We start from the raw sequence: 57,671 nt of genomic DNA, 5'->3' as shown, positions 1-57,671 counted from the left end.
TGGAGTCGGCCTGGATGCCGACGTACGTGCTGTCGAAGTTGGCCCCCATCAGCGCCACCCCGTCCTCGCCCTCGGGGTGTATGACCGGGTTGTCGCCCACCGAGTGCAGCTCCTCGACGACGACCTCCCGTGCCTGAGCGAGCGCCCGCTTCGCGCCGCCGTGTATCTGCGGGATCCCGCGCAGGCAGTAGCCGTCCTGGAGTCGGTGGTCGAGGAACTCGGCGCTGATCGCGCTGGACTCGGTCAGCCGTCGCAGGTTCTCGGCGACCGCGGCCTGCTCGGGGTGCCGCTTCCGCTCCTGCAGCCGCGCGTCGTAGGCGCGGAGGGTGCCCTTGAGTGCCTGCACCGACAGGCTCGCGGCGATGTCAGCGGTGGTCGCCGCGACGTTGGAGTCATAGGTGGCCAGGACGGCGATCGCGGTGACCGAGTGCGTCCCGTTGGTGAGCGACAGTCCTTCCTTGCAGCCGAGACGGGTCGGCTGCTCTCCGATCCGGGTCAACGCCTCGGCCCCAGGCAGCAGCTCGTCGCCGTACCAAGCCTGGCCCTCCCCCAGCAGCACAAGAGCCATGTGTGCCTCTGGGGCCAGGTAGCCGACGGAACCCTCGCCGGGTACGTGCGGCGTGACCCGGCCGTTGAGCATCCGTCGGATCAGCTCCAGAGTCTCGAGCCGGATGCCCGAATAGCCTTCGCCGAGGCCGACCAGCTCCATCAGCGCAATGGCGCGGACGACCTCGGTGGGCAGAGGTTCACCGACAGACACGGCGTGTGAGCGCACGATGTTGCGCTGCAGCTGCTCCGCATCCGCCGGGTCGATGACCTCCGTGACGTTGTCGCCGAATCCGGTGGTAACCCCGTACACCAAGCGATTCTCAGCCAGGAAGCGCTCCACCAGCGCGCGTGACTTGCGCACGCGGTCGACGTAAGTCGCATCGAACTCGATCCGGGCGCCGTGCCGGGCGACGGCCACGAACTCCTCAAGGGTGATCAACTCCTCACCCAAGGTGACAGCGGTGATCTCGTCGGCAGTCATGAGGTTCCTCTCAGGTCGGTCAGCAGTCGGTGAGGTGCGGTACGAAGTGGTCATCAGTGGTGCCTTTCTTCGGTGGTGAGGGTGTCGCGAGTTTCCGGTGCCCAGGCGAGGCTGACGACGGTGCCGAGCAGCAGCACCAGGGCCATCCAGCCCATCGACCAGCCGACGCCGATCTGGTTCAGGCTGACCGGCAGAACGAAGGTCCCCACGGCGGAAGCGATCCGGCTGGTGCCGTTGAGAAGACCGACGCCGGAGCCGCGCAGTGCGGTGGGGAAGAGTTCCGGCGGGTAGACCTGGGCGATGTTGGAAGCAGCGGACATGACGAAGGTGTAGATGAGGAAGAGGGCTGTCAGCAGCCAGTTGCCGGCGCCGCTCAGCACGGCCATCGCGCCCAGACAGAGGGTGAGGATCGCGAAGGTGCCGATGGTGAACGGCCGTCGACCCATCCGCTGCACCGGCCACAGACCGATGACGCCCCCCAGCAGCAGGGCGAGGTTGAGCACCAGATTCTGGGTGTCGACATCGGAGATGCGCAGTGCGCCCAGGATTTGCGACATGAAGGTGTAGATCGCGAAGTAGGGCAGCACCTGGGCGCTGTAGAAGATGACGCCGAACCAGGTCTTGGTCGCCTGACCCGGGGCGAAGAGTTCGCGGTAGCGGGCGGTCGGTGCATGACCGGCGGCAGCGGTCGCCGCCTCCTCCTCGGCGGTCAGGCTCTGCCCGAGGTACGCGCGGCGGATCTGCGCGGCCTCGGCCGTCCGGCCGCGGGTGGCCAGCCAGCTCGGGGACTCCGGGATGCCGATGCGCAGCAGCAGCACCAGGAGTGCGGGCAACGCGCCGCTGGCCAGCAGCCAGTGCGCGGCTGTGTCGGTGAGGGGGACGTAGGTGCCGACAGTGTTGGCGACGACATATCCGACGGTCCACAGCACCGTCAGGGAGCCGAGCAGGAAGCCGCGCAGCCGGCGTGGGGCGAACTCGGAGAGCAGGGTCGGGCCGACGGCGTAGTCCGCGCCCAGGCCGAAGCCGATCACCAGCCGGAGCAGGAAGAGGAGCATTGGAGTGTGTGCCCAGAACTGGGCTGCGGAGGCGACCGCGATCAGCACGAAGTTGTACAGGTAGAGCTTCTGGCGCCCTATGACGTCGGCTACCCGCCCGAGCAGGATGCTGCCGAAGAACAGCCCGATCAGCGCGGAGGCACCGAGCAGACCCTGCCAGATGCCGGACAGGTGCATGGTCGTGCCGAGCACAGGCAGGACCGCGCCGATGATGCCGAGTGCGTAGCCGTCGGAGAAGTTCGCGCCGAAGGTGGTGGCGGTCACCCGTAGGTGGAAACCGGTGAGGGGCTCTCGGTCGGTGGCACCCGGGGAAGCCGCCAAAGGTCTGCTCTCGGTTGCTGCTGAGCTGTTCGTCATGCGTGACTCCTGGTAGAGCAGAGGCGTGGGCGAGAGAATGCATGAATTGGAATCGTCAAGAAATAGTCAAGTGAATGCCCGCTATCGCGAATTGGGCAGCGGTCGGCGAGGCGGAATGCTGCGGAGAGTGCGACGCGGTTTCGGGCGAGAGCTCTGCCGGTGAGCCAGGCGTCGAGGCGGGCCATGTCGATGGCAGCGCTGGCGAAGTGGTGCCGCAAGCGGGTGTTGGTGAGCCCCCAGTAGAGGGAGGAGCACAGCTGGATCGCAACCGCCGGTTTGCCGGCGCTGCCGGTGCACTGCTTGGAGATCGCTGGGAGCTGAACGAGGCCCTGACTGCTGCCCCTCTCGGCGGAGACGGCCGGTCCGCGCAGGGAACAGCAGGTTCATTTCATGGTCAGGCCAAGTGGTTGCCGACCTTCACGGCGATGCTGGAGCCGCCCTGAGGGCTGGGACGAGGTCCACCGAAGGCTGAGGCGCCGAGGTCGTGCTTGTGGGCGGCCAGGCCTGGGAGGATGCTGTCGAACCCCGTGCTGATACGGGTCACTTTGAGTCCCGAATCCAGGAGGGCGACCCGCCAGCCGCGTCGTGCAAGTCCCCACCCTGAAGCCGACCCGGCCGCCCCGCCACCGATGACCGGCACATCGTTTGTACGCATGGCCATGAGCATGGGCCACCACGACCCCGGGGTCATCCGCGTGCGAAAGGAATTGCGGGGGCCGGATTTCAACAGCTGACGGAGGGGGCGGCTGAGGTACGTTCACTCGCTCTACGACGGCGGGAGCGGTGCAGGCGGGAGATCGCCTGAGAGGCGGGCCAGCTTCACACCGAGGTGCACGGTCAACCGGTCGCCGCCGTCGCGCAGGCTGATGCCGCCGATCTCCTCCACGCGCCCGAGCCGGTAATACAGCGTGGTGCGGTGGATCCCCAGTGCCTGCGCGGTGAGTTGGGAGTCCCCGGCGTGGTCGAGATAGGTCTCGACGGTGGTAACCAGACGGCGCGAACGGTCCGCTGCCAGCAGCCGCGCGACCGGGGCAGGGTAGTGCTCGCGCGACACCCGCTCGGGCAGCAGCTGCAGCAGCACCGCATAGGCACCCAGCCGATCCCAAAGGACCACGGGACCCAGATCGGGCAGGAGCCGCGCAGCGCGGACGGCGTCGAGAGCGTGCCGGTACGACTCCAGCGAGTCGTCGAGGTCATGATGCACCGAGCCCACGCCGACGACCGCCCCGACGGAGCGGGTGAGCCTGCCGGCGACGTCCGTGAGCGCCCCCTCGTGCCACTGCGTCGCCGCGGTCAGCAGCAGCACCGCATGACCTCCACGAAACAGGCCCAGCACCGACCCTCCCGGCACTCGGAGGGCAGCGGGCTCCACAGCGGCGCGCAGAGCCCGCTCGAGATCCGCCGTCGCGGCGTCCGGCACCTCGGCGCCTGGCACCGGGAGCACTTCCACCACCAGAACGGCCACGCACCCCTGGGCGGCAGGGAACCCACCGCTGAGGAGCGCCTCACGCGCCCTGGCCCGAGCAGCGGCGTCGTCGCCGAGCAGATCACTGACAAGAGCACCCTCCATCTGGCGCCTGCGCCTCTGGAACCGGAGCTGTCCGTCCAGCACGGCACCGGCGTGCTCCGCTGCCTGCTGCGCAGCGGCGAGCTGGTCCTCGGTCACCGCCTTGTCGGGGTCGATGAGCCACAGATATCCGAACAGCGCACCATGACACCGGACCGGAACACAGACCCGCCCCGCCGCCCCGGACTCGGGCCTCGCCTGGATCCGGCCAGGCCCGTGCCAGCTCGCGACACCATGCGACAGGACCCACTCGGTGTTGGCAGGCGTTGCCTCACGGCTCAGCATGGCGTGCACCCGGGCGGGATCCTCGTCGCCGAAGTGGCGGCTCGCCGCGAGCAGGCGAAGGCGCGGGTCGTCGATCGCCACGGACCGTCTCAGCCGCTCGGCCAGCGCGTCGACGATCTGCTGGAGGTCCGCGTCGCCTGCGCCGTCGCCTGGTCCTCCGGTGTAGGGCGAGGCGGAGACGGTCATGGTGTTCCCAGGTGTTCAGACGTGTCTAGGATGCGGCGGACACACCGTATTGAGCCTGTTCCGGGAAATCAACACATCCGAGAGGACCCCGCTGCAGCCTCACCGGCGGAGCCCGTCAGCGCCGGCGTGACCCCGCCTGCCCCTGTCCCCGCCAGGGCCCGCTATGGAACGCATGGTGATGCGAATGACCTTCCGGCATCCCCCGGCACAGGCGGATGGCAGGAGGCGGTTCCCGGGTTCATCCGCTCTTATGTCCCGCAGTATCTGGTCCAGCACTCCGTCTCGGACAAGCTCTCCTTCACCGCCTCAAGAGCCCGGCTCGGCCGGTGGCCCCGTGCGCGTACAAGTCCGGCTGCGCTGCCTCACTTGATCACGCCCATCTGCCGTGGCGTGTTCAGCAAGTCGACCAACGATACGATCGAGTGCTGTCCACAATGCCGTTGGCAGAGGCCGGACTCGGGTGGGCGGGCCGATACTGTACCGTCCGCGCGGCCGGTGTTGATGTTGGCCGACGATATGAACATGGCTCCCGCGAAGAACAGCCAGAAGAAGGCGCTCTGAATGACACCGAACTCCTGTGCCGTGATGCCCAGATCCTTGAGGATGTCCTGAGCGGCAAAGCCCATCACGGCTTTGTCCGCATAATTGATCAGCATGAACAGCGCCAGCAGCACGGTGACACACCACGCGCTGGTCGTCGTCGCTGAGGCTGCGGCCGGTGTCGCCTTCGACATCGTTCGAGTCATGAAGATTCCTCGAAGTGAGGGGTATGAGGGGCGAGGCGCCGGATGCGTTGGACCGGCGTGATCGAGGCAGGGCCAGATGTCTGCTCGCTGTACAAACTGCGAAGACCGGGTTGCGACCTCGCACCGTCTCATCCAAGCCGCACCGACTGATCGCGTCCAAGACTGATAACCACCCGAACCAAATGCGGTTGCCTATGGATCACCGGCAGGGAATCTCACCGGGGCGGCCGTTTCACTGCCACGGGCGCGCCCGGCACCACCGCGCTCCAGGGGTGCGTGGTGATGCCAGCGAGGTGGACGCGCCGGGTGCCATGTTCGATGAAGGCCAGGGCCATTGAGGGTGACGGTGTCGAGGTGGAGGAAGTCGGCGGCGAGGATGCCGCGGGCCTGTGCGGTGAGGAACTGGTGCCAGGCCGGCCCTGCGCGCTGTGCGGCGGGATCGATGCGGGCGGCGTGCAGAATTTCCCAGACCGTGGAGGGGGCGATCGGGTAGCCGAGGCGGGCGATTCGCCCTGTATTCGGCGGTGGCCCCAGCTGCTGTTCTCTCGGGCCAGGCGCAGGGTGAGTTGCTTGACGATGGGGCCGGTAGAAGGTCGCCCAGGGCGGCGGCACTGGGTGAACGTCCGCTTTCGGGCGATGAGTTGACGGCGCCAGCGCAGCAGTGTGGTGGGGGTGACTGCAAAGGCCTGGCGCCATTGGCCGCGTGGGATCAGTCGTGAGCGTGCGGCAAGCCAGATTCGGTCGGCCGGCTGGTAGTGGACCGGGTGATCTGACGGCGCAGCACTGCGTTCTCGTGCCGTAGCGCCAGTACTTCCGCATCTTTGGCCACGCGGGCACGCAGCACAGCAGCGGGCGCCGTGATCAGATTTCGGACGAGCGAGGCAACGGCCGACAGTGACATCCGCAGATCGTCGCAGGCCCGTCCGGGGCCGCGTCATCAGTATCAGCAAACGTGCAGGCCAAAGCAGCGAATCGTATTTTCGAGCGGGACAGGACGGCCGTCAATGAACGGCGCACCGATCACACGCTCGGCGCGGCGGTCAGGCATGGTCCGGAAGAACTGCTGATCATGCGGCTGCTGTTCCTTGGTCGGGCCCCTCGATGACGCGTGTTGTGCAGGCGTGAAGGTGGGCGCGTACGGGTTCGGCGATGGGTTGCCTCCGGGACAAGGCGCGTACGACTGCCGAGGCGACCATGTCGTAGACCACGGTCGCGTCGGCGAGGTTCGCGTCGGTGTCCGCGTCGCGGCGTAGGCCGCCGAGGGCCTCGTGCAGCGGCGCGATGATGCGGCGCTCCAGGGTCTCGCTGGCGTCGGGGAAGATGGCGCTCAATCGGGGGGCGTCGAGGATGAGCGATGCGGTGCCGTCGGCCGGGGTACTGGTGGTGTGTTCGATGAACGTGTCGATCCAGGTGTGGATGCGCGTGGCCGGGTCCGGGATGGTGTCGAGCCGGCTGCGGATGCGCGCCTGCAGAGCTTCGGTACTGGCTTCCAGGACAGCCATCAGGAGGTCGCGCTTGCTGGGGAAGAGCCGGTAGAAGGCGCGGCTCCCCAGCCCCGCGCGTTTGAGGATCAGCGACACCGGGGGGTCGACGCTGCCGGTCTCCGTGATGAGGTCGCGGCAGGCGGTGATCAGGAGCTGCGCGTCGTGGAGGTACTCCTCGCGCTGCGGGCCGAGGATCCGGTCCACCGCCGCCGTCGCCAGTGTTCCGCGCGGCCCCGGCTCGTTCGTCACTTCGGTCCCCTCGATCGCCGTCACTGCTTGCCCTGTCGTCTACCGACCCTGCGAGTATACGAGACGCGCTATTGAAAATGACGTTTTCAATTGCGAGTATGTCGGCCGACGGATGAGACGCAAAGGAGAAACGGCATGACAGAGCGCGATACGACCGTGCGGCACGGGCAGCTATTCGACGACGTGGTGGACGCGTGGCGGCGGTTCGGACGCAGTGTCGTCTTCGACGACCCCGCCACCGACACGTCGCTGCTGCGCGCGGAGGGCCTGCGCTTCGCGACCCGGTACATGGCGGCCGGGGCGCTACTGAGCATGGAGCTGGCAGACCCGGACTACCCGGAGTTCGCGCGCTGGGCGGACACGACGTGCAGCTGGGGCATCGACAACCCCGACGTCATCTACACGCTGGCTGCCATCCGCGGGGACGCCGAGTACCGGATCTTCGGCGACCGCGGGACATCGCACTACCTGGACGTCCAGGTGCACTCGCCGCACTTCTGCGAGGCGCCGGACTACCGGATCAACTCGAACATCGACAGCCGCTCGCTCACCGTCGCCGAGGACGGCACGTTCGAGTTGTTCGTCGGCGGCGAGCCCCGCGAGGGCAACTGGCTCTACATCGACCCGGACGCGCAGTCGCTGTGCGTGCGCCAGCTGTTCTGCGACTGGGAGACCGAGCGCCCGGCCAATCTGGTGATCGAGCGCATCGGCGCGCAGTACCCGCCGGCCTCGCCGCTGACCGAAGCCGACGTGCGGGCGCGCGGCGAGCGGCTGGTGCGCTGGTTCGACAAGGCGGGCGTGTTCTGGGACCTGATGTGCAAGCAGTCGCTCGAGACCCCGTCGAACACCATGCCGTTCACGCCGCTCGCGGAGTCCGCATGGGGCGGCTTCCAGAACCAGGCGTACGGCATGGGTAACTTCCGCTGTGCTTCCGATGAGGCGGTCGTGCTGGAGTTCGCGCCGCCGGCGGCGCACTACTGGAGCTTCGGCCTCGGCAACTACTACTGGGAGACCGTCAACTGGTTCAGCCGGCAGTCCTCGCTCAACTGCCACCAGGCCCGGCTCGACGACGACGGCGTGTTCCGCGCCGTCATAGCGCATCGCGATCCCGGGGTGCCGAACTGGCTCGACACCGGCGGCCACTCGCACGGAACCCTCAACGGCCGTTTGCTCCTGGCCGACGCGTTCCCCGAACCGGTGCTGCGGGTCGTCGCGTTCGACTCTGTCCGCGACCACCTCCCCGCGTCCACCGCGCAGGTCACCCCCGCCGAGCGCAGCGAGCAGCTGCGCCGCCGGCGGACGGCCGCCCACCTGCGCAACCGCCACTGATCACGAGCCCATCATGAAGCTCAGACCGGCACTCCTCCTGGCGACGGCGCTGTCCTGCCTGGCGGCCGCGTGCGGCGGCGGATGAGGCTCGGGCCAAGGGGGACGACGATGTGCCGCCGCGTGCCGGCGGCACGCTCACGCTGCTGTCCATGGCGGACCACCCGCGGCCTGGCCCCGTTCGGCGCCACGTACAACGCCCTGGTCGACGAACCGCGCATGGCCGCGCTGTACGCCGCGCTGTTCACCGTCGACGCCGCCATCGGCGAGTCAACCCGCACCTGGGCGAGGGCCGCGGCCGTCCAGAAGTCTCCTGACAAGCGATTGATCACCCTTCCTGGGATTCCGAACCCGTCCCGGCCCGCATCTGTCAGGCCGGTCCCTGCCTGCGAGGAGAAACGCAGTGCGTGATGCCCACCCGCCTTCCCTCGACGCGGGCCCGAGCCCCGACTCGGCCGCCGGCCGGCTCGAGGGCAGGTCCACAGCCTCGTACGTCCTCCTGCTCGTCCCCCTCGTCCTGCTCACCGAGGTCGTCGCGCTGGAGCTCTCCCTCGTCTATCCGGCACTGCCGCTGATGGCAGCGGAGTACCGCACGCCCGCGATCGGATGGACGCTCACTGTTGTCAGCCTCGTCGGAGTGGTGGCCCAGCCGCTGCTGGGTAAGGTCGCAGACGCCATCGGCAAGAAGCGGATGATCGTGCTCGCGGCTGCCGCCTTCGCCGTCGGCTCCCTCGTCTGCGCGCTGGCGCCGTCCTACCCGGTCCTGCTGCTCGGCCGCGCCCTGCAGGGCACCTGCATGGTCATCGGGCCCGCCGCCTACGGCCTGATCCGCGACCTCTTCCCGCCGCGGATCGTGCCCGTGGCGATGGGAGCCATCACGACCGGGCTCGGATTCAGCGCCGTCACCGGGCCGTTGATCGGCGGGCTGCTTGTCAACGCCTTCGGATTCCGCGCCGTCTTCTGGTTCTGCCTGGCATACGTCCTGGTGCTCACCCCGGTCTTGGCGTTCACCGTCCCGGAGTCCGGGGTACGGCTGCGCCGCCGCGTCGACGCCATCGGCGGAGTGCTGTTCGGCGCGGGAGCCGCGGGCCTGCTGCTCGCGGTCGGCCAGGGCGGAGCCTGGGGGTGGACCTCGGCGCGCACGCTCACCGTCCTCGGGTGCGCTTGCGCGCTGCTCGTGCTGTTCGTCCTCTGCGAGCTACGGAGGGCGGAGCCGCTGATCGACGTGCGGCTGCTCACCGGACCGGCGCTGCGGTGGACCCTGCTGGCGGCGTTCGGCGGCGCCTTCGCGATCGGCGGGCAGGCCTTCGTGGTGCCGCTGCTGGTGCAGACCCCGCGGCTGCCGGGCTACGGACTCGGCATGGGAGCGCTCGGCGTGGCGCTGTTCCTTGTGCCGCAAGGGCTGGTGGGCGCCGTCTGCGGACCGCTCGGCGGTGTCCTGGCGCGCCGTCGCGGGCCGCGCACCGGCCTCCTCGTCGCACTGACCGCCTTCACTGTGAGCGCCGGGAGCCTGGCGGTCCTGCACGCCGAGCCGTGGCAGGTGCTCATCGCGGCCGTGGCGCAGGGCATCGGGTTCGGCTTCTTCTTCGTGTCCGTCTCCAACCTCGTCGTCGAGGCGGTCCCGCCGACCCACACGGCGGTGAGCACCGGAATGATGGGCGTGGCCAGCAACCTCGGCAACGCGACCGGGGTAACCGTGCTCGGTGCCGTGCTGGCCCAGCACATCCTCCGCGCTTACCCGGAGACCGGCCGGATCGTGCACACCGAGTCCGGGTTCGTCCTCGCCCACCTGCTGGCCGCCGCCGCGGCCGGGGCCGCGCTGCTCGTGGCCGCGCTCATGCGGCACGGCCGTACACCGGCGACCGGCGGTGCCGGTGCGCCAGACGGCCCGAGCGAGCAGCTGATCCCCGCCTCCCCGTCCCAGCCCCACTGACGCAAGGAAACCGCTGCGAACGACATGCTCGCTCCCGGCTCTCGCGCGGGAGGAAGTGCTGGCCGTCGAGGCGTGCGCGAAGACCTTCAATCGGCGCCACCGGGGTAGGCGGCGACGATGCTGTCGACGACCTCCACCTCCGCCCCGGTCGGCCGATCCCCTCCACCGCGTCGAATCCCTGCTCCAACAGTGCAATTGCTCCGACGCGCTGCAACTCATCCATCCCCGGGGCGCCAACCGGGATCTGGGCATCCGCTGTCACGACATACATCACACGGCCAGCCTTGCAGGACCGAAGCGGCCCATGGAAGCAAATGCCAGGAACGGCGACGCTCGAGGCAGATACCGGTCGGGCCCTACGCCACCGCGCGTCTTGTAGCTGATAGCTCTCCTGCTATCTCGCTTCCTTCGCGTGGCCGAGTCAACAGTCGATGGTGCAGGTGCGATCCCCGACCGGCTCCTGCACCACTGCCACATCGCCCCCACCAACGGCAACAGCCACCACCTCAAGAACCACATCATCGCGCTGCAGGACATGGCCATGGCCGGCTCCTGGCCGCCCCTCATTAATCGCCGCGGGGCCGAAGCCTGACGGCTTCGGCCCCGCCAGGCGAAACCGTCTGGCGGCCCCGCGCTCGCGTCACGCCGCTGCCCAGTGGAGTCCAAGGTCGGCGAGTGCGGATCGGCGAGTGCGGCGAGTTGGTCGCGACTCAACTTGGCACGGCGGCTCTTGCTGTTGCTCAGGAAGACTCCGAGCTTGACCTCGAGGGCGTCCTCCAGCCGCTCACGTGGGGCCCTGGGGCCTATCAGAGAGTCCTCTAGGGCGCCTTGTTTCGATGCCCCCGATGAGGGTGTGAAGCCTCCCCCCACTTCCTCCGGCACGGGACCCCCCGCTACGCGGGCAGGAAGCAGCCGACCGTGCTGCTGCAGCGTCCCGGCAGCACCGGGCGGCAGCCGGTCAGGCCCCAGTGCGCCGGACGCTCGAAGGTGTGACCGAAAGGGGGGTCCTGCACCTTCTGAGGCAGCTGCGCCTGGGCGAACTTGGCGCGGCCGATGATGAACGAGGCGGACATCAACCGCTTGAGCTCGTTGCAGAACTGCTTGGGCGAAACGCCGCCATGGTGTGGGCCCGGGGATTCACCACGAGTGCGGTGCGGATGGCAAGCGACAGATCGCTGTCAGCGCTGATGACCACGGCAGAGGTCGCCGTCTGCTGGGCAATGTCGGCCACCAGCGAGACCGCGATGTTGACGACGATCTCCTTCTCCTCGTAGTGCGTCCAGGTCGCGCCGAACGATAGTGGGAGCCGAGAGACGCTGGCTTGAGCAATCACCCGCTCGCTTTCGGTGACGTCAGAGGTTGGCATGTCATGCGTTCGGTGACGGAGTCATGGACATGCGCCATCTGGCGGGTGAGGTCATAACCAGTCGTTCGTGCATATGCGGAACGGACGTGCGGCAGGCACGACCCAAAACTTCTCCCCAGGGCATCGCCGTTAGGCAACCCATGCACCCGGAATTTCACATCAGCCACCGTGACGAGACGGGCTGGACCGTCGTCGAGATCCATGGCGAGGTCGACGTCTCCAGCGTGCCTCAGGTCAGGGAGCACGTGTTCACCTGTATCGAAGTGGGCCGGCATCGCCTCATCGTGGACCTGAGGGGGGTCCCATATATCGACTCGACGGGCCTTGGGGTCTTAGTCAGCATCGCCAAGCGGATTCGTACGCACGTCGGTGACCTGAGGCTGGTGATTACGAACCCGGACATTCTCCAGATCTTCCGCATCACCGGCCTGTACCGGGCCTTGCAGATCCATAACTCGGTGGAAGCCGCGATGGAGTGACATGCGAGGCGACGACGACAGACGCCCGGCGCCCCACGCGAAAGTGAGGGGCGCCTATTGGCTGAGTAGTTCTGACAGACGGCCGCTATCTGACCACCGGTGTCCGCGAGAACGCCGCCATGGGCGGACTACTGGATGCCTGTGTCGATGCCACCGGCGCCGGGACCGAACTGGTGTGGGCGGACGAGCAGTTCCTCCAGGATCATGGTGTGGCCCCGTGGACCGAGGTACCACTGTGGGCCCCTGACATTCCCGAGATGGCCGGCATCTGGACCGCTTCATCGGCCAAGGCGGTCCGGGGCTGGCAACGCAGAGCACCCAGTCCACCCTGATCAGCGGCTTCGACGCTCCTCGCCGGGGCAAATACTCCAGCTGTAGATCGCGAGCTTGCCGGTGGAGATGACTGAACGCGGAGTCGCCGCCTTGCGACCACGGGCGGTCTCGCCTCGTCAGATGATGCTTCGGATGATCGTGACGTCGATGACGCGAGCGTCGGCGCCTGGGGAGTCCACTGCGACATGCACCTTGAACTCGCCACGGTCGCCAACCCGGTATACGACCGGGTCAGTTGCTCAACGTCGCCGACGGCGATGCGGCCGTCCGGCAGTAGTAGTGAGCCGTCGAAGACCGTGGTAAATGCGGGGTCGACTCCTTCGGGATCCTCAGACTGCGGCTGCACGAAAAAAACGTACCTTGATGAGTCCCGTCTGAGGCCGGGGCGAGGGAAGCCAATCGGTCGCCCCGAGGTGCAGCACAGCAAGTTTCCTTGATCAGGAGTTACACCGGAGCGATTTACAGTCCCGATGGGAGGGCCTGTTCGGCCCAGATGGTCTTGCCTCGGGCGGTGTAGCGGGTGCCCCAGCGGCGGGTGAGTTGGGCGATGAGGAAGAGGCCGCGGCCGCCCTCGTCGGTTTCGTACGCGTGGCGCAGGTGCGGGGCGGTGCTGCTGTCGTCGGTGACTTCGCAGATGAGGTTGAGGTCGTGGATCAGGCGCAGCTGGATGGGGCCGGTGGCGTAGCGGATGGCGTTGGTGACCAGTTCACTGACGATCAGTTCGGTAGGGAACTCGAGTTCCTGGAGATCCCAGTGGGCCAGTTGGCGTACGGCCAGGGTGCGGGCGGTGGTGACGAGTGCGGGGTCGTTGGGCAGAGTCCAGGTCGAGACCTGGTCGGCGCGCAGGCTCTGGGTGCGTGCCAGTAGCAGCACTGTGCTCTCCTCGCCGCGGTCTTGGTGTTCTCGGACTATGGCGTCGCAGGTGTCCTTGAGAGACCGGTGGGGGTTGCCGAGGATCCGCCGCAGACGGGCCGATCCCTCGGGTGGGTGGTCGGATGGGGCGAGGCTGCTGGTGGACAGGGCGATGATGCTGCCCACCGGTAGTTCCACCTCGGTGGTCTCGTACGGCGGATGGTCGCTTCCCAAGGGTGGACCGGCCGGGATGCCGGGGACCTCGAGAGAGCCGTTGGGATAGACAATCACAGGTGCTGGGTGGCCGGCCCGGGCGAAGGTGCAGCGGCGAGAGATGGGGTCGTAGACCGCATAGATGCAGGTGACTCCGGCCAGGTGTGGGCTGGCACGGTCGTCATCGGCCAGGTGGGCGTGTTCGCCGGTGGGGCCGGACGCCAGGTCGTGGAGTTGGGCGAGCATTTCGTCGGGGGTCGGGTCCTGTGCGGCCAGGGTATTGATGGCAGTGCGCAGTCGGCCCATGTCTGCTGCTGCTTGCATGCCGTGCCCGACCAGGTGTCCCACTACCAGAGCCACCCGTGCCCCGGACAGCGGGATGACGTCGAACCAATCCCCGCTGCCACGGGTGGACTCGTGGCGCCAGGCCACCTCGACGGCGTTCTGGACGGGGACGGTCTGTGGGAGCAGGCTGCGTTGCAGGGTGACGGCGGCGCTACGCTCGCGGGTGTACTGGCGGGCGTTGTCCAGGCACACGGCAGCCCGGGCACCGATTTCGACGGCGAGGGCGAGGTCGTCCTCCTCGAACGGGTCGGGTGTCTGCATTCGGTAGAAGCTCGCCAGGCCGAGCACCACCCCGCGGGCGGTGAGCGGTACCACCATCGTCGAGTGCGCGCCGTCCCGGCGCAGCAGCTCTGCGCGGCGGGGGTCGTGGATGATCCACTCGTGGTCGACCCGTAGTTCCCGAATCAGACGGGGTTGCAGGTCGGCCAGGCACGCGGTGAAGGACGGCGGGTAGCCGGGAATCACCTCGCCGGGACTGTAGGCGGGCGTCGCGTCCAGCCCTGCGGCGGCACGAAAGCCGGCCCGCCGCAGCAGCGCCTCAGAGCTCACCGGGCCGGGCGGCGGTGCCTCGCCCGCGAGTACGTCGTCGAGGACCTCCACCGCCGCGATGTCGGCAAGGGCCGGCGCCGCGACCTCGGCCAGTTCCTCGGCCGTTGTCATCACGTCCAGCGTCGTGCCTATTCGTGTGCCTGCCTCCACCAGCAGATTCAAACGGGCCTGTGCCTGTTGCCGCTCGGTCACGTCCTGTGAGGCGACGACCACCCCGTGGATGGTGCCGGTCGGATCCTTCAGGGGCAGGAAGCTCACGTCGTAGGCGTGATCGTGGTCGGGGTCGGCCGGAGGGCGGCCGACGTGGCCGAAGGTCATCGGCCGGCCCGTCTCCACCACCGACCGGAGTCTGCGCTCCGTCTCGTCGTCGACCATGCCCGGAGCCACTTCGCGAGCGCGGCGCCCGATGGCCTCTTGGCTCACCGCCCCCCGCAGCCCTGGCCCGGCAAGGTTCAGCCGGACGAACCGCAGTTCGGGGTCCAGGACCTGCACCCCGAGGGGGGACTCGGTCAGCAGCGCTGTGAGCAGCGCTGCGTCGACCATCTCGGCGTCGGTTCCCTCTGCTGGGTCGAGCAGTACGCACCAGCGCACGGCCGCGCCCTCACCCGGCAGGGCAGACACCCGGGCGCGGATATCAAGCCGGTGTCCGTCCCGGTGGCGTGCGGTCACAGTCGCTCCCGCTGTTGCGGCTGGGGAGGCCGGCTGCTCTCGGGCCAGCAGCCTCGCCACCGGGCGGCCCAGAACCTCCTCCGCCGGATACCCGAGCAGCTCCCTTGCCGCCTGATTCCACTCAGCGATCAGGCCCTGCTCATCCAGCACCAACCGAGCGCCGCGGTCAGTGTCCGGCCCGCCCCGGCGCGCTGTGGTGTCCTTCCGTGCGTTCATGGTCGACTCCATCCAGGCGTCTCCCGCTCGCTGCCCTGGAGTGATCGGGCCCTACAGGACCAGTGTCACCGCAGACGGCCTCAGGTGACGGGTGCTCCTTCTCCAGTGTCTTCTTGAGGCGCTGGAGGGTGACCTTCATGGTCTGGCGGTTGTGGGTGGCCCGGTCGCGGATGCCGCTGACCTTGGGGCTGATGAAGTGCATGAACCAGCCGCGCTGGTCGATCCAGGTCTCGGTGACCTTGGTCGCCTGGCCGAAGTCGAGCGGCTCGAACCGGTAGGTCCAGATCGCGACGCGTAGCCCTACGCCACGGGCGAGGAAGGCGAACCGCTCGCCTGGCTCCGCTGCTATCACGGTGCACTGGGTCGACCAGGGGCGCTTGGCGGAGCGGTTGTGGCCGGTGAACTTCATCCCGGGCCGGACCTCCTGCAGGCCGTTGTCCTTGACGTCGGCGCCGGTGCATTCGGGGCTCCAGCGGCCCATGTCGGCCACGTTCGTCACTGCCGTGTAGACGACGCTCGGCGGTGCAGCGATCTCTATGGATTCGGAGACGTGTATTTCCATCGACAGCCCTTCTCGAATACATTTTCGAGCCAATGACACAGTTCCTCGCGCATCGCGCTCAGAGCAGTCATCGGCAGATCCAGTTACACCCCGCGGCCAGTGCGCCCACTGCCGTCAGAACGGCGGGAGCCGCGGCCACGGTGCATGCCTCACAGAAGACCGCGGAGGCGGTCAGGGAAACGGCAGCGCCGGTCATGGGTCGGCAGGTGCCGGGGCCGGGCGCGGGGCTGTTGTCGTGCGCCATCCGGACTGGCGCTGACGCCCTGGCATGGTCGCTGCACCCGACCGCGTGCGGCACAGTCGGCGGCCTGCATCTCGATCAGCGCGTGGAACCGCTCGGCAAAGGGGAGCGTGAAGGTGCGCTTCGGCAGGGCCACGCACACCGTGGGTCTCCGCGGGCGTTTCGGTTCCGCTCGGTGCAGCGTCTCAGCCGGAAGTGTCGGCCGCCATGGCGGACTTGACGGCCGCCGGCCTCGAGCTGCCGCGGGTGATCAGCCGGCCGACAGCGGCGGTGCAAGGGATCATCACCAATCCGTAGACCGCTGCGGGAACAGCGAGCGGAACGCTGTGCAGGGCGCTGACGGCGATGGTGATGGCGAGGGCCGCGTTGTGCGCCCCGATCTCGAAGGCGGCCGCGACGGCCTGGCGGTGCTCCACCCCCATTGCTCTCGGCACGACGAAGCCGAGCGTCAGACTGGCCAGGCAGAACAGCAGCGCCACCATGCCGACCGAGGTGACATAGCCGAGGGCATGGGCCCTCTCGTTGTAGGCGGTGCCGAGGACAGCCAGGGCCAGCACCAGGGTCGAGGCGATCCGCACCGGACGGTCCATGCGCTCGGCGAAGGCGTGGCGGGATCGACGCAGGATCATGCCGATCCCCACGGGAATCAGCACGATCACGAACACCTGGAGCATCTTGCCGAACTGCAGCGTGAGGTGCCCCGCGCCGAGGTCGGGTGCGAAGTACGCCAGGGCGAAGTTGGTCATCAGCGGGACGGACACCACGGCGACCACCGAGTTGATGGCGGTGAGTGTGATGTTGAGGGCGACGTCGCCGTGGAACAGGTGGCTGAACAGGTTGGCGACGGTGCCTCCCGGAGACGCCGCGAGCAGCATCATCCCGACCGCCAGCACCGGGGGGAGGTCAAACGCCACGACCAGCCCGAAGCACAGTGCGGGCAGGACGAGCAGCTGCAGCGTGAGCGCCACCACCACCGCGCGCGGCTGGCGGGCGGCGCGGGCGAAGTCCTCGGCGGTCAACGACAGTCCGAGGCCGAGCATGACGACCGCTAGGGCTGCCGGCAGGAAGACAGAGGCGATCACTGAGTCCATGGGTCACGGTTCCAGGTGGCGAGTCGGGAGGCGTTGCACGAGGATGACCCGGCCGGCCATTCCGGGATTCGTCGTACGCGCAACGGTGCCAGCGTCGACGCCACGTGCGCTCGTGTCTCAGTCCGAAACAGGCAGTGCCCGTTGGCCGTTGGAACAAGTCGGGGGTGTGGATCAGGGTGTGTCGGAAGGAGCGCCGAAGAGCGAGACCCATCGCAGTGCGAGCTCGACTTGCGTCGAGCGCTGCGACAACGGGTGCCCGAGCAACTCCTCGGCCCGTGCGATGCGGTAGCGCACCGTGTTCTTGTGTACGAACAGCCGCTCGGCCGTCGTCTCAATGTTCAAGGTCGTCAGGTATGCCAGGACGGTCTCGCGGAGCAGGGCGAGGTTCTTGTCGGCGCCGCAGAGCTGACCGACCTCGCGGGCCACCATCCGTCGCATCAGTGTTTCCTGTGCTGAAACGAGGACGAGCAACTCCTCCTCGTCATAGCGCACCAGCGCTCGACCGTGGGCAGCCTTGAGGGCCAGGTTCTCGGCGGCACGGGCTTCCGCGTGGCTCGCTCGGAAGCCCTGGATCCCCGGACCAGGCCGGCCGATCGCCGCCTGCATGCCGGCCTGCTGCAACGCCGACGCGAGGCCGGGCAACTGAGCGAGGTCGGGTTCGTGGGGCGTGGCGACCCAGCACCACAGGTCACGGCTGCCGGCGACCATCGTCAGCGGTCGTGAGGTGCCGAGCGCCTGGGCGACGGCGTTCGCGACGTCCAGCATTGCCTCGGTCGTGGACGAGCCGGCCTCGGGGGCCCGGACGACGTAGGCGGTCTGCCAGTGTGACAGGGGGTGGCCCAGCAGGCGCGTCGCGTCGTCCGCGCTGGGTGGCGCGTCCCCGAGGAGCGCTTCGATGGTCTCGGCGCGGCGTATGACGGCGTCGTCGCGCAGCCGCTGTCGCTCCTCGTAGTACGTCTCGATCAGGCTTTCCACGGCGTCGGCCATCCACTGCCCGCCGAGACCCCAAAGGAAGACAAGGATCTCGTCACGCGCGGGAGCGTCTTCACCCGCCCCGTCGATGACCTCGGTGAGGAACTGGAAGACGCTCTGCTGGGCGACCCAGTACACCTTCAACAGGATCCCGAGGTCCAAGCCGCGCCGGGCCAGGGTCCGGGCCAGGTCGGATCCCTGGCCGGGCCGCACGAGACGGTGGTCCTCACTCAGGCTCGCAACGAACTCGCGCCACTCCGCGCGGGTGCTGCAGTGCAAGTCCTGGACGAGGACGGGATCGTCGGCGATCTCGGGGACCTGCTTGAGGATGACGGCGTTGATCCGGTCTGCGAAGGAGTCCACCAGGGTGTCCTGTGAGGCCTTCTTGCCGAAGTTCTTTGCCCAGGCAGTCAACGCGTCCGACCGGTTCTCTGACAATCGACGCCTCCGACTCCCGCTGTGACCGTGGCCACGATTCTCGGACGTCCGGAACAATGCTGCACCCCACCTCTGCTCGCAACCCAAGAAGCCTTGGTGTCGCGTGCATCGGGTCGCCGCGAACTCAGCCGACAAGCGTCTTCGAAGTCCACGTACTCAGCGTCCTCGAACGCATGCGGCGCGTGTCCGGGCGTTCGATAGAGGGGCTGGCCCGCCTCGTGGACCTTCGCCGTCCTTGATCCTCAACGCCACCCGCCCCTTTCGAATGTAACCCCAGTGCGGACACCGGCAAAGGTCGTCAGGCTGTCCGACCAGCGCGGGACCCCATGTCCGCCCTGGTCGGCAGCCGAACGAATGCTGCCGCCATGCCGCCGCCCTCCTGGATGCGGAGGAGTGCGACGGCGTCACTCTCGATCACGATGGGCGTCCCTTCGCGTGTGGGGGGCGCTGGCGCGGTCATGCCGACAACGGTGCCAGCGTCGACGTGATCCACGCTTGTACATAGGTCCGAAATCCGTCCGGCCCGTTGGCCGTCGGAACAAGTGCTCGGCGCCATGGTCGCGGCGGTGCTGGCCAGGGACGGTTCCACCAGCGACCTGACGGGTTTGTCCGCGCACAGCACGGCGTCGGACAGCTCGGACAGGGCATCCGCGCGCCGCGTTGGGCAGGCGTCGAATGCACCCCGGAAGCGTGAGAGTTCAGCGAACCGGTCTTGGTCAACGCCTTCGTGCAGCAGGCTCATCCTCACGGTCTTCGTCCTGGTCGCGTGCGTTCCTGGTCGGAGCGCAGGATCAGGCGTGGGCCGCCATGCCGTGCGGCGGATCCCGCCACGAGTGATCATGTACGACGCCACCTTCGAGGCCAGGCGTCAACGATCAAGCTGATTCATGGCACTGCCTTGCTGCGCGGCACCGGCTGCGGGGCGGACGATGCAGCGGAAGCCGAGGTGGCAGGTGGAGGTGTCGATCGGCTGGGGGAGCCGTGCGGCGGGCCGGTAGCGGCGGCAGTAGTTCGGCGCGCACAGGTGCGAGCCGCCCTTCATCACCTTGCGGGGGATACGCAGCTGGAGCTGACCGGGTTCGACGCTGTCCGCCTCCGCGCCGCCGACCGGGTTGAAGCGTGGCCGTGGTGCGCCGCAGCAGGTCGGCGCGTTGGTCGCGAGGCGCCGGTGGTCGGCGTACCAGTCGGACGTCCACTCCCACACGTTGCCGATCATGTCGTACAGGCCGTAGCCGTTGGCCGGGAAGGCCCCGACCGGCGAGGTGCCGGCATAGCCGTCCAGCTCCAGGTTCTCGTGCGGGAACTGGCCCTGCCAGGTGTTGGCCATGTACCGGCCGCCCGGGGTGAGGTCGTCGCCCCAGGCGAACTCGCTGTCGGGCAGGCCGCCGCGCGCGGCGTACTCCCACTCGGCCTCGGTGGGGATCTGCTTGCCGGCCCACTGCGCGTAGGCGAGCACGTCCGGCCATGCCACGTGGGTCACCGGATGATCGAGCTGGTCGCGTCGCGACGTCCCCGGTCCGCCAGGGTGCCGCCAGTTCGCGCCGGGCACGTACGACCACCACTGGTACGGGTACCTCAGGTCCACCGGATGCGAAGGCGGCGTGAACACTGCCGAAGCCGGCGCCAGCATGGCCGTATCGGCGCCGGGATACGCGGACGGGTCCACGGGTCGCTCGGCGATCGTCCGATAATCGGTGGCCTCGACGAATGCCTGGAACTGGGCGTTGGTGACCGGATGCGGGTCGATCCAGAAGCCGTCGACGCTCACGGCATGGGCCGGGGCTTCCTCGGGGTAGTGGCGGTCCGACCCCATGGTGAACCCGCCACCGGGAATCCACACCATGTCGTCGGGCTGGTTCCGCGGGGTGTGGCCCAGGGGTGGCGTGGTCGCGGTGGGTACGTCACTCATCGGTGTCACCTAGTTGTGCGAGGTTTGCGGAGTTACGAGGATCGGGCCGCGGCCTGCCTTTCCTGCCAACGGCAGGCGGCGGTGTCGAGCTGCCGGGCTCAGCCGCCGATGGGCGACGCGACCGTTGCTGCGGTCACATGCGGACCCTCTAGATACGTAACTGCGAGTTCCGTTAAAGTCCCATCCACGCCAGGGGTCGTCAAGACCCCGCAGGCCGCGGCAGCTGTGATCCGTCACGGCTGCGCTGCACTCACCGCCGGATCGACAGCCTCGCTGCGGCCGTGACCTCCTCGCCGCCCGGCTCCCCATCGGACGGCGCACAAGACCCCACGCGTACACGGGACATGAGCCACTCGCTCGGCCCGCCTCATCTGGCGGCATGCCGGGAGCCGCCGTGTCCCTGCCCACCCATCACGACGGCGCCGGAGACCGGGGCTGTGTGCCCGGACGGCCGTCGCCGTCGCTTCACCGATCCCGGACAGGAGGGGCCCTGTGCCCTCGCATGACGACCTTCCCCGCACCGCCCTGCCCATGCCCGACCGGCCCCGGCCGGGGCTGACCACGTACGACGCCCGGGACCCGGAGACGTCGTTCGAGCCGATCATGCCGCTGCGGCCGCCGGCGGGCGCGCCGAACGTCATGGTGATTCTGCTCGACGACGTGGGCTTCGGCGCGTCCAGCGTGTTCGGCGGCCCGATCGACACCCCGGTCGCGCAGCGGCTGGCCGACGGCGGGCTGCGCTACAACCGGTTCCACACCACCGCGCTGTGCTCGCCGACCCGGCAGGCGCTGCTGACCGGCCGCAACCACCACTCGGTCGGCATGGGCGCCATCACCGAACTGGCCACCTCCGCGCCCGGATACAACACGATCCGGCCCAACACCAAGGCGCCGCTGCCCGAGACGCTGCGGCTCAACGGCTACGCCACCGCACAGTTCGGCAAATGCCACGAGGTGCCGGTGTGGGAGACCAGCCCGGCCGGCCCGTTCGACCGCTGGCCCACCGGCAGCGGCTTCGAGTACTTCTACGGCTTCGTCGGCGGGGAGACCAACCAGTACTACCCCGCGCTGTACGAGGGCACCACCCCGGTGGAGCCCGAGCGCACCCCGGAAGAGGGCTACCACCTCACCGAGGACCTCGCCGACCGCAGCGTGGACTGGATCCGCCGCCAGCACGCGCTGCAGCCCGACCGCCCGTTCTTCCTCTACTTCGCGCCCGGCGCGACCCACGCCCCGCACCATGCCCCCAAGGAGTGGTCCGACCGGTACGCCGGCCGCTTCGACGCCGGCTGGGACGCCCTGCGCGAGGAGATCTTCGAACGGCAGAAGCAGCTCGGCGTGATCCCGGCCGACGCCGAACTGACCGCGTTCAACGCGGAGATCCCGCACTGGGACGAGATGCCCGACGACCTCAAGCCGGTGCTGACTCGTCAGATGGAGGTCTACGCCGGGTTCCTGGCCCACACCGACGCCCAGATCGGCCGACTGGTGCAGACCCTGGATGACCTCGAACTGCTCGACAACACGCTGATCTACTACATCATCGGCGACAACGGCGCCTCGGCCGAGGGCACCCACCACGGCAGCTTCAACGAGACGATCAGCTTCAACGGCCTCAGCGCGCTGGAGTCGACGGAGTTCCTGCGCGCCAAGGTGGACGAGTTCGGTACGCCGTCTGCGTACAACCACTACGCGGTGGGCTGGGCACATGCGATGTGCACGCCGTACCAGTGGACCAAGCAGGCGGCCTCGCACTGGGGCGGCACCCGCAACGGCACCATCGTGCACTGGCCCGCCGGCATCACCGCCCGGGGCGAGGTCCGCGACCAGTTCTCCCACGTCATCGATGTGGCGCCGACCGTTCTGGAGGCCGCCGGGCTGCCCGAGCCCACCACGGTGCACGGGGTCACCCAGGCCCCCATCGAAGGCGTGAGCATGGGCTACTCCTTCGGCGACGCAACTGCGCCCGAGCGGCGCCAGACGCAGTACTTCGAGATCACCGGCAACCGCGGCATCTACCACCGTGGCTGGACCGCGGTCACCAAGCACCGCACGCCCTGGGAGATGGTGGGAGCGAAGCTGGTGGCCTTCGACGACGACGTGTGGGAGCTGTACGGCCCCGACGACTGGACCCAGGCCCGCAACCTCGCCGCCGAGCAGCCCGAGATGCTCCACAAGCTGCAGCGGCTGTGGCTGATCGAGGCGACCAAGCACGGAGTGCTGCCGATGGACGACCGGGCCGCCGAGCGTCTGGACCCCGACCTGGCCGGCCGGCCGCAGCTCATCCGCGGGAATACCCAGGTGCTCTTCCCGGGCATGGGCCACCTCAACGAGAGCTCCGTCATCAACATCAAGAACAAGAGCCACGCTGTTACCGCGCAGGTCGTGGTCCCGGAGGACGGCGCCGAGGGCGTCATCCTCTCCCAGGGCGGCATGGCCGGCGGCTGGAGCCTGTACGTCCGCGGCGGCCGACTGCGCTACTGCTACAACCTGGTGGGTCTGAAGTACTTCTACGTCGGCTCGCAGGACAAGATTCCGGCCGGCGAGCACCAGGTGCGGATGGAGTTCGACTACGCCGGCCCCGGGCTGGCCAAGGGCGGCACCGTCACGCTCCACGTCGACGGCACCGAGGTGGGCCGCGGGCAGCTGCCGGTGACCCAGGCGATGGTGTTCTCCCTGGACGAGACGACCAACGTGGGCCGTGAGTCGGGCTCGCCCGTCACGCCGGAGTACCCGGCACGCGGCAACGACTTCACCGGCCAGATCCGGTGGGTGCAGATCGACGTGGACGCCGCCGCGGCCAATCAGGAACACCTCATCCCGGTTGAGGAGCGCTGGCGGATCGCCATGTCCCGGCAGTGACGGGCCGGCCGTGCGGTGCCGGTGGGCAGGCCAACCGCGGCCGGCTCACCGGCACCGCACGGCCGCAGTCACGCCCCGGCTCGGGTTGCTCGGCGACCCCTGAGGTCGACAGGCCCTCCGCGAGGACGCGGAGGGCCTGCCGACGTGATGGCATCAGGCGGCGCGTGACGTCACGGCTTTGCTGCTGCTGCGATGGTGTCCAGGATGACGGAAGTGATGCGTGCCGGGTCGTCACTCATGGGCATGTGCTCGCAGCCGGGCAGTGTCACGTGTTCGGCCTGGGGAATCCGCTCGCGGGCCAGATCAGCCATGTGCAGGGGCAGGATGCGTTCGCGCTCGCTCCATCCGATGGTGACCGGGACCGTGGGATTGGAGCGGCACTGGTAGTCGCGCCCGAACCTGGCGACCGCCCTGAAACCGGAGCCGTTGCGCAGGGCCAGGACGTCGGCCCATGTCCGCTCCGAGGACCGCTGTTCCGGCTTGTGCACGAGCATGCCGCGGCACCGCATTGATCCAACGGCCAACGGACCGGGCCGATTTTGGACTGAGGTACGAGCGCAGGTCACGTCGGCGCTGGCACCGTTGCCGGCATGACGAAATCGGGAGCGCGTGAGCGCTAAGAGACCCCGATCGAGATTGAGAAGGAGCAGGCGATGGAGTCCAGCAGCATCACCCAGCCCACCACACCCGCGGAGGCAGCACGCTCCTTGTTCGAGCAGATCGGCCGCCACGAACTCGATAACGCCGAGCAGATGTGGAGCCCCGACGCCGTTGACACTTTCGTCGCGGTCGGAGAGTTCCGCGGCTTGGACGCGATCGTAGGCTTCTTCACCGAGCTCCTGGCCGCGTTCCCCGACATGGAGGTCGAGACCGAACGCATCCTGTCCGACGGCTCGTGGACCACAGTCCAGTGGCATGCCAGCGGGACCTTCACCGGGGCGCCTTTCCTCGGCATCGAAGCGACGGGCCGACGGTTTGAAGGGCTGCGGGCTGTCTCGGTCGCCGAGTGGGACGACCAGCTGCGCATCCGCCAGAACACGATCTACTGGGACGGCGCAGACTTCGCCCGGCAGCTCGGCATCCTCCCGCCTACGGAATAGATGACCGCCTACGGTTGCACCGAGACGCTGATCCGCACCGCGCAGTAGTTCCAACGGCCAACGGGCCGACCGGATTTTGGACTGACGCACGAGCGCAGGTCGCTTCGGCGCTGGCACCGTCGGCCGGCCCTGGGCGCTGAGAGCACTCGTACTGCTCGCCCAGGCCGCGCTCACCGACTGGCTGATGCGCCGTGTAGTCGACAGCCGCCGGGCGCGTGGCCGGGTCGGCGGCAGCCTGCTGCTCGGTGCGGCCGCCTGCCTGGCAGTGCCCCTGGTGGACGGGGACGGGGCAAAGACCGCGTTGCTGGTGGTCGGCTTCGGCATGGGTGGATCCTTCGCGAGCGTTGCGTTCACCGTCGTCGCCGAGTTGGCCCCGCCGGCACGGCGCGGCGGCGCCTTATGTACGTGAACGCCGTGGTCACCACCGCGGGCCTGATCGCCCCGGCCGTGGTCGGACAACTGGTCGACAGCTGGGGCGTGTACCAGAGCGCCGTTCTGCTCTCCGGTGTCCTGCTGCAGGCGGGTGTGCGCGGCCTTCACCCTGATCGCCCCGGCTCGCGACACCGCTCGCCTCGACGCTTGACCCACCGACACGCGCCCGACCACCCTTGCTGCCCTAGGAGCCGATCCGTGACCGCCCCTGCCATCGACACCGAACTGCTGAACCGTGCCGTCGCCGAGCTGCGTGAAGGCTCCGCATCGTGGGCCGCGGCCCCGATCGTCGAGCGGATCGCACTGCTGGAGCGGCTGCTGCCGCGAATCGCCGACGGCGCCGCGGAGATGGCCGCGGCCGGAGCCCGCGCCAAGGGCTACGGCCCCGACTCCCCGTGGGCGGCCGAGGACTGGGCCGGCGCCCCGTGGGCGCTCGCCCAGAACGTCAGCGCCTATCTGCATGCGCTGCGTCGGATCGCCGCGGGCAACGAACCGATCGACGCGGGAGCCGTGCACGAGGGGAACGGCCGCACCTGGGTCGACGTCTTCCCCGCTACCGGCTGGGACACCCTGCTGCTCAACGGGTTCACCGCCCAGGTGTGGATGCGCGCGGGCACCAGCGCGCAGCAGGTGCGAGACCGGGCCGCCGGCGAGTACCGCGGGAGGCCCGGACGCCCGGCCGTCGCCCTGGTGTTGGGCGCAGGCAATGTCGCGGCCATCACCGCCCTGGACATCCTGCACAAGCTGTATGTCGAGGGCCAGGTCGTCGTCGCGAAGATGAACCCGGTCAACGCTTACCTCCGGCCGCACTTCGAGCTGGTCTTCGCCGAGTTCGTCGAGCGCGGCTGGCTGCGGTTCGTCGACGGCGGTGCGGCGGCGGGCGGTTATCTCGCCGCGCACGACGGCGTGGACGCCATCCATGTCACCGGCAGCGACCGCACCCACGACGCCATCGTGTGGGGGACCGACGAGCAGGCCGCGCAGCGCCGCCGCGACGACACGCCGCTGATCGGCAAGCCGTTCAGCAGTGAGCTGGGCGGCGTCAGCCCGTGCATCGTGGCCCCCGGGCCGTGGAGCGAGGCGGACTTCCGCTTCCAGGCCGAGCACATCGTGACCAGCAAGATGAACAACTCCGGCCACAACTGCATCGCCAGTCAGATCCTGGTCCTGCCGGCGGAGTGGGACGGTACCGAGCGGCTACTGGAGCAGATCCGGAAGGTGCTGCGTGAGCTGCCGCCGCGCACCGACTACTACCCCGGGGCAGACCAGCGCCTCGGCGCGGTCCTCAAGGCCCACCCCAAAGCCGAGACCCACGGCGACGGCCCCTGCCGGATCCTTGTCCCCGACATCACCGACCACGACGACATGCTGATCACCGACGAGGTCTTCGGCAGCGCACTGGGCGTGGTCCGCCTGCCCGGCGCGACCGCGGCCGAATTCCTGCGCTGCGCCGTCGACTTCGCCAACGACAAGCTCCCCGGCACCCTCGGCGCGACCCTGATCGTCCACCCCAGGACCGAGAAGAACCACCGCTCCGCGGTCGAGGCGGCCGTGGCCGGGCTGCGCTACGGGACCCTCGGCGTCAACTGCTGGTCAGCGGTCGGCTTCCTGCTCGGCTACACCCCCTGGGGCGCCTACCCCGGCCACACCCGCCAGGACATCGGCAGCGGCATCGGCTTCGTCCACAACGCCTTCATGCTCGAGGACATCGAGAAGACCGTGCTGCGTGCACCCTTCGCCCCCGCCCCGCGCGGCCTGATCACCGGCTCCCCGTCACTGTCGCCCCGACCGCCGTACTTCGTCACCAACCGCACCGCCCGGACCACCATCGAACGCGTCACCCGCTTCACCGCCGCACCGGCGATCGCCAAGCTCCCCGCCATCTTCGCCTCCGCACTGCGCGGCTGACCCCGCCCGCACCCCGCCATCCCCGAACCGCCACCGTCAGACGAGAGGCCGAAGTTGAACCTCGCCGACCTTCTCAGCCGTACCGCCGCAGCACACGGCCACCGCACCGCCGTCGAACACGGCGACCACTCGCTTACCTACACCGAACTCGACGCGCTCGCCGGCCGGGTGGCCGCGCTGCTCGCCGCACGCGGTGTCACCCCCGGTGACCGGGTCGGTCTGATGCTGCCCAACCTGCTGGAGTTCCCGGTCCTGTACTACGGCGTGCTGCGCGCCGGCGCCATCGTCGTCCCGATGAACCCCCTCCTCAAGTCGCGCGAAGTCGCCCACTACCTGGGCGACTCGGGCGCGGTGCTGCTGTTCGCCTTCGCCTCGGTCGCGGAGGAGGCCACTGCCGGGGCCAAGGGCACTGCCGCCGACGTAGTGCCTGTCGGGCCCGGCTCGCTCACCCAGCTGCTCGCCGCCCACCCGGTGCCCGCGCCCGAGCAGACCCGCGAGGAGCAGGACACCGCGGTCATCCTCTACACCTCCGGCACCACCGGGGTTCCCAAGGGCGCCGAGCTCACTCACGCCAACCTGGTCCACAACTCCGAGATCATCGCGACGCCACTGCTCCGGCTCAGCCCGGAGGACGTCCTGCTGGGCTGCCTGCCGCTCTTCCATGCCTTCGGCCAGACCTGCGCCATGAACGCCGCAGTGACCAGTGGCGCCCGCCTCACCCTGATGCCCCGCTTCGACCCCATTCTGGCCCTGCAGACCATCCAGCAGCGGCAGGTCACCATCTTCGAGGGCGTGCCGACGATGTACGCCGCCATGCTCGCCGCAGACGCACAGCAGCCCGGAGCCCACGATGCCTCCACCCTGCGGCTGTGCGCCTCCGGTGGCGCCTCGTTGCCCGTCGAGGTCCTGCACGCGTTCGAGGCAGCCTTCGACTGCCCCGTCCTGGAAGGCTTCGGCATGTCCGAGACCTCGCCCGTCGCCTCCTTCAACCACCTGGACCGCCCGCGCAAGGCAGGTTCCATCGGCACCCCGATCGAGGGCATCGAGCTGTGCCTGATCGACGCGAAGGACGGCGTCGGTGAACTCTGCGTCCGGGGCCACAACATCATGAAGGGCTACTGGGGCCGCCCCGAGGCCACCGCCGAGACCATCGTCGACGGCTGGCTGCGCACCGGCGACCTCGCCACCGTCGACGAGGACGGCTACTACTTCATCGTCGACCGGAAGAAGGACCTGGTCATCCGCGGCGGCTACAACGTCTACCCCCGCGAGATCGAAGAGGTCCTCCACGAACACCCCGCTGTCGCCGAAGCCGCCGTGATCGGCATCCCTCACCCCACCCTCGGCGAGGATGTCGCCGCCGTTGTTGCCCTGCACCCCGGCAACGAGGCCACGGCGGACGAGCTACGTGAGTTCGTACGGGCACGCGTCGCTCCCTACAAGTACCCCCGTGATGTCTGGATCCTCGATGCCCTCCCAAAGGGCGCCACCGGGAAGATCCTCAAGCGCGAGATTCCCCGTGTGCTCCCTGAAGACACCCGCCCCTGATGACGTCCGAAGCACGCAACGTGACGTGATATCGGCGCTTGACGGGGTCCGTGCCGACGTTGGGGGTGGTGAAGGGGTTGCCACTGCCCGGGTTCGGGGCGATCCGCTGGTCGGCGAGCGACGGCTCCACCCCACTCGGTGCAGTCCGGAGCCTCCACCGATCTCGGAGCGCTTCACGGCCGGTCAGCTGATGTCGCGACAGGCGTGCGGGGGCTTCTCCTATTCCGCGTGGTTGCTGACCACCGCTTTAGGAGAGAGGCGGGGGCATCCTGTCGTCGGCCTGCGGCTTCATTGCACAAGACAGTGGGAGCGAGCATGCCTCAGTTGCCTCCGCTTTCCGAGTCATGGTCGAAACGGTAGGGCATCCGAACGACGGCGGAGAAAGGCCGTCCGGCTCTGCCGAGACATCAGCTTGGGAATCACGAGCCGTCAGACCCTTCCTGGGGTTCTGACGCGTAAATACCAACACGTATGGGCAAAACCGCAGGTAGCTGATCTCGCCTCCTGCGTTGTCGCCCCGCGACGCCGTGTTGATCAAGGGCTACGGGGTGTCCGGCGTGCCTATTTACCTGCCCCCACGGCGGGTGGCGAAGCCGCCCTGGGTCGCTGACCAGCAATGACGTGACTGGTCGATGGGGTGGGAGGCGAGCCGTCGTGCCCGGCGTTGACCGCTGCCGGCCGGTCCAACTGGCACGGATGTGGCACGTGTCTCGGGCTGCGCGACAACCCCGACCTTGCGCCGTTGTGGGCCGTCGTGGCGACGTGCGCTGGACTGGCGCCCGCTTGCCCGTCGGGCACCGCGTTGCGGTTGCGGCTCCCCCCACCGCCGCGGACTGTGGGGACATGGGTGATCGTGTCCCGGCCAAGGATGGGCTAGCCGGCTGGTGGGTGAAGCTGCCCCCGGGAGCAGGAACAGCGGTGATGGCGACCGGGATTGTCTCCATCGGGCTGCACCTGGTCGGGCAGGAGGCGCTCTCATGGATCCTGCTCGTCCTCGCCGCCATCGTATGGCTCGCCCTCGCCGTCGACTTCGCGCGGCAGCTACTGCGCGAACGGGAACAGTGGGAGATCAAGGCAGCCACGCCGCCCGCGCTGACCGCAGTGGCCGCGACGACCATCCTCGGGACCTGGTTCGCACTACAGGGATGGTCGGGTGTCGCCGTCGCCGCGCTGGTCGTCGCAGTACTGGTCTGGCCGGTGCTGCTGACGGCGGTGGTGCGGCACTGGCGGCGGCGCTTGCCAGGCACGGTGTTCCTGGTGTGTGTCGCGACGCAGGGCCTGGCCGTGCTGGGCGGAACGCTGGCCCTCTCGCTGCCGTCCGGGTGGCTCGCCTGGCCGGCGCTGGGCTGCTTCCTGCTCGGGCTGGCGCTCTACCCGATCGCCTTTCTCCGCTTCGACCTCGGCCAGGTACGGTCCGGCGCGGGCGACCAATGGGTGGCGGGCGGGACGCTGGCGATCTCCGCGCTCGCCGGGTCGAAGTTGATGGCCGTGCCCGCCTGGCGCGGCACCGCTGCACAAGACGCGCTGCGTGCGCTCACTCTGGTCACACTCGCGCTGTCCGCGTGCTGGTACGCCGTCCTCGTCTTCGCCGAGGCACGCTGGCCGCGTCCGCGCTACGACATGAGGCGCTGGGCGACGGTCTTCCCGATGGGCATGACGGCCGTCGCCACCCTGTCCGTCGCCGACGCCGCGGCCGTGGGCTGGCTGCGGACGCCGGGGCAGGTACTGCTCTGGATCGCCGTCGCCGCCTGGGCGATCACGCTGGTCGGGCTGGTCAGGCACTTGGCCACGTACTCGCGGTGACCTGTGCCGGGAGGGCGGCAGGAGGCCCTTCTGGTCACCTCTGGCGCGGCGGTACTCACCAAGCCGCTACACCGACCGCGGAAGTACGTTTGGGCACCCACCTGGCGAGCGACGGGATCAGTGCATGTCCGGCACAGGCCATCGATAGACGACACGGCAGACATCCTCCGGGCGCAGCTGCGTGCAGCAACTTCATCGAGCGGCCCCTCGGCTAGACCCGCCGTCGGGCCAAGGTCATCGACCGCTTCCCCAGTGAGACCACCTGCATCAGCCTGGTCTGGGCCGTCCTCGCGCGGGCTTCCCCATGCCTCCCCGCCGGCCTCCGCTGCCTCCAAGACTTCCGCCGATCCCTGGCCAAACCCCGGACCTCGATCAGGCGAACCGCCGCCGAGCTCAACGGCACATTCACAGACGCCGCGTAATATCCACTCCACGGCACCTTCCTCGTCGAGCTTTTACCGCTCCGAGGATGCGACCGTGTGAACCGGAGGCCGTTAGATGTTTATCCCGAAACCGCTCCGCTCCCTGCCCCCGGCACAGCGGCGACGGCTGGCCTTGTTGGCATTCGTGCGCATCCTGGCCACCTCGCTGGGCTTGGTCGCGTTGTACTACCTCGCCCCGCTGCAGCAACTCGAGGAGTTGTCGGTCCCGGTCCCGGCGTCATTGTCAGTCGCGCTGCTGATCCTTGCCGGAGTCGTGACCTGGGAGGTCATTTCGATCACCCGCGCCGACTACCCCGCCATCCGGGCGGCCGAGGCGCTCTCGGTCACCACACCACTATTCCTGCTGCTGTTCGCCGCAGCGTATTTCATCCTCGCCCAAGATAATCCGGCGAACTTCAGTTCCCACACCCTCACTCGCACCGACACCCTCTACTTCACGGTGTCGACCTTCACCACGGTCGGCTTCGGGGACATCACCGCCACCAGCGAAGCCGCCCACCTGATCGTCACCGTCCAGATGCTGCTCGATCTCCTCGTCCTAGGTCTTGGACTTCGACTTTTCTTCGGAGCAGTCCGGACCGGCGAGAGCCGGCTATCCGATACAGCCACCGACGCCTCCCCGTGAGACCGGGCACCCCGCAATCAGCCAGCAGACGGCACCCCGGCGCGATCTACTGGAACGAGCATTCAAGGGTCGTCGATTGCCGCCTTCGCAGTAAGTAGGCAATCGGCACATTGGCGATTTGCTGAAATTTACCCATGATTGTGACCATGAATTCGTGGGCTGCGACAATATCGACTGATATGGCGGAGGTCACGGCTCGCTGTTCCTCCTCGGCGTGTTCTTCGCCGAGGTACGTTCCGGAACTGTTTGAATCCTCCGCATGACCAAGAGAGACGCTGCGGCCCTGTTCGGCAACCGTTTCCTGACCGTGCCCGCTCCCTCGGAGACCTTCCCCGAGGAAGGCATGACCGCGACGGACGCCATGAGGCTGCTGGATGAGGACCTCGCCATGGAGGGTGACCCGCAGCGTAATCTCGCCACGTTCGTCACCACGTGGATGGAGCCGGAGGCGCAGCGGATCATCGCCGAGAATCTCCACCGCAATTTCATTGACCATGCGGAGTACCCGATTTCCGCCGAGATCGAGCAGCGTTGCGTTCGTATGCTCGCCGACCTCTTCCACGCGCCGGGCAAGACAACCGGTTGTCGGACCCAGGGCTCGTCCGAGGCGATCATGCTCGGGGCGCTGTCGCTGAGATGGAAGTGGCGGGAGCGCCGTCAGGCGGCCAATCTGTCGGTCGACCGGCCCAACCTGGTCTTCGGCGGGGACGTCCACGTCGTGTGGGAGAAGTTCTGCCGCTACTTCGACGTCGAGCCGCGGATCGTGCCGCTTGCCGAGGGCAAGTACACGATCGGCCCGGAGGACGTGGAGCCTCTCCTCGACGAGAACACGATCGGCGTTGTGGCGGTGCTCGGCACCACGTTCACCGGCCACAAGGACGACGTCGTCGGGATCGACAAGCTCCTGCGGGACGTCCGCAAGGAGCGGGACCTCGACATCCCGATCCACGTCGACGGCGCCAGTGGCGCGTTCGTGTGGCCCTTCCTCTACCCGGACTCGAAGTGGGACTTCCGGCTGGAGCAGGTCCGTTCGATCAACGTCTCGGGACACAAGTACGGCCTGGTGTACCCCGGCATTGGCTGGCTGGTCTTTCGCGAGGAGTCCGACCTGCCCAAGGATCTCGTATTCCACGAGAACTACTTGGGCAAGACCGACGCGACGTTCACGCTGAACTTCTCTACCGGCGCGTCGATGGTGCTCGCCCAGTACTACAACTTCGTGCGACTGGGTCGGCAGGGCTACACCTACGTCATGGAGACGATGCAGCAGAACGCCCGCGCACTGGCGGACAACCTGCGGAGCAGCGGCCGCTTCGAAGTGATCGGGAGCGACCTAGAGCAGCTGCCGCTGGTCGCTTTCCGCCTTGCCGGCAAGCACGCCTACGACGAGTCCGACGTCGCCTGGCAACTCTCCGCCGAGCGCGGCTGGATGGTGCCGGCGTACACGCTCCCGCCCAACGCGGAGCGGGTGAAGATCCTGCGTGCGCTGGTCAAGGAGACCCTGAGCCGTGACCAGATCGATCGTCTGACCCAGGACATCGACGACGCGTGCAGCACCTTGGACCACAAGGGCGCGACCCATGAGATCGAGCGGGCCCAGGTCAAGCGCGGCACCGGCTACTGACGCCCGCAACTCTGTCGGGGAGTTGAACCCAAGTCTCTCGTCCGGAACTATCGGCCGCGAGGTCATTGCGGTCCAAGACGCTGCTCGTGGAGTCATCGGCGGCCGTTGATAACCGCTTCGGTTGCGGTGGTTGCGGTACTCCGCTGCTATGCAGCAGGCCTTGTGACCGGGCGGGCGCTTGCCGTCCCAGCCGTCGGCTTCACTGAGTCGGGCCGAGTACCTCGTCGGCGCTGCGGGGCTCCGTGCGCGGCTGTTGGTTGAGCTTGTGGCGCTCGATGGAGGAGTGCCGGTAGACCTCCTTACGGGCCCGCATGATGTTGCCCAGGGGTGCGTGTTCGGCGGTGACCCGCCAGGGCGTGAAGGACAGTGAGTCCATCTTCTCCAGGTTTTCCGGGCCGGAGATGTCCTGCTGCGGCAGCCGCAGTCTGGCCACGGTGACGGACGGCGAGAGCTGCTCGGGCCACTCCACGGTGGTGTCCTCCACCGGCATCCGCTCCAGGTCGGTGCTGAGCTGGACCTGGATGTCGAAGGCGTAGGGCCGCTCCTGCAGTTCGGCCACCAGGGCCGGTCGGAAGACCTCCGCCGCCGAGGTCGGGTCGAGGGTGCGCCGGACCACCGCGGCGGCGAAGGACGGATCGGGGGTGATGCGTACCTTGGCGATGTAGTCCCCGTGCCGGACCGCGCCCATCGTCCAGTAGCTCGACAGCAGGACGTTGGCCGGGGGGATCTTTGACAGGCGCAGGAAGGCCAGGAACTCGTCCCACGCCCAGTTGTCCTGGTCCAGCGTTCCCTTGCCGGTCACGAACTCGGTGAAGAAGCGATGTGCGCCGGGTTTGCCCTGGGAGAAGTAGTCTGGCGCGTCGAGGAACAGTTCCTGGATGAACAGGTAGTGCTCGATTGTGTTGCAGAAGAAGATCGGTGCGTTGATGTTGGCGTAGTCGAATGTGCCTGTGTCCGGTTCGTCTTCCAGCAGGGTCGGGCCGGGGATGTCGAAGATCTTCAGCGCGAGTCCGGTGGCGGCGCCCAGTCGCGCGTCGGCTCCGGCGTGCGGTGAGCCGTTGGAGAAGCGGATGAGTGCGTCGTGGGTTCCCGGGGTCGCGTAGATGCCTTGGGCGTACTCGGGGGGAAGCCCGTCCAGGATCTCCACTTTCCCGCGGACCAGCCCGTAGCCCTTGGCATGGGCGTCGCGGAGGGCCCGGCCGGTGCCACCGGCCGTGACCGACTCGGCGATGTAGCGCTCGGTCTTTTCGATCACCGTCTGCAGGTTCTCGTCGAAGTTCGGCTCACAGATATCGACGTCAGGCGTGTAGGGGACGAACTGTGCTGCCATGACTTCGACCTTTCCTCGAAGACCGTGGTCAGGCCTCAGGGGGCAGGGACTGCCCTCAGTCCTCCAGCTCCGCGATCCAACGCAGGGCGCGCAGACCTGGCAGGAAGCAGTACTCACCGCCGCGGATGACCACGAAGCTGGGCAGGTTTCGCAGGCGGCGCCGGACCGGCTTCTCGGGGATGGTGGCGCTGCCGGTTCCGTCGTGATGCCCGGCTACCGGGTCCTTCTCGCCGGGGTAGCCGATGAAGTTGCCGTCGTTGACCCATTCGGCCTTGATGAACTCGAACTGCCGTTCCAGGTGGGCTCCGATGAACGCTCCGACGAGGCCTCGTTCGGCGCCGTCGTCCTCCAGGACGCCCTCGGGCAGCGGTGGGCCGTAGGTGGTGCCGCGGCGGATGAGGCGGTGCATCCGTGCGTCGCCGATGATCGTGGAGTCGCGGGGGTTGATGCGCCGGATGTGCGCACCGGCGGGGCACCGGAAGCCGCGATCGTCGTTCTCCCGGTACAGGAAGTTGTTGACACGGTGCGGATCGGCCGCCAGCTCCGGATCATCGTGCTCCGGCGCCAGCGTCAGCGGCGCCCCGCTGGGCCAGCGCCCGACCATCTTCGCCGCCAGGAGCGCCTCCTCTTCGGCGCTGGAGCTGTTCGCGCTCAGGTACCGGCGCCAGGCCGCCACATTGGTGTGGACCTTGCGAACGGCCACGTAGGTCCCGTTGCGGCCCAGCACATCAGGGCTGGGCATGGGCGGCAGATTGCCGGTTTCGTCGGGGTAGCCGAGGATGAACTCGCCCGCCTTGATGGGGACTTCCTGCGGGTTCGAGCCGGGCAGCCCGACGCCCTCGATATTCGGATGGCTGATGCCGTCGCGGAAGCCGAAGGTGGTTCGCCCGGTCGGGAGCTGGTGAACATCCTGCTGCCAGATCACCTGGACACCGAGTGTGTCCTCGTAGGCGACGCGCGCCCGCTCGAGCTCCTTGTCCAGCTCCGCCGCATCGGAGGACAGGGCGCTCAACGCGATATGAACTTCGCCCGTTCCGAACGGTGTCTCCCAATGGGCCGGGGCGCTCTCGCCTACGTCACCGATCAGCTCCGCCCGAGCGGCCATGCCCTCACGAAACGCCTGCGGAAAGCTGTCCAGGGACTCCTGGGGCAGCCCCAGGGCCCTCAGTCCCTGGTAGGTGAGCGCCACAGCCACCCAGGCTTCCTGGATCCGGTCCGCACTGGGTAGACCACCCGCGGTCACCGGGAGCAGCCGCCGCAGCAGGGCACGGCCGGCATGGCGGTCATCGACGCGCAGGAAGATGAACTTTCCCTCATAGGGCACGGGCCGTGGACGCAGCGCCCCGCTTTGGACGTCGTCGATCTCGACGCCCACACCGGCTGCGCTGCTGCTGTCCGCCGTGTTCATGATTGCTTGTGCCTCCGCATCGGTCTCTGCCCGGGCAGCGCTGCAACAGCTGGTGCGCACCCGTTGGAGCGGTCCAACGACGTTTGGGTCGGTTCTGAGGGTTGGTTGTGTCCGGGTTCTAGGCCGAGGCTTCCTCCAGCAGCTTCTGGAAGGCCGGCGTGCCTACCAGCTCGGCGTTGGCCGGGTTGTCCAGCATCGCCCGGAACTCGGACGTGTCCAGCACCTCCTCGAACGCCTCGTCCACTCGGTGGTCCTTCCAGATCTGCTGCATGGTCAGATCGGGAGAGGAGGTGATGAAGAGCTCCGCGGGCTCCTGGTGGGCGACGAACCAGTCCTTCGCCCCTGGATCGTGGATGCCAGGGAACCCTTCGCAGTGCGCGAAGATCGTTGCGAAACGGTCCCCCATTACCGTCTTGGCGAAATCATCGATGTAGGTGTCCCAGGAGCCGTCGAAGGAGCTGCAGAACATGAACCGGGTGTCGTTGTCGAAGATCACGTGCCGCCCTTCGTGCAGGGTGCCGATCTCGTGCAGTGCCGCACGGGCCCTCTCGTCATCCTTCCCTCCGGAGAGCGTGGCGAGATCCTTACGCAGTGCATCTGCATGGCCCGGCTTGATCTCGGCGAAGATGGTGAACTCGCTGATCACCCCATCCGTCGTGCCCGGGCGCTTGGGCTGAGCCGGCTGGGCTCCACCTGTCGTCGCAGTCATCGTGTGATTCTCCTGCCACGGATCGGTGCGAGGGTCGCCAAGCGCTCGAACATGAGGCGCCATCGCCCCCACATATCAATCCTCACTGCGAATGTGCTGCCTCGCATCTGCGCCCCTGGGCGTTGTGGTCGCCCGGGGCGGATTCCCGGGAAGCTCCGGCACTGCGGGGTCCAGCTGCCCGGTGCGGCAGGCCAATGCCGGGGTACTCGCGTGTCCCGAGAAACTCCCGAGGACAGATCCGGCCATGCGCAGGAAGATGGAACTGGTGGGACGTGCCGAGTACGTCGTCGTCGCCATTCTCGGGCAGCCACTTCCGCGCAGCCGAAGACAGCGGCGCAGCCGATCGCACAGCAGCCCGGTGCGCAGCCCAGGCCGTCGTGGCGTCCGCTTGCGCCAAGCCTCTGCGCCACCCTGATCCCCACCTGGAGGCAACCATGGGCGCAGTTCTCGGTGACGTGTTGGGTTTTGCGGCCGCTGTCGCGATCAGCCCGCTCCCGATCATCGCAATCATCCTCATACTCGCCACGCCCCGGGGGCGTCTCAACGGACCCCTCTTCACCGTCGGCTGGATCCTGGGACTCTCGGCACTGGGCGCGGTCATGCTGGCAATCGCTTCCCCCGCAGGTGCCTCCGCCCACAATCAACCGGCCACCTGGGTGGGAGCCCTCAAGCTCGCTCTGGGCGTACTCCTCGTCCTCTTCGGCGCCCGGCAATGGCACCGGCGCCCAAAGGATCCCTCACAAGCTCAGTTGCCGAAGTGGATGGGTGCGATCGACCGCCTCACGCCGGTCAAGGTCTTCGGACTCGGACTGGGCCTGGCCGCGCTCAACGCCAAGAATGCCCCGCTGACCATCGCCGCGGCCGCCTCCATCGGCTCAGCAGGGCTGCCGGTCGGGCAGCAGATCGCATCGCTGGCCATCTTCGTCCTGATCGCCACTCTCGGCCTGCTGGCCCCACTGGGAGTCTTCCTGCTCGGGGGAGAGCGAGCGAAGACCACGCTGGGCAACTGGAAAGACTGGGCAGCTCAGCACAACGTCGCCGTGATGGCGGTCCTGTTCTTCGTCCTCGGGCTGAAACTGCTCGGAGACGGCATCTCTATCCTCGCCTCCTGACGGGCTTACTCACGTGTGGCGGTGTGGACCGATCACAGACGCGCAACAGAGAAGGTCGGCGGAGCGGCTTTGGGGCGAGTGATCATAGCCCCTTAAGCTTCCGGAGAGTCGGGCAGTCTGTGAGGCTGAGGTCAACGCACGCGTGGAATAGAGACATCCTTCAGGGTCGGCCCAGGGCCTGCCCGGTCCTCTTTCTGTCGGATGAGCAGGCGGAGAAGCTCATGCCCGGCCCGAAGTAGCCAGCGGTCTGTTCACACAAGGTGTGGGGCTGACGTTATGTCAGCCCCGCTTCGGTCATGTCTACGGTTGAACGCTGGTTCTGGCGGGTGCCGACTCTCTGCCCGCGTCGTCGACGTTGACGATGTAGTAGTTCGTGTATCCGGACAGGGGCTGGGGGTCGACCCAGGAGCCGGAGGGGGCGTAGGGGGTGCCGACGAGGGTCCAGGCCTGCTCGCCGGGGCTGCGGCGGTAGACGTGGTAGTAGTTCGTCATTTCCGAGTTGACGTCCCACCAGAGGTGGGCGGCGCCGTCGATGACCTGGCTTTCGACCAAGGCGGGCGTGGGGCCGACCGGCTCGGGCCGGGTCACGGTCACGGTTTCGGTGTACGCGGAGGCGTTCCCCGCGGCGTCGACGGCCCGGACGCGGTACGAGACGGAGACGCCCGTGGGGGCCGACAGGTCCGTGTGGGCCGTAAAGGACGTGGTGGTGGCCCCCTCGTCCGGATACGGCCGTGTATCGGGATCCGACGAGATCTCGAAGTGGTCCCAGTCACCCGGGGGAGCTGTCCACCGCAGGGTGTTCCCCGCGGTCGTGCCTTGCGCGGTGAGACTCGTCGGTGCTTCGGGCGCGGTCGCGTCGGCCGTGCTCACGTACACGGCTGCGCTGTCGGACAACTCATGGCCGGCCCGGTCGATATGCCGACACTTCCAGCCTCCGTCCAGTGCGACCACCAGGCGACCACCATGCCCTCGGCATGGTCTCTGACCTGGTCATATCCCTTGATAGGGCGCAGCTCTGCAGGCCGCCAGCAGATTCTTCGTCTCCCGGTGGTGCAGCAGTTGCACCCAAGCTGACCAGCGGAACAGCAGATGGTGCGGCTCTCCGGCGGCGGCTGGTCCGGATCTTGGTCCGTATCGGCTTACGCAATGTGCTACTGCTGAGCGGGGCCTTCTCGGACCAGCGCTGTGATCGGCAGTACGACGAACTGGATTCCGCCGGGGACCTCCCCCGTTTGCCGAGCGCGGCCGCCGAGTTCAGACGTCCGGGCGGCGGCGCCGGGCAGACCGTTGAGGCAGTCGGTCGCCTTGTGGCCTTCGGCGGTCACTGAGTCGCAGCGGAACCGTTCGGACGCTGCGGAGGCGGAAGCACGAGCGGCAGCGAGGAGCACGGCGGCGCCAACTCCGGGGGACGATGCAGCACGTCGTAGGGGAGGAGCGGCCAGGGTCACCAGGCGTTGCTCCACCCGGTTGTGCTGGAATACGAGTCCAGCAGGTCCACCACAAAGACCAGGGTCGAGCCCGCCGGGATCAACGGCGAGGGCGACTGATTGCCGTAGCCGAGACGCGGGGGAACGATGATCTCGCGCCGACCGCCGACCTTCATCCCCCTCACCCCGCGGTCCCAGCCTTTGATGACCTTGCCACTGCCCAGGGCGAACTTGAACGGCTGGCCCTGGTCCCAGGAGGCGTCGAACTCCTTCCCGGACTCGAAGGTCACCCCTACATAGTGGACCCTGACCACCATGCCCGGCTTCACCTCAGCCCCGTCCCCGACGACCAGGTCCCGGATGGTCAGCTCGGTAGGAGCGTCACCCTCCGGAACGTCGACCTCGGGCTTCGTCAGTTCACTCATTGCAGCCTCATCACTCTCCGTCGGAAGCCGTCGCACGGACCAGCCGGACACATGGACACTCCATGCAGCAGATGGTCACGCTACCGAGAATGCCGGTCCCCGGAGCACACCAGATCCAGCGGCCACACGTGATGATCTTTCGCACTGCCGATGAACGCGACCGGCACGGTGGGGCCACGGCTGGATACAGGGCGAACTCGCCCGCCTCGGCTACCCGATCGCAGTTCCAAAGTCTGGGAGATCCTCCACGCAGCAGGCATCGACCCCGCCACGCAACGCTCCGGCCCGACCTCGCAGCAGCGCGAGGAGGAGCGAATGCACCGGGAGCTGGGGGTCGGCCTATAGTCGATCTCATGAGTCGTTGGCAGGAACTGACCGGTGGCACATCCGGACACGAGTACGCCGCGCGCTTCGTCGCGCTGGCCCGTAACGGCAAGGATGTGCATGGTGAGGCGCGCTTCTGTGCGGCCCTGATGCCCGCCGGGGCGCGGGTGCTTGACGCCGGGTGCGGTACCGGACGGGTCGCGATCCGGCTGGCGGAGCTGGGTTACGACTGCGTCGGGATTGACCTCGACGACTCGATGCTGGACGTGGCGCGGACTTACGCACCGGAGCTGTCGTGGTTCCGGGCCGATCTCGCCGAGTTCGATCCGGCCCTGCTCGGCATCGCGGCGGACTTCGACCTGGTCCTCGCTGCCGGCAATGTCTTCCCGCTGCTGGCCGCCGGTACCGAGGCCGCAGTGGTCAAGCGCCTGGCCGGGGCTTTGCGTCCGGGCGGGCTGCTGGTCGCGGGCTTCGGCCTGGACGCCGCCCACCTGCCCGTGCCGCCCGGCATCACGCTGCCGGAGTACGACGCGAGTTGCACTGGGGCGGGACTCGCCCTCGTTGACCGCTTCGCCACCTGGGACGCCGACGCCTACGGCGTCGGTGGCTACGCCGTCAGTATCCATCGCACCAGCCCCTGACCCCGCCGCTCAGGTCCATGACCACCGGGGTGAGCGCTAGGCCCGCTGCGGCGGAGTTCTGGGAGTCGAGAAGAAGCCAGCGCCACCTACGAGAGCGTGACTGCCACGAGCGACACGCAAGGGTGGCTGAGGACTCGCAGTGGTCGTGAGCCTGCGCAAGGGGAGCTGGGTGATGTTGGCAACTGTGTTGTCAGGAAGGGGAATTGAGGTCCTCGGCGTGCGCGTGCGGTCGGGAGCGACAGCGGGATTCTGTCAGTAGCTGGGGGTCAAGGGGTCGCAGGTTCAAATCCTGTCGTCCCGACCATGCTTTTGTAGGTCGGAGGCCGTTTCTGCCGGAAGGCAGGAGCGGCCTTTTCCTTTGGTGGTCGTGGGGTGGCCGTAACCGTGGCGTGGGCCCGGACGGTGCTGCGGCGTGGTCAGGCTGCGCGCGGAGCGGTGGTCGTGGTGTGGTCGTGGTGTTGTTCCTCGCGGTTGAGGGCGGCGGCGATGGCGTCGACGGCCTGGTGGGCGGTGCGTCGGGTGAGGTGGGCGAGATGTTCGCCGTGGTGGAGATGGTGGAGTGGCGCGCGGTCTGGGAGACGGCCCACAGGCTGACGTCTTCGCTGATGGCGGTGGTGACTGCGAGGTGTCGCAGGTCGTGGAGGGTGCAGCGGGGACCCCAGCCTGATCGGTGAGATCGTGGCAGTGGTTGAGGACCCACTCGGGGTGCAGGGGGCATCCGTCAGGACGGTCGGACACGAACCCGACGCTCCGATCAGTGAGTTCGGCGCTCGCGGGTGAGGCGTGGTGGCGGCGCTCGAGCACGCTGCGGACACGGGGTGAGAGAGCTACCCAGTCGCGCTCATCGGCAGCAGTCGGAGCGCGGCTAAAGCATTCGTCATCGAGAGGTAGGCCAGACGCAGCAGTACAGCCGATCATGATGCCGCAGGCCGCCAGCACCACCCTCAACCAGGGTGGATGACATTCTCGGCAGGCCCAGATCAGCCGCAGGGCGGTGAAGGCGTGAGTGACGGCAATGCAGGCCAGGCGTACGAGCATGAGCAGTGATCATTACCGACCGCTGTCGTCGGCGCGATAGCAGGGCTGAACTGCACCGACGTAATATTCGGCACCCATAGCCTTGGCGCGCAGTTCGATGGCCGAGATCAGGGCGTCGACCGTGGCGTCGAAGATCTGGTCGTCCGCCACCTCGGCGAGTTCGCCGCTGAGGCGGGTGATGTTCGGGAAGTGCTTCGGGTCGACCAGCCGGTACTCGCGGCTCCACGCGGAGTCGTCGCCTGCGCGGGCGTCCGCGTCGAACAGCAGGAACGCGGCCTGCTGCCCCACGTACGCGAGGAGTGTGTCCCCGATCATTCGGTAGTGGACTGCCGCCTCGGCGCCCTCCAGGCCGGCCTCCCGGACGGCGCCGAGGATGAGTTCGACGACCCGGAACTCGTTGGACCGGCGCGTGGTCCGACTCGCCATGGCCGAGCCCACCACCGGGTACTTGAGGGCCACGGCGAGGGAGGCGTCGGCCAGTGCCCGGATGCGGCCCTTCCAGTCGAGCCCCTCGGGGATGGCGTCGAGCGCCTCGCCGAGCGTGCGGTCGGCGACCGACAGCAGCAGCTCGTCCTTGTCGCGGAAGTGCCGGTAGATCGCGGTCGGGTCCGCGCCGAGCTCTTCGCCCAGGCGCCGGACGGTGAAGGCGTCCTTGCTTCCGCGGGCGGCGATGCGCAGGCTCGCGTCGATGATCGCGTCGGGCGTGAGCTGACTGCCTGCGCGTTTGCTGCTCCGGGCCGTGGTGGCGGGTGACTTCGGCATGGTGCGACCAGTGTAGCGATCCGTTGCCCAGAGGGCGCAATGCTGTTGACAGCGCTGTTGCGCTGCCGTTCACTCCTCCTCAACGAACACGCCGGGCGGGTCAATCCGCCGAGCTGGAGGTTGAGTTGATGGCGCACAGCACCCGACGGGCCGACACCGTCTTCGTAGGGGGCCGGGTCTTCACCGGCACGGGCCTCCTCCCGGTGGACGCCGCCGTTGCCGTCGCGGGCGGCCGGATCGTCGCCGTCGCCGACGCGGGTACGGTGCGCGCGCTGGCCGGGGCCGGAACGGAGGTCGTCGACCTGGAGGGCGGGCTGCTCGTCCCCGGGTTCCAGGACTCGCATGTCCACCCTGTGATGGGCGGGACCCAGATGCTCGGCTGCGACCAGAGCGAGGAGTTCACCGTCGAGGGCTGCCTTGCGGTCGTCGCCCAGTACGCCAAGGAGCACCCGGACACGGTCTGGATCCGTGGTGGCGGCTGGTCGATGGACAGCTTCCCCGGTGGTACGCCGACGCGCGGCGTGCTCGACGCGGTAGTGCCGGACCGGCCCGTGCTGCTCACCAACCGCGACGGCCACGGTGCCTGGGTCAACTCCCGTGCGCTGGAGCTCGCCGGGATCGACCGCGACACCCCCGACCCGGCGGACGGCCGGATCGAGCGGGAGGCGGACGGCACCCCGGCCGGCACCCTGCACGAGGGCGCAGTGGAGCTGGTGGCCCGTCATGTTCCGGTCGCGACCGAGGAGGAGACGTACGCCGGGCTACTCGCCGCGCAGGACTACCTGTTCTCCCTCGGGGTGACCGGGTGGCAGGACGCCATGATCGGCTCCTTCCACGGCTACCCGGACAACCTGCCCGTGTACCTGCGCGCGGCCCGTGAGGGCGCCCTGCTCGCCCGGGTCGTCGGAGCCCTGTGGTGGGACCGTGAGCGCGGACTGGAGCAGATCCCCGAGCTGGAGGAGCGCCGCCGGATCGGGCAGGCCGGCCGGTTCCGCGCCACCAGCGTCAAGATCATGCAGGATGGCGTCGCGGAGAACTTCACCGCCGGGATGCTGGAGCCGTATCTCGACGGGTGCGGCTGCCCGACCGGCAACTCCGGCCTGAGTTTTGTCGAGCCCGGGCTGCTGCGCGAGGCGGTGTGCGCGCTCGACCGCTCCGGCTTCCAGGTCCACTTCCACGCGCTGGGCGACCGTGCCGTACGCGAGGCCCTCGACGCGCTCGGTGCGGCCCGCGCAGCCAACGGTGCCAACGACCACCGCCACCACATGGCGCACCTCCAGGTCGTCCACCCCGACGACATCGCGCGCTTCGCGGAGCTGGGTATCGCCGCGAACATCCAGGCGTTGTGGGCCGCGCACGAACCGCAGATGGACGAGCTGACGATCCCGTTCCTGGGCGCCGAACGGGCCGCACAGCAGTACCCGTTCGGGGACCTGAGCCGAGCCGGGGCCCGCCTCGTCGCGGGCAGCGACTGGTCGGTGAGCAGCCCCAACCCCCTGTGGGGCATCCACGTCGCGGTCAACCGTGCCGCCCCCGCCGAGGAGCTCCCCGAGGGCGCGACGTACCCGCCGTTCCATCCCGAGCAGGCCCTGAGCCTGGCCGAGGCGCTCGCCGCGTACACCGCCGGCACCGCCTGGGTGAACCACCTCGACGACGTGACCGGCACGGTCGAGGAGGGCAAGTACGCGGATCTCGTCGTCCTGGACCGCGACCCGTTCACGCGGCCCGCCGAGGAGATCGCCGACGTCCGGGTGCGCCGGACCTATGTCGAGGGCCGACCCGTCTTCACCGCGCACGACTGACGCACGTAACCCCTCAGGCACTTCATCGAGCTCACCCGGACGGAGACAGGCGATGCCCTCAGACAGCGCAGGACCGAGACGGCTGATACGGAGACGACCCGTACGGACACGGGGGGTGCGGCGCACCGCGGGGACTCTCCTCGTGGCGAGCGCACTGCTCGTCACCAGCGCGTGCACTGGCACGGCGCACCCGGACGAGGGCGCCGGCGACGGCACCGCGTACAAGCTCACGAAGCAGACGCCCGCCGCCGCGGGCGACATCGGCTCCTTCACCTGGTCGATCTACGCCGAGCCGTCCTCGCTCGACTACGTCTACGCGTACGACTACCCGCCGAACCAGATCCTCGCCAACGTCTGCGAGAGTCTGCTGCGCTGGAACCCGGACCTGACCACGTCGCCGAACCTGGCGTCCTCGTACGGCAATCCGACGCCCACCACCTGGGTCTACAAGATCCGCCCAGACGTGCACTTCCACGACGGGACGGTGCTCACCGCGCACGACGTCGTCGCCTCGCTGCGCCGCCACATGGACCCCGCCGTGGGCAGCGCCTGGGAGAACACGTTCCGCAACGTGAAGTCGATCGACGCGACCGGGCCGCTGGAAGTCACCGTCAAGCTGAAGAAGCCGGACGCGGTCTTCAACCAGGAGATGGCCACCAGTTCAGGAACCATCGAGGCGGCGAAGACCCTCGCCAAGGCGGGCAAGGACTACGGCAGCCCCAAGGGCGGCGTGAACTGCACGGGCCCGTTCGCGTTCGGGACCTGGGCGTCTGGGCAGTCGCTCACCCTGAAGAAGTTCGACGGGTACTGGAACAGCAAGCTCAAGGCCAAGGCGGGCCAGGTCAAGTTCGTGTTCCTGAGCGACCCGACGACCCGCGTCAACGCCTTCCAGAGCGGTGAGGTGGACGGCGGCTGGATGGTCCCCGCCGACGCCTACGACCAGCTCGGAAAGTCCACCGCGGGCAAGCTCTACTACGGCGTCAACAGCACCGTCGCCGAAGAGATCGTCAGCAACCTCAAGGGCCCCCTCGGCGACACCGAGGTGCGCAAGGCCCTGCTCATGGCCATCGACCGCAAGGGCATCGTCAAGGCCGGCGCGGGCGGGGTCGGAGAGGTCACCGACTCCCTGGTCACCGACAACATGTGGAACCAGGCGCCCGCCGCGAGCCGCAAGGCCGTCATCAACGACGTACCGCACTACCCGTACGATCCGGCCAAGGCCAAGACCATCGCGGAGAAGGCCGGCGTGAAGGGGCAGCGGATCGTCATCGCGACCAGCCCGCTCGACTCGCAGACGACGATCGTCGCGCAGGCCGTCGAGCAGGCTGCCAAGGCCATCGGACTCGACCCCAGAATCGAGACGCTCTCCCCGGAGAAGTACTCGACGCTCTTCACCGACGCCGCCGCCCGCAAGGGCATCGACCTCTTCCTGACGTTCTGGTACACCTCGATCACCGATCCGCTGGATGTGTACGGCTCCCTGGAAACCGGCATGTTCACCAACTACGGCGGCTGGTCGGACAGGGAGTTCGACAAGGCCGTCGAGGACGCCGCCGGCACCTATGACCCGGCAGCGCGCGCACATGCCAGCGCGAAGGCGCAGAAGATCGCCCTGCGCGAGCTCCCCTGGCTGCCCCTGTACACGCAGCCCACGAGCGTCTTCCTCGGCAACCGCATCACCGGCGTGCAGCCGTCCGTCGCCTACCTCTACTACCCGTGGGCGGCCGAGATCGGGGCCAAGAAGTGAGCCGCACGACCACACGGGCGCTCGGGGTCGCGCGCCGACTGGCCGGGATGGCGGCGACCTTGCTGGTCACCTCGTTCCTGGTGTTCTCCTCGCTGTACCTGGCGCCCGGCGACCCGGCGAGCTTCCTGGTGCGCGGCCGCAGCGCCGGCCCCGAGGAACTCGCCCAGATCCGCCACCGGTACGGCTTCGACGAGCCGTTCCTCGTCCGGTACTGGGACTGGCTGAGTGGCGTGCTGCACGGCGACTTCGGCCGCTCCTACGTCTTCCACCAGGACGTCAGCTCGGTCATCTGGTCGCGGCTGCCGGCCACGATGCTGCTGATCGTGGCCTCGGCCCTGCTGATCGCGGTGGTCGGCGTCGCGGCGGGCGTGATCGGCGCGCTGCGCCGCGGCTCGCGCACCGACTCCGTGCTGATGCTCCTGGTGACGGTCGGGGCCGCCGCCCCAGCGTTCGTCGCCGCGCTGCTGCTGCGCTCGCTGTTCGGCGTGAAGCTGGGCTGGTTCCCGACCATTGGCAACGGCACGGGCGTCCTCGACCGGCTGCACCACGTCGTGCTCCCGGCGATCGCCCTGTCGGTCACATTCATGGCGATGGTCACGCGGGTGACTCGCTCGTCGATGCTGGAGGAGATGGGCCGTGAGCACGTCGAGGTCGCGGTGAGCCGCGGCACTCCGCGGTGGACGGTGATCCGCCGCCATGTGCTGCGCAACGCCCTCGGCCCGATCGTCACCGTCTCCGCACTCCTCATCTCCGGCATGCTGGTGAGCACCTCCATCGTGGAGACCGCGTTCGGCATGTCGGGCGTGGGATCGCTGCTGGTGACGTCGGTCAACCAGATGGACTTCCAGGTGGTGCAAGCGATCGTGCTGCTCGTGGTGGCCGCGTTCGTCGTGGTCAACTTCCTGGTGGACATGGTGCATCCGGTGATCGATCCGCGGGTGGCGGCAGCGGGGAGCGCACGATGAGCGCCCCGGTGGCAGGAGTGCTGCGCGGCCAGGTCGCCAAGGTGCGTGCCCTGGGCGGTGGTTGGCTCCAGAACCTGTGCCTGGGACTTCTCGTCCTCTTCGTCGTCGTTTCGGTGTTCGCGCCGTGGCTCGCGCCGCAGGACCCGACGTACGGAGAACTGGGCGCGGGCCTCGTCGGTCCGAGCACCGACCATTGGCTGGGCACCGACCAGGGCGGCCACGACACGTTCTCCGCCCTGATCGAAGGCAGCCGGACGAGCCTGGTCGGACCGATGCTGGTGGTCCTGTTCTCGACGGTGACCGGGATCGCGGTGGGCCTGTTCTCGGCGTGGCGCGGCGGCTGGATCGACACAGTCATAGGAAGGCTGCTCGACGTCATCTTCGCCTTCCCGGCCCTCCTCGTCGCGATCCTCGCGGTGGCGGTCTTCGGCAAAGGCATGACGGCCCCGGTGATCGCCATGTCCGTGGCCTACATGCCGTACACCGCACGACTGGTACGCGGCCTCGCGCTCCAGGAGCAGGCCAGACCGTACATCGCGGCCTACCGTGTACAAGGACACTCCCCGCTGTACGTCGCGGTCCGCAGGCTGCTCCCCAACATCGGCCCGACCGTGCTCGCCCAGTCCACCGTCAACTTCGGCTACGCGCTGCTCGACCTCGCCGCGCTGTCCTTCCTCGGCCTCGGCGTCCAGCCACCGACCCCCGACTGGGGAGCCATGATCAACCAGTCGCAGGCCGCTGTGCTGCAAGGCCGGCCGCTGTCCGCGGTCGTGCCCGCGGTCGCCGTGGTGGTCGTGGTCGTCGCCTTCAACGTCGTCGGGGAGAACTTCGGCGACCGGCTCGCGGGGAGGGAGTCCTGATGGCACTCCTTGAATACGAGAAGCTGAGCATCGCCCTGCCCGGCATGGCCCGCCCTGTCCTCGACGGCATCGACCTGACGGTGTCCGCCGGTGAAGTCGTCGCGCTGGTCGGCGAGTCCGGCTCCGGGAAGTCGGTCACGGCCCGCTCCGCGCTGGGCCTGTTCCCGGCGGGGGCGAGCGTGGAGGGTCAAGTCCGGGTTGATGGAAGGGAGCTGGTGGGGGCTGATGCCGCGGACCTGCGGGCTGTCCGCACCGGCACAGCCACGATGATCTTCCAGGATCCCCGGGCGGGCATCAACCCGGTGCGCCGCATCGGTGACTTCCTCACCGAGTCGCTGCGCGTCAGCCACGGCTGGGCCAAGGACCGCGCCCGCGCCCGTGCCGCCGAACTGCTCGGCGCGGTCGGCCTCCCCGACCCCGCCCGGCACCTGCGGCAGTACCCGCACGAACTCTCCGGCGGCATGCTGCAACGCGTCATGATCGCCTCGGCGCTCACCGCCGAACCCCGGCTGCTGCTGTGCGACGAACCCACCACCGCGCTCGACGTCTCCACCCAGGCCGAGATCATGGCCATCCTCGGGCGGCTGCAGCGCGAACGCGGCCTGGGCATGCTCCTCATCACGCATGACATCGAACTCGCGGCCGCCGCCTGCGACCGGATCTACGTGATGTACGCGGGCCGGATCGTCGAGACGGCGCCCACCGCCGAGCTCTTCGCGACGCCCCAACACCCGTACACCGCGGGCCTGCTCGGCTCGTCGCCACCGCTTCAGGCGCCGGAGGGGCCGCCGGCCCGGCTCACCCCGATTCCCGGCTCGCCGATGGGGCTGCTCGACTCAGCGCCCGGCTGCTCGTTCGCGGCCCGTTGCCGCTTCGCCCGGCCCGGTGTCTGCGACCAGTCACCGCCGCCGCTGGAGCGCAACGGCGAGGCCCTGGTCGCCTGCCACCTCGCGGACGAGCTGGCCCCCTCGGCGACCAACTCACATGCGATGGAGAACAGTTGACCACCGGAACTGATGCTCGCACGCTGCTCCAGGTCAGCGGTCTGCGCAAGACCTACCGAACGGGTAGGACGGAGGTCGTCGCGGTCGACGACCTGTCGTTCTCGCTGCGGGCCGGCGGCGCTCTCGGCATCGTGGGGGAGTCGGGCTCCGGCAAGACGACCACGGCCCGGATGCTGATCGGCCTCGAACGCCCCGACGCCGGACAGATCCTCGTCCAGGGCGAACCCCTGGCCGCCACCGTACGCGGCCGGGCGGCCCGCCTCGCCCGCGCCAAGGCGGTGCAGATCGTCTTCCAGGACCCCTACCTTTCGCTGGACGGGCGGATCAGCATCGGCGCGACCCTCGACGGAGTGCTGCGCCTGCACGGTCTCGCTGACCCCACGGCCCGGGCCGCCCGGGTGCGGGAACTCCTCGCCCAGGTCGGCCTCGGTGATCGCGAGGCGGCGGCGCTGCCTCGCAGGCTCTCCGGCGGGCAGCGTCAACGAGCCGCCATAGCCCGGGCGTTGGCGGTCGAACCCGTTGTTCTCGTACTCGACGAGGCGGTGTCGGCGCTCGACGTGTCCGTTCAGGCGCAGGTGCTCAACCTGCTGTCGGACATCCGCCGAGACACCGGCATCGGCCTGGTCTTTGTCAGTCACGACCTGGCCGTCGTGCGGTACGTGTGCGACGAGGCGCTCGTCCTGTACCGGGGCCGCACCATGGAACACCGCCCCGTCGCGGAGTTGCTCGCAGACCCCGGACACCCGTACACGCAGCTGCTGCTGGCGTCCGTCCCCCGGCCGGACTGGGACCCCGACTCCATCAGCCGACGGCGCAGGGAGCTCGATCCGCTGTCGGCGGGAGGCGGCAGATCGCGGTGCCATCGCAGCACGGTGTCAGGTCGTACCAGTAGCCGTAACCGGCGTAGGACCTGACGGGGCAACGGCATTAGCAGAGTGGCAAGCAATGCCCGGTCTTCCGGTGCGAGTCTCACCCGGTCCGTACCGAGCTGCCGTTCAAGGACGGTGAGCTGGTGGCGCAGAGCGAGAATCTCCGCGTCCTTGTCGCGGTCGCTCATCGGCAGGCAGCAACCGCAGCGCGCCGAACAGGTTGGTGACGGTCAGATAGGCGAGACGAAGCAACACGAGTGCTTATCCTGCCGTATCACCGAACAGCCTCCTGAGCTGCATGGACGACATTCTCGGCAGGCGCAGAGCCCTCTTCCGCCCCCTTGCTCCCCTCGGGGGGCGCCAACCGGCAAGGGGTCACCTCAGGTGACCCCTTGCGACCAGGCATGAGCCCACACCCCGGCGACCGTCCCCTCGGGGCGGGCGCCGGGGCCGGCTTTACGGGATACGCTGCGGCCGCACTCCTTCCAGCGTGGGCGTGACGGGGTGCATCAGCCCGTCCGCCCCGAACGTCACCTTGTCGATGGTCGTCTCACGCCGCGTGCCGTCACCGTCGGGGATCGCGAAGCGGTGGTAGGCGATGTACCAGTCGTCGGTCCCGGGTACCTGGAGCAGGGAGTTGTGCCCGGTGCCGAGGATCCCCTGGGCCGGGTCCTTCTCCAAGACCACACCGCGGTAGGTGAACGGCCCGTTCGGGGAGTCGGAAGTGGCGTATCCCACGCGGTAGTTCTCGCTTCCGGTGTCGTCGATCGAGTATGTCAGGTGGTACACGTCCCCCCGCCGGACGACGAATGTGCCCTCGCGGAAATTCTCAAGTCCCTTGACCTGCTGCATCTTTGACGAGTCGAAGGACACCATGTCGTCATTGAGCGGGACCACCCACGCCGAACCGTTACCCCAGTACAGATACGCCTGCCCGTCCTCGTCAGTGAAGGCGGCCGGGTCGATGGCCTGCCCGGCGCCGTCCGGGTTGGCCGCGATCAGGACCTTGCCGGAGTCCGTGAACGGCCCGGTGGGTGAGTCGGCGGTCGCGACACCGATCTTCGCCTCGGCACAGTAGTAGAAGAAGTACTTCCCGTCCTTCTCGGCGATGGTGGGCGCCCAGGCGCGCGCATCCGCCCAGCCCACGTCCTTCCCGAGATCCAGGATGACGCCCTCGTCCTTCCAGTCGACAAGGTTCTGCGACGACCAGACGCTGAAGGTAGTGCCGCTCCAGCCGGCGAACCCGTCGGTGGTCGCGTAGATGTAGTACGTCCCGCCGAACGCGACGATGTTGGGATCGGCGTAGAGCCCCGGCAGCACCGGCGTACGCATCTCCACCGCGGATACCTTCCACGCGCGCTGCGCGCCCGCCGCCGAGGTGACGGTGTACGTCACCGGCTTGCGCAGATCCATCCGCTTCCCGTTCGCCGGGCTGATCCGCGCACCGGGCGCGAGCGTGAACTTGGGCCTCAGCCGCCGCCGGTCAGTCCCCGGCATGACCGGCAGGACGACGGTGGCGCCCTCCCCCTCGATGACGGCGGGAACCTTGAGCTCCTTCACCTCCACGCCACGGACGCGGGTCGCGTTGGCGGGCAGCGCGGCGATCTCGTCGTCCGACAGGGCCCGGTTGTACAGCCGGACGTCCCGCAGCCGCCCCTTGAGGGTGTGGTCGGAGGTGTACTGCGATCGGCCGAGGTAGTTGGCCGTGGTGCGACCGCCGCCGATGTCCGAGGGCATGAGGGTGATCGCGGTGTTGCGCGCGACGACAACGCCGTCGAGGTACAGCAGAGCGGTGTCCCCGTCGATGGTGTACGTGACGCTGGTCCAACGCCCGTGCTCCAGGCCGCTGTTGGCGTTCGCCTCCTGTTCCTTGCTCCAGTTGCCGTCGGACAGGGCGGCCCGGAACCCGCTGCTGCTGCTGCCGCCGGTCGCGAAGAGATAGCCGTTGCCGTAGCCGGTGGCGGAGGCGGTGTTCCCGAACCCGTAGAGGAAGTAGGGCGTCGCCTGATCGCTGTCCACCCACACATCGGCGGCCACGGTGACGGCGTCCACCCCGGACAGCATGTTGTCGGGCAGCTTGATGTGCCCGCTCGCGCCGCCGAGTACGAGAGCCCCCTCGGCCCAGCTGATGTCCCCGGTGGCGGTGCCGTGACAGCCGTGCCCGGAGGTGTCGTCGGCGCTGGTGTCCAGCGGCCAGTGGGCGACGAGCCCGTCCGCGTCGGCCAGGACAGGGGCGACGCCCCACTTGGCGTTGACCCGGTCGAACTCGTCCTTCGTCACCGGAAGCACGGTGCCGTGCCGAGGGGCCGAGGGCAGCCGGTACTCGGCCGACTTGGTCCACACCCCGCCGGCCAGGTCCGTCGACTCGAAGGGCATGTAGCCGCTCGAGGTGTAGTCATCGACGAACAGGTACCACTTCTCCTCCGTGTTGGACTTGAAGACGAGCGGCCCCTCGCCCTGCGTCATGGCCCCGCTGCCGATGCACTCGGACACCGTGTCCCAGTCCGTGTCGAGCAGATCGGTCGCCTTCTCCTCCAGGATGAACTTCCCGCACGAGGACTGCTCCGCCGACCGCTCGTCCTTCGTGAACCGGTAGTACGTCCCGTCGTGCGCGATCACCGTCGAGTCGATCACCGAGTACCCGGGGTCGTTCCACACCTTGGCCTCGCTGAACGTCACGAAGTCCGTGGTCGTCGCGTACAGCATCCGGTTGTAGGTGTCCCCGGTGTGCTCCGTGTCGTCATCGGCGTACAGCTTCGACGCCCAGAAGACGACGTACGCACCGACCTCCTCACTCCAATAGGCCTCGGGCGCCCAGGTGTTGCCCGCCGTCGCCGGAGACACCTGCACCAAACGCTCCTGGGACCAGTTCACCAGGTCCGTCGACTCCCACACCATGATCGACCGGGAGCCGTGCCGCTGGACGTAGTCCCAGCCGGCCCCGCCGTAGATCTTCAGGTCGGTGGCGATGAGAAAAAACGTGTCCCCTTCGGGCGACCGGATGACGAAGGGATCGCGTACGCCCTTGCCGCCGAGGGCGGAGGTCAGCACGGGCTCACCGCCGTTCAACTCCCGCCAGTGAAGCGGGTCGTCGCCGCGGCTGAGCGCGAAACGGATCTGCTCGCCGTCGGCGGTGCCCTCACCGGTGAAGTAGACGAAGAGGTAGCCCTCGTAGGCGGCGGCGCTCTTGTCCCCCGCACGGGCGGGGGCCGGGGCGGCAAGCGTCGCGGCCCCCAGAGTGAGAGCTCCGGCGACGAGAAGGTGCCGCCGCGACAGGTTGGCAGCGGGCAGACGGGATGTTCCGTTACGGGGCATACGTACTGGTCCTCGGAGTGCGGGGGGAGCCCGTGGGGGCAGAGCTCGTGGGGGTGGCGGTGGTGTCGGCGTTGGCCAGTGAAGAAGCCCTCAGGGGCCCGGTCAAGGTCCTGGACACGGATTGGTCCGAAAACTCGAAGGCCGATCGATATACCGAACGGTAAACAGTGGAAAGTCATCGATAAGGGACGCCTTCCGGTGGGTCTACGGGGTCAGCCCGCCCCGCGTCATCTCCATGATCTCCTCGCCGCTCAGCCCGAGTTGGCGCCCCTCTGACACGAGTGCCCGCACCTTCCCTGCGAGCCGGACCAACCCCCGGTCCCGTCCCCCGGCGAGCAGCGCGACGTCAAGCCGCCCGCGCGTCATGAGCAACGAGCGGTTCTCAACGGTCCGCCTTGCGCGAGACCTTGACGGCAGAAGGGCCGGATGTGACGATTCCGGCGCTGCGATGTTTGCGTAAACATCGGCAGCGGCCGGGCCTGCCCGCAATGCCGGGCCCACGCCTGTCCCAGCGTGTGTACGCGCGTTTCCCGCGCCCAACCCGGCGATGCGGCACCGCTGTTCACCGAGTCGCTCTCTCCTGAAGGGGAATATCCGTGCGCATGGCCCGAACCCGTCGTATCTCCTCCGCCGTGGCTGTCGCGGCGGCCGCTCTCGGCGTCGCCGCTCTCTCCGCCGGACCCGCCACCGCGGCCCCGCGAGCGGACACCACCCAGTTCAAGGGCGTCAACTGGGCCGACCCCCGGGACAACTTCGCCGACGACGAGCTCCAGCTCTCCGGCTTGTTGACCACCGACAGCTACCGCGAGACGTACAGCAAGGCGAAGCGGATCATCTCGGCTTTCCGCGCCAACCTCGGGGCCAACACCGTCCGGCTTCCCATCAACCCGTACACGGTGAACGGCAGTTACTGGGACTCCTACCAGGGGGTCATCGACGCGGCCTCCGACCAGGGCTTCAAGGTGATCGTTTCCTACTGGGAGGGAACGGGCGAGCGCAAGGACGGCCTGATCGACGACACCACCACCTACTGGCCCATGTGGAACAGAGTCGTCGACACGTACAAGAACGACCCGCGGGTCTACTTCGAGCCCATGAACGAGCCGCACGGCTACACCGAGACCGAGTGGGCCGACCTGGCCGCGAAGTGGCTGGACACCTACTCCTCCGTCCCGCGCGACCGGGTCTTCGTCAGCGGCGCCGGCTACAACGACCACGTCACCTCCGTCTGCGCCGACCCGCGCCTGGCCGGCACCTATCTGTCGCTGCACCACTACGGCTTCTGGAAGTCGTACGCCACCTACGACCAGTGGGTCGCCGACCTCAAGGAACGCATCGGCGACTGCGCCGGCCGGACGGTCGCGGACGAGTTCGGCTCCCCGATGACCACCGGCCTCGACTACAACGTGCCGACCCCGGACGACAACTTCGTCAACTACCTCCAGGCCGTCACCGACACCTTCCGCGAGCTGAAGATGGGCTCCGTCTACTGGCCCGGCCTGCGCAGCGACGACACGTACTCGCTGCAGACCCTGACCGGCACCGAGGACCGCCCCTGGCTGGCCACCACCAATCAGTCGGGTGCGGACAGGCTCGCCTGGGCGTGGGGGCGCGGCGAGGCGGTCGGGGACTGAGGGTCGCGTGCGAGCGGGGCGGGCCTCGTCGGCCCGCCCCGCTCCCCTGGCACTGGCCGGCCCCGGTCTTCTGGACCGCATCCTCACCAGGTTTCCGCCCGGATACGCTCTGCTGTTCGGTCAGGCGGAACTCACCCAAGCCGCATGACCCTGCCCGGTCCAGGGGGAAAGGGGCGGGGACCGCTGTGGCGGCTCAGTGCTGTTTGAACGGTGGGGGAGCAGCGGGACGACGTTGTCGTAGCTCGGTGGGTACCTCCGCCCGGCGGCGCCGGCCAGCCTGACCCGCCGGCCCATGCCCAGTCGCACCGTGTCTGCGGATTGCTCCCAGATCGGCTGGGGCGTGCCTGGCCGTCACTGGTCGGCGCACCGCGACCGCGTCCGCCTCGGGCTCCCGCCTGGCAGTGCTTCGTGATCCAACACCTGGGGGCGAGGCCGCTCCCAACCGGCCCCCACGGCTGTGGGGCTGGCAGTGCAGCCCTCGGTGCGATGGACTTGGTCGTCAGTGCAGGTGACTGGCCTTGCTCTCGCCCCTCCTCTGTTCGAGGCCGAATATCTAACTGTCGAACACGCAGAAATCTATGTCGGCCAGAGTAGACATTGGGGGGTGGCGTGGTTATGGTTTCTCTCGTAGCCAGAAGTCAGCAGGGCCCGGCAGAGACGAACTGCCCGGCAGTGATACAGAAGTTGCAGTGCGTAGGACGGTGCGGTGGTGGAGTTCCGAAGCCAGGGTTTGTTGCAGGACGGCGACGGGGCTGACGACCGGACCGGGTGGCCCGCAGTGATCAGGGGCCGCCGCCGGCGGGACCGCGGTCAACAGCGGCGGTACCCGTCAGTGCAGTTCGCAGTACCCAGCAGTGAAATCGGTGAGCAGTACCTCGGTGAAGGCGTCGGCTGCGGGCGCGCGCACCGGGAGGTTCGGCAGTGGGGTTCTAAGCCAGAGCGGACGCAGGATGGGTGACGGGGCTGGCTGCCGAAGAGTGGCGCTGCCACAGGCCACTGAGCAGTTCGCAACACCAGCAGTACGCAGTAGAGCAGTACCAGCAGTATCAAGTCCCCCCGTTTAGTAAGTGGTTGATCACCGAGGGAAGAACGGAGGAACCCGCGCCATCAGGATCGCCCGGGCGGAGTGTTGAGCCCGGGTACCGCAGGACATCGATAGTGAGGTGGTCTCCGGTCAAGCAACCGCGATCCCCGCACCCCCGACAACTCCCAGGTCGGGTCAGCGGACACAGAAGGCCGGCGCAGTTCCAGGGCCGGCAGATGGTGTAGATGTTCCTTCGGGGCCCTGGTGCCATATGGCACCAGGGCCCCTCAAGCGTGTTCCACAGAGAGGTGCAAATGACAGCAGACGACTCGTTCGACCGTCTCGAAAACGAGGACTACCCCGCCTACACGATGGGCCGGGCCGCCGAAATGCTCGGCACCACCCAGGGCTTCCTCCGCGCCATCGGCGAAGCCCGCCTCATCACCCCGCTGCGCTCCGAGGGAGGCCACCGCCGCTACTCCCGCTACCAGCTGCGCATCGCCGCCCGCGCCCGGGAACTCGTCGACCAAGGCACCCCCATCGAGGCCGCCTGCCGCATCATCGTCCTCGAGGACCAACTCGAAGAAGCCCAGCGCATCAACGCCGAATACCGCCGTGCCGCCGAGTCGGGTTCACCGCCTGCGAGCTGAGGCGGCAACGGTCATCGGGCACCGGCAGGTCCTGCGCACACCTGTCGGGCGTGGGGCACAGGGGCGTGTTTCCGATGGTGACAGGGTGTGAGGGCGTGTAGCGTTTAGGTCAGATGTCGTGGTTCGGAAGTTCCCTATTGCCCGCGCTTCGGCGTGGGCGTTCTGCTGTGCAGTGCCGCAGGAACCAGGACGACCACCTCCGCCTTCCGCATGGTGCGGGAGGCGTTCGTGACTGGAAGGCATGAGACATGACTACGGGAACTGTGAAGTGGTTCAACGCGGAGAAAGGTTTCGGATTCATCGCCCAGGCTGGTGGCGGCCCGGACGTCTTCGCCCACTACTCGGCGATCAACTCCACGGGCTTCCGTGAGCTCCAGGAGGGCCAGACCGTGACGTTCGATGTCACCCAGGGCCAGAAGGGCCCCCAGGCCGAGAACATCAACCTGGCCTGAGAATCCCCACCCGAGCCCATCATCGCCGAGTCGATGCCGCTCTTGCCGGCATTCGCTGTCAGCCCTTGCCAGGGATGTCGTGCGCGTCCTCGCGTTCTTGCGAGGCTCGGGTGGGGGCTACCTTGCGGAATGTGCGCCGGGGAAGCCGTTCCGCAAGACAGCCTGTGGCCCCACGCGGAGGTGTCTGGGAGTGTCAGCCACCAGCAAGGGCCGTTGCCCAGGCCGCAGCGATGATCGCACCGGCGGCCACCGCCAATATCGGGACCCGCACGGTCCATCGCACGCGCGCCACGGCGGAAAGCCGCGGACACAAGCTGCCTTCGCCTGCGGAGAGTTCTGTCCCCGCCCCAGGCGCATCAAGTGTCCGCACTGGCCGACGCTGCTGATCGGCTCGAGCAGGGGAGTCGGCCATCATCCAGTCTGCGCGCGACCGGACCGGACCGCAGCGCCGCCTCACCCTCTGCGCCTGCCGAAAATCTCGCCCATGCTGGTCAAGCGTGCGGCCCTGCGGGCACTCCTGCCGCCTGACATCCCGAGTACGGTAGCGGCGGCCAGCCACACCGCATCGGTCCGACCGCCCAGCGCCGTACCGGGAGCCCCAGCAGGCGCGCAGCGCCGCGACACTGGCTCGCGTACTGCAGGCGGCCGACACGCGGCATCGGCTCCGTGGCGATCGTCGTGGCGATGCAACGCCTTCCTGCGGGAGTGCGTGCGCACCTCCGACGGTGCCTTCAACGCGGGTACGACGGTGCTCAAGGCACGTGGCCTGACCTCGGGCGAGTTCCTTGACTGGATGGACGGGGCCTTCGCGGGCGACGACGAGCGCCCGCTTCTCGCGGCGCACCCCGAGCACTACGTGATGGGCACCGATGCCATCGGAGCGCGCGTGGTGGAGAACATCGGCCCCCACGTCTGCTCCTTCTACATGGGCGGCTGGGGAACGGACGCGATGGCCTGGGCCGAGGACGCGGACGAACCCCTCCCGGAGTCGGAGTTTCCGCGCAAGATGTCCTCGAACCTCTTCCTGGAGGACGGCACCGTCGTCGGGCGGGCGCTGATCCAGTTCGGCGACACCGCTGACGGGTTCACCGCAAATCTGACGGTCTACTTCCCCACGTCCTGCCCGAAGGACGTCCTGGATCACCACCTGCGGCACTACGCCGTCGAGTTCAGGAACTGGATCGTCGCCGCGGCGGCGGCCCGCGCCTGACCGATGCGGGTGGCGCTCACCGCCGGTTGACGTCGTCGGCCGGATGTCGGGCGGCTCCGGCCTCTATGAAGTCGCAGCCGTCCGACACGTACGGGGACGGTCCGGTCCCTTCATTTACAGGTACGAGGTACCCCGCACCGGGACTACCCACACCGGCCACGTCCA

General features: G+C 68.4%; 47 protein-coding genes and 3 pseudogenes (1 of these 50 cut by a window edge). 26 read left to right on the top strand and 24 right to left on the bottom strand.

From position 1 onward, the window contains the following. The 6 genes from OG758_RS11610 to OG758_RS11585 all read right to left on the bottom strand — a co-directional run. A protein-coding gene (locus OG758_RS11610) for an HAL/PAL/TAL family ammonia-lyase (RefSeq protein WP_326709920.1) crosses the window boundary here: on the bottom strand, positions 1-1,030 show its 5' portion. The gene continues 512 nt to the left of window position 1, outside the view; the window shows 1,030 of its 1,542 coding nt (coding positions 1-1,030); the start codon lies at positions 1,028-1,030; the stop codon falls past the left edge of the window. Positions 1,031-1,083: 53 nt separating this feature from the next. Next, positions 1,084-2,442, bottom strand: a complete 1,359-nt coding sequence (locus tag OG758_RS11605) for an MFS transporter (RefSeq protein ID WP_326709919.1) — start codon at positions 2,440-2,442, stop codon at positions 1,084-1,086. 394 nt (positions 2,443-2,836) lie between these two features. Further along, on the bottom strand, positions 2,837-3,097 hold the full coding sequence (locus OG758_RS11600; RefSeq protein WP_326709918.1) for an NAD(P)-binding protein: 261 nt from the start codon (positions 3,095-3,097) through the stop codon (positions 2,837-2,839). 111 nt (positions 3,098-3,208) lie between these two features. Next, the gene (locus OG758_RS11595) at positions 3,209-4,480 is read right to left on the bottom strand and encodes a PucR family transcriptional regulator (protein WP_326709917.1); all 1,272 of its coding nucleotides are present in this window, start codon (positions 4,478-4,480) and stop codon (positions 3,209-3,211) included. Between the two features lie 362 nt (positions 4,481-4,842). Further along, on the bottom strand, positions 4,843-5,226 hold the full coding sequence (locus tag OG758_RS11590; RefSeq protein ID WP_326709916.1) for a hypothetical protein: 384 nt from the start codon (positions 5,224-5,226) through the stop codon (positions 4,843-4,845). 1,067 nt (positions 5,227-6,293) lie between these two features. Further along, positions 6,294-6,959, bottom strand: a complete 666-nt coding sequence (locus OG758_RS11585) for a TetR/AcrR family transcriptional regulator (protein WP_326709915.1) — start codon at positions 6,957-6,959, stop codon at positions 6,294-6,296. A gap of 135 nt (positions 6,960-7,094) precedes the next feature. Here OG758_RS11585 and OG758_RS11580 point away from each other — a divergent pair, with 135 nt between their 5' ends. From OG758_RS11580 to OG758_RS11565, 4 genes are all read left to right on the top strand, one after another. After that, positions 7,095-8,288 carry a hypothetical protein gene (locus OG758_RS11580; protein WP_326709914.1) on the top strand — a complete coding sequence of 398 codons (1,194 nt, stop codon included), beginning with the start codon at positions 7,095-7,097 and terminating at the stop codon, positions 8,286-8,288. A 108-nt stretch (positions 8,289-8,396) separates the two neighbouring features. Beyond that, positions 8,397-8,696: a hypothetical protein gene (locus OG758_RS11575; RefSeq protein WP_326709913.1), complete on the top strand. Its 300-nt coding sequence runs from the start codon at positions 8,397-8,399 to the stop codon at positions 8,694-8,696. Next, the gene (locus tag OG758_RS11570) at positions 8,689-10,218 is read left to right on the top strand and encodes an MFS transporter (RefSeq protein ID WP_326709912.1); all 1,530 of its coding nucleotides are present in this window, start codon (positions 8,689-8,691) and stop codon (positions 10,216-10,218) included. Before OG758_RS11575 ends, OG758_RS11570 begins: the two co-directional genes overlap by 8 nt. Positions 10,219-10,630: 412 nt before the next feature. After that, on the top strand, positions 10,631-10,810 hold the full coding sequence (locus OG758_RS11565) for a hypothetical protein (RefSeq protein ID WP_326709911.1): 180 nt from the start codon (positions 10,631-10,633) through the stop codon (positions 10,808-10,810). A 301-nt stretch (positions 10,811-11,111) separates the two neighbouring features. On the opposite strand, the gene OG758_RS11560 is transcribed toward OG758_RS11565, so the two are convergent. Then, positions 11,112-11,291, bottom strand: coding sequence for a hypothetical protein (locus tag OG758_RS11560; protein ID WP_326709910.1), 180 nt, complete (start codon positions 11,289-11,291; stop codon positions 11,112-11,114). Beyond that, positions 11,291-11,584, bottom strand: coding sequence for a hypothetical protein (locus tag OG758_RS11555; RefSeq protein WP_326709909.1), 294 nt, complete (start codon positions 11,582-11,584; stop codon positions 11,291-11,293). The genes OG758_RS11560 and OG758_RS11555 overlap by 1 nt, the downstream gene beginning before the upstream one ends. Before the next feature lie 23 nt (positions 11,585-11,607). Here OG758_RS11555 and OG758_RS11550 point away from each other — a divergent pair, with 23 nt between their 5' ends. Then, positions 11,608-12,063 carry an STAS domain-containing protein gene (locus tag OG758_RS11550; protein ID WP_442810291.1) on the top strand — a complete coding sequence of 152 codons (456 nt, stop codon included), beginning with the start codon at positions 11,608-11,610 and terminating at the stop codon, positions 12,061-12,063. 792 nt (positions 12,064-12,855) lie between these two features. Here the strand turns inward: OG758_RS11550 and OG758_RS11545 are convergent. The 7 genes and pseudogenes from OG758_RS11545 to OG758_RS11520 all read right to left on the bottom strand — a co-directional run bounded on the left by OG758_RS11545 (position 12,856) and on the right by OG758_RS11520 (position 20,453). Beyond that, the gene (locus OG758_RS11545; RefSeq protein WP_442810419.1) at positions 12,856-15,024 is read right to left on the bottom strand and encodes a SpoIIE family protein phosphatase; all 2,169 of its coding nucleotides are present in this window, start codon (positions 15,022-15,024) and stop codon (positions 12,856-12,858) included. 21 nt (positions 15,025-15,045) lie between these two features. Then, positions 15,046-15,240, bottom strand: a pseudogene (locus OG758_RS48985) (PAS domain-containing protein); the annotation flags it as partial. Next, the gene (locus OG758_RS11540) at positions 15,191-15,802 is read right to left on the bottom strand and encodes an SRPBCC family protein (protein WP_326709907.1); all 612 of its coding nucleotides are present in this window, start codon (positions 15,800-15,802) and stop codon (positions 15,191-15,193) included. The pseudogene OG758_RS48985 and the gene OG758_RS11540, both read right to left, overlap by 50 nt. 426 nt (positions 15,803-16,228) lie before the next feature. Continuing rightward, positions 16,229-17,134, bottom strand: a complete 906-nt coding sequence (locus OG758_RS11535; RefSeq protein ID WP_326709906.1) for a bile acid:sodium symporter family protein — start codon at positions 17,132-17,134, stop codon at positions 16,229-16,231. 171 nt (positions 17,135-17,305) lie between these two features. Continuing rightward, complete coding sequence (locus OG758_RS11530) at positions 17,306-18,520, bottom strand: PucR family transcriptional regulator (RefSeq protein ID WP_326709905.1); 1,215 nt, start codon at positions 18,518-18,520, stop codon at positions 17,306-17,308. A 598-nt stretch (positions 18,521-19,118) separates the two neighbouring features. Further along, positions 19,119-19,286 (bottom strand): annotated as a pseudogene (locus tag OG758_RS11525) (NF041680 family putative transposase); the annotation flags it as partial. Positions 19,287-19,412: 126 nt separating this feature from the next. Further along, positions 19,413-20,453 carry a formylglycine-generating enzyme family protein gene (locus tag OG758_RS11520; RefSeq protein WP_326709904.1) on the bottom strand — a complete coding sequence of 347 codons (1,041 nt, stop codon included), beginning with the start codon at positions 20,451-20,453 and terminating at the stop codon, positions 19,413-19,415. Positions 20,454-20,945: 492 nt separating this feature from the next. Between OG758_RS11520 and OG758_RS11515 the strand changes: the two genes are divergently transcribed. After that, complete coding sequence (locus tag OG758_RS11515) at positions 20,946-23,315, top strand: arylsulfatase (protein ID WP_326709903.1); 2,370 nt, start codon at positions 20,946-20,948, stop codon at positions 23,313-23,315. Between the two features lie 170 nt (positions 23,316-23,485). Here OG758_RS11515 and OG758_RS11510 read toward each other — a convergent pair whose 3' ends face one another. Further along, on the bottom strand, positions 23,486-23,809 hold the full coding sequence (locus OG758_RS11510) for an alpha/beta fold hydrolase (RefSeq protein WP_326709902.1): 324 nt from the start codon (positions 23,807-23,809) through the stop codon (positions 23,486-23,488). A gap of 159 nt (positions 23,810-23,968) precedes the next feature. Between OG758_RS11510 and OG758_RS11505 the strand changes: the two genes are divergently transcribed. The 7 genes from OG758_RS11505 to OG758_RS11475 all read left to right on the top strand — a co-directional run bounded on the left by OG758_RS11505 (position 23,969) and on the right by OG758_RS11475 (position 32,798). Beyond that, entirely contained in the window at positions 23,969-24,415 is a 447-nt protein-coding gene (locus OG758_RS11505; RefSeq protein ID WP_326709901.1) for an ester cyclase, read from the top strand. Positions 24,416-24,599: 184 nt separating this feature from the next. Further along, positions 24,600-24,824, top strand: coding sequence for a hypothetical protein (locus OG758_RS11500; protein ID WP_326709900.1), 225 nt, complete (start codon positions 24,600-24,602; stop codon positions 24,822-24,824). Between the two features lie 221 nt (positions 24,825-25,045). Beyond that, positions 25,046-26,755: an aldehyde dehydrogenase family protein gene (locus tag OG758_RS11495; protein ID WP_326709899.1), complete on the top strand. Its 1,710-nt coding sequence runs from the start codon at positions 25,046-25,048 to the stop codon at positions 26,753-26,755. A gap of 54 nt (positions 26,756-26,809) precedes the next feature. Continuing rightward, complete coding sequence (locus OG758_RS11490) at positions 26,810-28,303, top strand: long-chain-fatty-acid--CoA ligase (RefSeq protein ID WP_326709898.1); 1,494 nt, start codon at positions 26,810-26,812, stop codon at positions 28,301-28,303. Positions 28,304-29,146: 843 nt separating this feature from the next. Further along, complete coding sequence (locus OG758_RS11485) at positions 29,147-30,106, top strand: tellurite resistance/C4-dicarboxylate transporter family protein (RefSeq protein ID WP_326709897.1); 960 nt, start codon at positions 29,147-29,149, stop codon at positions 30,104-30,106. Positions 30,107-30,604: 498 nt separating this feature from the next. Next, the gene (locus OG758_RS11480) at positions 30,605-31,174 is read left to right on the top strand and encodes a potassium channel family protein (protein ID WP_326709896.1); all 570 of its coding nucleotides are present in this window, start codon (positions 30,605-30,607) and stop codon (positions 31,172-31,174) included. A gap of 259 nt (positions 31,175-31,433) precedes the next feature. Then, the gene (locus OG758_RS11475; RefSeq protein WP_326709895.1) at positions 31,434-32,798 is read left to right on the top strand and encodes a glutamate decarboxylase; all 1,365 of its coding nucleotides are present in this window, start codon (positions 31,434-31,436) and stop codon (positions 32,796-32,798) included. A 199-nt stretch (positions 32,799-32,997) separates the two neighbouring features. On the opposite strand, the gene OG758_RS11470 is transcribed toward OG758_RS11475, so the two are convergent. From OG758_RS11470 to OG758_RS11460, 3 genes are all read right to left on the bottom strand, one after another. Beyond that, positions 32,998-34,128 carry a catalase family protein gene (locus OG758_RS11470; protein WP_326709894.1) on the bottom strand — a complete coding sequence of 377 codons (1,131 nt, stop codon included), beginning with the start codon at positions 34,126-34,128 and terminating at the stop codon, positions 32,998-33,000. A 55-nt stretch (positions 34,129-34,183) separates the two neighbouring features. Continuing rightward, complete coding sequence (locus OG758_RS11465; RefSeq protein ID WP_326709893.1) at positions 34,184-35,536, bottom strand: Dyp-type peroxidase; 1,353 nt, start codon at positions 35,534-35,536, stop codon at positions 34,184-34,186. Positions 35,537-35,654: 118 nt separating this feature from the next. Further along, on the bottom strand, positions 35,655-36,308 hold the full coding sequence (locus OG758_RS11460) for a hypothetical protein (RefSeq protein WP_326715872.1): 654 nt from the start codon (positions 36,306-36,308) through the stop codon (positions 35,655-35,657). A 371-nt stretch (positions 36,309-36,679) separates the two neighbouring features. Between OG758_RS11460 and OG758_RS11455 the strand changes: the two genes are divergently transcribed. After that, a complete protein-coding gene (locus tag OG758_RS11455; protein WP_326709892.1) occupies positions 36,680-37,357 on the top strand; it encodes a GAP family protein in 678 nt (225 codons plus the stop codon). Positions 37,358-37,657: 300 nt separating this feature from the next. Here OG758_RS11455 and OG758_RS11450 read toward each other — a convergent pair whose 3' ends face one another. Next, positions 37,658-38,233, bottom strand: coding sequence for a fibronectin type III domain-containing protein (locus OG758_RS11450; RefSeq protein WP_326709891.1), 576 nt, complete (start codon positions 38,231-38,233; stop codon positions 37,658-37,660). 568 nt (positions 38,234-38,801) lie between these two features. Continuing rightward, positions 38,802-39,209, bottom strand: a complete 408-nt coding sequence (locus OG758_RS11445; protein WP_326709890.1) for an FKBP-type peptidyl-prolyl cis-trans isomerase — start codon at positions 39,207-39,209, stop codon at positions 38,802-38,804. 166 nt (positions 39,210-39,375) lie between these two features. Between OG758_RS11445 and OG758_RS48980 the strand changes: the two are divergent. Both OG758_RS48980 and OG758_RS11440 read left to right on the top strand, forming a co-directional pair. Next, positions 39,376-39,500 (top strand): annotated as a pseudogene (locus OG758_RS48980) (integrase core domain-containing protein); the annotation flags it as partial. 62 nt (positions 39,501-39,562) lie between these two features. After that, positions 39,563-40,174, top strand: a complete 612-nt coding sequence (locus OG758_RS11440; protein WP_326709889.1) for a class I SAM-dependent methyltransferase — start codon at positions 39,563-39,565, stop codon at positions 40,172-40,174. A gap of 416 nt (positions 40,175-40,590) precedes the next feature. Here the strand turns inward: OG758_RS11440 and OG758_RS11435 are convergent, their stop codons facing one another. Next, entirely contained in the window at positions 40,591-40,761 is a 171-nt protein-coding gene (locus OG758_RS11435) for a hypothetical protein (protein ID WP_326709888.1), read from the bottom strand. 463 nt (positions 40,762-41,224) lie between these two features. Continuing rightward, complete coding sequence (locus tag OG758_RS11430) at positions 41,225-41,974, bottom strand: TetR/AcrR family transcriptional regulator (protein ID WP_326709887.1); 750 nt, start codon at positions 41,972-41,974, stop codon at positions 41,225-41,227. 128 nt (positions 41,975-42,102) lie between these two features. Between OG758_RS11430 and OG758_RS11425 the strand changes: the two genes are divergently transcribed. From OG758_RS11425 to OG758_RS11400, 6 genes are all read left to right on the top strand, one after another. Continuing rightward, entirely contained in the window at positions 42,103-43,776 is a 1,674-nt protein-coding gene (locus OG758_RS11425; protein ID WP_326709886.1) for an amidohydrolase, read from the top strand. A gap of 142 nt (positions 43,777-43,918) precedes the next feature. Next, a complete protein-coding gene (locus OG758_RS11420) occupies positions 43,919-45,523 on the top strand; it encodes an ABC transporter substrate-binding protein (RefSeq protein WP_326709885.1) in 1,605 nt (534 codons plus the stop codon). Then, the gene (locus tag OG758_RS11415) at positions 45,520-46,488 is read left to right on the top strand and encodes an ABC transporter permease (protein ID WP_326709884.1); all 969 of its coding nucleotides are present in this window, start codon (positions 45,520-45,522) and stop codon (positions 46,486-46,488) included. Before OG758_RS11420 ends, OG758_RS11415 begins: the two co-directional genes overlap by 4 nt. Next, positions 46,485-47,348: an ABC transporter permease gene (locus tag OG758_RS11410; protein ID WP_326709883.1), complete on the top strand. Its 864-nt coding sequence runs from the start codon at positions 46,485-46,487 to the stop codon at positions 47,346-47,348. Before OG758_RS11415 ends, OG758_RS11410 begins: the two co-directional genes overlap by 4 nt. Next, positions 47,348-48,352, top strand: coding sequence for an ABC transporter ATP-binding protein (locus tag OG758_RS11405; RefSeq protein ID WP_326709882.1), 1,005 nt, complete (start codon positions 47,348-47,350; stop codon positions 48,350-48,352). The genes OG758_RS11410 and OG758_RS11405 overlap by 1 nt, the downstream gene beginning before the upstream one ends. Then, on the top strand, positions 48,349-49,266 hold the full coding sequence (locus OG758_RS11400; protein ID WP_326709881.1) for an ABC transporter ATP-binding protein: 918 nt from the start codon (positions 48,349-48,351) through the stop codon (positions 49,264-49,266). The genes OG758_RS11405 and OG758_RS11400 overlap by 4 nt, the downstream gene beginning before the upstream one ends. A gap of 411 nt (positions 49,267-49,677) precedes the next feature. Here OG758_RS11400 and OG758_RS11395 read toward each other — a convergent pair whose 3' ends face one another. Further along, entirely contained in the window at positions 49,678-52,536 is a 2,859-nt protein-coding gene (locus OG758_RS11395; RefSeq protein ID WP_326709880.1) for a family 43 glycosylhydrolase, read from the bottom strand. 602 nt (positions 52,537-53,138) lie between these two features. Between OG758_RS11395 and OG758_RS11390 the strand changes: the two genes are divergently transcribed. From OG758_RS11390 to OG758_RS11370, 4 genes are all read left to right on the top strand, one after another. After that, positions 53,139-54,170 (top strand): glycoside hydrolase family 5 protein, encoded by a 1,032-nt coding sequence (locus OG758_RS11390; RefSeq protein WP_266675643.1) that lies wholly within the window; start codon positions 53,139-53,141, stop codon positions 54,168-54,170. Positions 54,171-55,508: 1,338 nt separating this feature from the next. Further along, complete coding sequence (locus OG758_RS11380) at positions 55,509-55,844, top strand: MerR family transcriptional regulator (RefSeq protein WP_326709879.1); 336 nt, start codon at positions 55,509-55,511, stop codon at positions 55,842-55,844. 248 nt (positions 55,845-56,092) lie between these two features. Next, entirely contained in the window at positions 56,093-56,296 is a 204-nt protein-coding gene (locus OG758_RS11375) for a cold-shock protein (RefSeq protein ID WP_326709878.1), read from the top strand. Between the two features lie 709 nt (positions 56,297-57,005). Then, the gene (locus tag OG758_RS11370; protein ID WP_326709877.1) at positions 57,006-57,506 is read left to right on the top strand and encodes a hypothetical protein; all 501 of its coding nucleotides are present in this window, start codon (positions 57,006-57,008) and stop codon (positions 57,504-57,506) included. Positions 57,507-57,671: the final 165 nt, after the last annotated feature.

Origin of the sequence: Streptomyces sp. NBC_01474 (genome assembly GCF_035918215.1) — a bacterium.
GTDB lineage: Bacteria > Actinomycetota > Actinomycetes > Streptomycetales > Streptomycetaceae > Streptomyces > Streptomyces aureus.
This window is presented reverse-complemented; position numbering and strand designations above follow the sequence as displayed.

Bases quoted from the DNA above. Each gene is read 5' to 3' on its own strand.
- OG758_RS11540 (WP_326709907.1), bottom strand. From the start codon at position 15,802: ATGGAAATACACGTCTCCGAATCCATAGAGATCGCTGCACCGCCGAGC.
- OG758_RS11390 (WP_266675643.1), top strand. From the start codon at position 53,139: ATGGCCCGAACCCGTCGTATCTCCTCCGCCGTGGCTGTCGCGGCGGCC.
- OG758_RS11405 (WP_326709882.1), top strand. From the start codon at position 47,348: ATGGCACTCCTTGAATACGAGAAGCTGAGCATCGCCCTGCCCGGCATG.
- OG758_RS11375 (WP_326709878.1), top strand. From the start codon at position 56,093: ATGACTACGGGAACTGTGAAGTGGTTCAACGCGGAGAAAGGTTTCGGA.
- OG758_RS11555 (WP_326709909.1), bottom strand. From the start codon at position 11,584: ATGCCAACCTCTGACGTCACCGAAAGCGAGCGGGTGATTGCTCAAGCC.
- OG758_RS11445 (WP_326709890.1), bottom strand. From the start codon at position 39,209: ATGAGTGAACTGACGAAGCCCGAGGTCGACGTTCCGGAGGGTGACGCT.
- OG758_RS11395 (WP_326709880.1), bottom strand. From the start codon at position 52,536: ATGCCCCGTAACGGAACATCCCGTCTGCCCGCTGCCAACCTGTCGCGG.
- OG758_RS11590 (WP_326709916.1), bottom strand. From the start codon at position 5,226: ATGACTCGAACGATGTCGAAGGCGACACCGGCCGCAGCCTCAGCGACG.
- OG758_RS11460 (WP_326715872.1), bottom strand. From the start codon at position 36,308: ATGGCGCCTCATGTTCGAGCGCTTGGCGACCCTCGCACCGATCCGTGG.
- OG758_RS11410 (WP_326709883.1), top strand. From the start codon at position 46,485: ATGAGCGCCCCGGTGGCAGGAGTGCTGCGCGGCCAGGTCGCCAAGGTG.
- OG758_RS11430 (WP_326709887.1), bottom strand. From the start codon at position 41,974: ATGCCGAAGTCACCCGCCACCACGGCCCGGAGCAGCAAACGCGCAGGC.
- OG758_RS11425 (WP_326709886.1), top strand. From the start codon at position 42,103: ATGGCGCACAGCACCCGACGGGCCGACACCGTCTTCGTAGGGGGCCGG.
- OG758_RS11440 (WP_326709889.1), top strand. From the start codon at position 39,563: ATGAGTCGTTGGCAGGAACTGACCGGTGGCACATCCGGACACGAGTAC.
- OG758_RS11505 (WP_326709901.1), top strand. From the start codon at position 23,969: ATGGAGTCCAGCAGCATCACCCAGCCCACCACACCCGCGGAGGCAGCA.
- OG758_RS11480 (WP_326709896.1), top strand. From the start codon at position 30,605: ATGTTTATCCCGAAACCGCTCCGCTCCCTGCCCCCGGCACAGCGGCGA.
- OG758_RS11535 (WP_326709906.1), bottom strand. From the start codon at position 17,134: ATGGACTCAGTGATCGCCTCTGTCTTCCTGCCGGCAGCCCTAGCGGTC.
- OG758_RS11560 (WP_326709910.1), bottom strand. From the start codon at position 11,291: ATGTCCGCCTCGTTCATCATCGGCCGCGCCAAGTTCGCCCAGGCGCAG.
- OG758_RS11500 (WP_326709900.1), top strand. From the start codon at position 24,600: ATGCGCCGTGTAGTCGACAGCCGCCGGGCGCGTGGCCGGGTCGGCGGC.
- OG758_RS11605 (WP_326709919.1), bottom strand. From the start codon at position 2,442: ATGACGAACAGCTCAGCAGCAACCGAGAGCAGACCTTTGGCGGCTTCC.
- OG758_RS11600 (WP_326709918.1), bottom strand. From the start codon at position 3,097: ATGCGTACAAACGATGTGCCGGTCATCGGTGGCGGGGCGGCCGGGTCG.
- OG758_RS11575 (WP_326709913.1), top strand. From the start codon at position 8,397: ATGTGCCGCCGCGTGCCGGCGGCACGCTCACGCTGCTGTCCATGGCGG.
- OG758_RS11520 (WP_326709904.1), bottom strand. From the start codon at position 20,453: ATGAGTGACGTACCCACCGCGACCACGCCACCCCTGGGCCACACCCCG.
- OG758_RS11485 (WP_326709897.1), top strand. From the start codon at position 29,147: ATGGGTGATCGTGTCCCGGCCAAGGATGGGCTAGCCGGCTGGTGGGTG.
- OG758_RS11470 (WP_326709894.1), bottom strand. From the start codon at position 34,128: ATGGCAGCACAGTTCGTCCCCTACACGCCTGACGTCGATATCTGTGAG.
- OG758_RS11475 (WP_326709895.1), top strand. From the start codon at position 31,434: ATGACCAAGAGAGACGCTGCGGCCCTGTTCGGCAACCGTTTCCTGACC.
- OG758_RS11580 (WP_326709914.1), top strand. From the start codon at position 7,095: ATGACAGAGCGCGATACGACCGTGCGGCACGGGCAGCTATTCGACGAC.
- OG758_RS11455 (WP_326709892.1), top strand. From the start codon at position 36,680: ATGGGCGCAGTTCTCGGTGACGTGTTGGGTTTTGCGGCCGCTGTCGCG.
- OG758_RS11380 (WP_326709879.1), top strand. From the start codon at position 55,509: ATGACAGCAGACGACTCGTTCGACCGTCTCGAAAACGAGGACTACCCC.
- OG758_RS11550 (WP_442810291.1), top strand. From the start codon at position 11,608: ATGGACATGCGCCATCTGGCGGGTGAGGTCATAACCAGTCGTTCGTGC.
- OG758_RS11465 (WP_326709893.1), bottom strand. From the start codon at position 35,536: ATGAACACGGCGGACAGCAGCAGCGCAGCCGGTGTGGGCGTCGAGATC.
- OG758_RS11510 (WP_326709902.1), bottom strand. From the start codon at position 23,809: ATGCTCGTGCACAAGCCGGAACAGCGGTCCTCGGAGCGGACATGGGCC.
- OG758_RS11595 (WP_326709917.1), bottom strand. From the start codon at position 4,480: ATGACCGTCTCCGCCTCGCCCTACACCGGAGGACCAGGCGACGGCGCA.